At 50.6% G+C, this 57,671-nt stretch carries 43 protein-coding genes and 2 tRNA genes (1 of these 45 running past the window's edge); 21 read left to right on the top strand and 24 right to left on the bottom strand.

The features are described from left to right. The 7 genes from CIL02_RS15040 to CIL02_RS15010 all read right to left on the bottom strand — a co-directional run. Positions 1 to 677, bottom strand: the 5' portion of a protein-coding gene (locus CIL02_RS15040) for a BACON domain-containing protein (RefSeq protein ID WP_094402963.1). It extends 367 nt beyond the left edge of the window; the window shows 677 of its 1,044 coding nt (coding positions 1–677); it begins with the start codon at positions 675 to 677; the stop codon falls past the left edge of the window. Between the two features lie 6 nt (positions 678 to 683). Continuing rightward, on the bottom strand, positions 684 to 2,021 hold the full coding sequence (locus tag CIL02_RS15035; protein WP_094402961.1) for a DUF4302 domain-containing protein: 1,338 nt from the start codon (positions 2,019 to 2,021) through the stop codon (positions 684 to 686). A 25-nt stretch (positions 2,022 to 2,046) separates the two neighbouring features. Further along, positions 2,047 to 2,955 carry a putative zinc-binding metallopeptidase gene (locus CIL02_RS15030; protein WP_094402959.1) on the bottom strand — a complete coding sequence of 303 codons (909 nt, stop codon included), beginning with the start codon at positions 2,953 to 2,955 and terminating at the stop codon, positions 2,047 to 2,049. Between the two features lie 61 nt (positions 2,956 to 3,016). After that, positions 3,017 to 4,612 (bottom strand): RagB/SusD family nutrient uptake outer membrane protein, encoded by a 1,596-nt coding sequence (locus tag CIL02_RS15025; RefSeq protein ID WP_094402957.1) that lies wholly within the window; start codon positions 4,610 to 4,612, stop codon positions 3,017 to 3,019. 23 nt (positions 4,613 to 4,635) lie between these two features. Then, positions 4,636 to 7,959 carry a SusC/RagA family TonB-linked outer membrane protein gene (locus tag CIL02_RS15020; protein ID WP_094402955.1) on the bottom strand — a complete coding sequence of 1,108 codons (3,324 nt, stop codon included), beginning with the start codon at positions 7,957 to 7,959 and terminating at the stop codon, positions 4,636 to 4,638. 208 nt (positions 7,960 to 8,167) lie between these two features. After that, positions 8,168 to 9,067, bottom strand: a complete 900-nt coding sequence (locus tag CIL02_RS15015; protein WP_094402953.1) for a YafY family protein — start codon at positions 9,065 to 9,067, stop codon at positions 8,168 to 8,170. Further along, complete coding sequence (locus CIL02_RS15010) at positions 9,064 to 9,672, bottom strand: ribonuclease HII (protein WP_094402951.1); 609 nt, start codon at positions 9,670 to 9,672, stop codon at positions 9,064 to 9,066. Before CIL02_RS15010 ends, CIL02_RS15015 begins: the two co-directional genes overlap by 4 nt. A 207-nt stretch (positions 9,673 to 9,879) precedes the next feature. On the opposite strand from CIL02_RS15010, the gene CIL02_RS15005 reads away from it, so the two are divergent. Then, positions 9,880 to 10,152, top strand: coding sequence for a hypothetical protein (locus tag CIL02_RS15005; protein WP_094402949.1), 273 nt, complete (start codon positions 9,880 to 9,882; stop codon positions 10,150 to 10,152). 28 nt (positions 10,153 to 10,180) lie between these two features. Here the strand turns inward: CIL02_RS15005 and CIL02_RS15000 are convergent, their stop codons facing one another. The 9 genes from CIL02_RS15000 to CIL02_RS14960 all read right to left on the bottom strand — a co-directional run bounded on the left by CIL02_RS15000 (position 10,181) and on the right by CIL02_RS14960 (position 23,504). Then, a complete protein-coding gene (locus CIL02_RS15000; protein WP_094402947.1) occupies positions 10,181 to 11,395 on the bottom strand; it encodes an aminotransferase class V-fold PLP-dependent enzyme in 1,215 nt (404 codons plus the stop codon). A gap of 24 nt (positions 11,396 to 11,419) precedes the next feature. Then, on the bottom strand, positions 11,420 to 12,763 hold the full coding sequence (gene sufD, locus CIL02_RS14995; RefSeq protein WP_094402946.1) for a Fe-S cluster assembly protein SufD: 1,344 nt from the start codon (positions 12,761 to 12,763) through the stop codon (positions 11,420 to 11,422). Then, on the bottom strand, positions 12,756 to 13,508 hold the full coding sequence (sufC, locus tag CIL02_RS14990; protein ID WP_094402944.1) for a Fe-S cluster assembly ATPase SufC: 753 nt from the start codon (positions 13,506 to 13,508) through the stop codon (positions 12,756 to 12,758). Before sufC ends, sufD begins: the two co-directional genes overlap by 8 nt. A gap of 54 nt (positions 13,509 to 13,562) precedes the next feature. Beyond that, positions 13,563 to 15,008, bottom strand: a complete 1,446-nt coding sequence (sufB, locus tag CIL02_RS14985) for a Fe-S cluster assembly protein SufB (RefSeq protein ID WP_094402942.1) — start codon at positions 15,006 to 15,008, stop codon at positions 13,563 to 13,565. 137 nt (positions 15,009 to 15,145) lie between these two features. After that, positions 15,146 to 18,007 (bottom strand): translation initiation factor IF-2, encoded by a 2,862-nt coding sequence (gene infB, locus CIL02_RS14980; protein WP_094402940.1) that lies wholly within the window; start codon positions 18,005 to 18,007, stop codon positions 15,146 to 15,148. 68 nt (positions 18,008 to 18,075) lie between these two features. Next, positions 18,076 to 19,341: a transcription termination factor NusA gene (nusA, locus tag CIL02_RS14975; RefSeq protein ID WP_094402938.1), complete on the bottom strand. Its 1,266-nt coding sequence runs from the start codon at positions 19,339 to 19,341 to the stop codon at positions 18,076 to 18,078. A gap of 3 nt (positions 19,342 to 19,344) precedes the next feature. Continuing rightward, positions 19,345 to 19,812, bottom strand: coding sequence for a ribosome assembly cofactor RimP (rimP, locus tag CIL02_RS14970; protein WP_094402936.1), 468 nt, complete (start codon positions 19,810 to 19,812; stop codon positions 19,345 to 19,347). A 764-nt stretch (positions 19,813 to 20,576) separates the two neighbouring features. Continuing rightward, on the bottom strand, positions 20,577 to 21,704 hold the full coding sequence (locus CIL02_RS14965) for an AraC family transcriptional regulator (RefSeq protein WP_094402934.1): 1,128 nt from the start codon (positions 21,702 to 21,704) through the stop codon (positions 20,577 to 20,579). A 126-nt stretch (positions 21,705 to 21,830) separates the two neighbouring features. Then, positions 21,831 to 23,504, bottom strand: a complete 1,674-nt coding sequence (locus CIL02_RS14960; protein WP_094403023.1) for a S41 family peptidase — start codon at positions 23,502 to 23,504, stop codon at positions 21,831 to 21,833. Positions 23,505 to 23,741: 237 nt separating this feature from the next. On the opposite strand from CIL02_RS14960, the gene CIL02_RS14955 reads away from it, so the two are divergent. The 5 genes from CIL02_RS14955 (at position 23,742) to CIL02_RS14935 (ending at position 28,488) form a co-directional block, all read left to right on the top strand. Beyond that, positions 23,742 to 23,815: transfer RNA gene (locus tag CIL02_RS14955), tRNA-Asn, on the top strand. Positions 23,816 to 23,892: 77 nt separating this feature from the next. Continuing rightward, on the top strand, positions 23,893 to 25,461 hold the full coding sequence (rmuC, locus tag CIL02_RS14950) for a DNA recombination protein RmuC (RefSeq protein ID WP_240513742.1): 1,569 nt from the start codon (positions 23,893 to 23,895) through the stop codon (positions 25,459 to 25,461). 161 nt (positions 25,462 to 25,622) lie between these two features. Continuing rightward, the gene (gene gpmI / locus CIL02_RS14945; RefSeq protein ID WP_094402932.1) at positions 25,623 to 27,140 is read left to right on the top strand and encodes a 2,3-bisphosphoglycerate-independent phosphoglycerate mutase; all 1,518 of its coding nucleotides are present in this window, start codon (positions 25,623 to 25,625) and stop codon (positions 27,138 to 27,140) included. A 75-nt stretch (positions 27,141 to 27,215) separates the two neighbouring features. Next, a complete protein-coding gene (gene ung, locus CIL02_RS14940; RefSeq protein WP_094402930.1) occupies positions 27,216 to 27,878 on the top strand; it encodes a uracil-DNA glycosylase in 663 nt (220 codons plus the stop codon). A gap of 10 nt (positions 27,879 to 27,888) precedes the next feature. Further along, positions 27,889 to 28,488, top strand: coding sequence for a DUF3109 family protein (locus CIL02_RS14935; protein WP_094402928.1), 600 nt, complete (start codon positions 27,889 to 27,891; stop codon positions 28,486 to 28,488). Between the two features lie 20 nt (positions 28,489 to 28,508). Here CIL02_RS14935 and CIL02_RS14930 read toward each other — a convergent pair whose 3' ends face one another. From CIL02_RS14930 to CIL02_RS14920, 3 genes are read right to left on the bottom strand one after another with little or no spacing between them, the layout of a single operon-like run. After that, on the bottom strand, positions 28,509 to 28,988 hold the full coding sequence (locus CIL02_RS14930) for a threonine/serine exporter family protein (RefSeq protein WP_094402927.1): 480 nt from the start codon (positions 28,986 to 28,988) through the stop codon (positions 28,509 to 28,511). Continuing rightward, positions 28,979 to 29,779: a threonine/serine exporter ThrE family protein gene (locus CIL02_RS14925; protein WP_094402925.1), complete on the bottom strand. Its 801-nt coding sequence runs from the start codon at positions 29,777 to 29,779 to the stop codon at positions 28,979 to 28,981. The genes CIL02_RS14930 and CIL02_RS14925 overlap by 10 nt, the downstream gene beginning before the upstream one ends. Next, positions 29,757 to 29,948: a hypothetical protein gene (locus tag CIL02_RS14920; protein ID WP_094402924.1), complete on the bottom strand. Its 192-nt coding sequence runs from the start codon at positions 29,946 to 29,948 to the stop codon at positions 29,757 to 29,759. Before CIL02_RS14920 ends, CIL02_RS14925 begins: the two co-directional genes overlap by 23 nt. 213 nt (positions 29,949 to 30,161) lie before the next feature. On the opposite strand from CIL02_RS14920, the gene CIL02_RS14915 reads away from it, so the two are divergent. The 8 genes from CIL02_RS14915 to CIL02_RS14880 all read left to right on the top strand — a co-directional run bounded on the left by CIL02_RS14915 (position 30,162) and on the right by CIL02_RS14880 (position 44,237). Beyond that, complete coding sequence (locus tag CIL02_RS14915) at positions 30,162 to 31,067, top strand: LysR family transcriptional regulator (RefSeq protein ID WP_094402922.1); 906 nt, start codon at positions 30,162 to 30,164, stop codon at positions 31,065 to 31,067. A 219-nt stretch (positions 31,068 to 31,286) separates the two neighbouring features. Further along, complete coding sequence (locus tag CIL02_RS14910; RefSeq protein ID WP_094402921.1) at positions 31,287 to 34,901, top strand: LamG domain-containing protein; 3,615 nt, start codon at positions 31,287 to 31,289, stop codon at positions 34,899 to 34,901. Positions 34,902 to 35,401: 500 nt separating this feature from the next. Next, entirely contained in the window at positions 35,402 to 35,773 is a 372-nt protein-coding gene (locus tag CIL02_RS14905) for a hypothetical protein (protein WP_141210268.1), read from the top strand. Between the two features lie 44 nt (positions 35,774 to 35,817). Then, positions 35,818 to 36,114 carry a hypothetical protein gene (locus tag CIL02_RS14900; RefSeq protein ID WP_094402918.1) on the top strand — a complete coding sequence of 99 codons (297 nt, stop codon included), beginning with the start codon at positions 35,818 to 35,820 and terminating at the stop codon, positions 36,112 to 36,114. Continuing rightward, complete coding sequence (locus tag CIL02_RS14895) at positions 36,101 to 38,749, top strand: FIVAR domain-containing protein (RefSeq protein ID WP_141210267.1); 2,649 nt, start codon at positions 36,101 to 36,103, stop codon at positions 38,747 to 38,749. Before CIL02_RS14900 ends, CIL02_RS14895 begins: the two co-directional genes overlap by 14 nt. 88 nt (positions 38,750 to 38,837) lie before the next feature. Continuing rightward, complete coding sequence (locus tag CIL02_RS14890) at positions 38,838 to 41,813, top strand: FIVAR domain-containing protein (RefSeq protein WP_170935123.1); 2,976 nt, start codon at positions 38,838 to 38,840, stop codon at positions 41,811 to 41,813. 59 nt (positions 41,814 to 41,872) lie between these two features. Continuing rightward, positions 41,873 to 43,285, top strand: coding sequence for an endo-polygalacturonase (locus CIL02_RS14885; RefSeq protein WP_094402913.1), 1,413 nt, complete (start codon positions 41,873 to 41,875; stop codon positions 43,283 to 43,285). A gap of 70 nt (positions 43,286 to 43,355) precedes the next feature. After that, complete coding sequence (locus CIL02_RS14880; protein ID WP_371589558.1) at positions 43,356 to 44,237, top strand: helix-turn-helix domain-containing protein; 882 nt, start codon at positions 43,356 to 43,358, stop codon at positions 44,235 to 44,237. Here CIL02_RS14880 and CIL02_RS14875 read toward each other — a convergent pair. Together CIL02_RS14875 and CIL02_RS14870 are read right to left on the bottom strand one after the other, a co-directional pair. Next, entirely contained in the window at positions 44,234 to 44,746 is a 513-nt protein-coding gene (locus CIL02_RS14875) for an RNA polymerase sigma factor (protein ID WP_094402912.1), read from the bottom strand. The genes CIL02_RS14880 and CIL02_RS14875 overlap by 4 nt on opposite strands. Positions 44,747 to 44,976: 230 nt before the next feature. Continuing rightward, positions 44,977 to 47,790, bottom strand: a complete 2,814-nt coding sequence (locus CIL02_RS14870; RefSeq protein WP_170935122.1) for a helix-turn-helix domain-containing protein — start codon at positions 47,788 to 47,790, stop codon at positions 44,977 to 44,979. Positions 47,791 to 48,290: 500 nt separating this feature from the next. Between CIL02_RS14870 and topA the strand changes: the two genes are divergently transcribed. From topA to CIL02_RS14840, 6 genes are all read left to right on the top strand, one after another. Beyond that, positions 48,291 to 50,612, top strand: a complete 2,322-nt coding sequence (topA, locus tag CIL02_RS14865; protein ID WP_094403018.1) for a type I DNA topoisomerase — start codon at positions 48,291 to 48,293, stop codon at positions 50,610 to 50,612. 13 nt (positions 50,613 to 50,625) lie between these two features. Beyond that, positions 50,626 to 51,153 (top strand): shikimate kinase, encoded by a 528-nt coding sequence (locus CIL02_RS14860; RefSeq protein WP_094402908.1) that lies wholly within the window; start codon positions 50,626 to 50,628, stop codon positions 51,151 to 51,153. Positions 51,154 to 51,237: 84 nt separating this feature from the next. After that, on the top strand, positions 51,238 to 53,130 hold the full coding sequence (gene speA, locus CIL02_RS14855; RefSeq protein ID WP_094402907.1) for a biosynthetic arginine decarboxylase: 1,893 nt from the start codon (positions 51,238 to 51,240) through the stop codon (positions 53,128 to 53,130). Positions 53,131 to 53,155: 25 nt separating this feature from the next. Further along, on the top strand, positions 53,156 to 53,929 hold the full coding sequence (argB, locus tag CIL02_RS14850) for an acetylglutamate kinase (protein WP_094402905.1): 774 nt from the start codon (positions 53,156 to 53,158) through the stop codon (positions 53,927 to 53,929). A gap of 111 nt (positions 53,930 to 54,040) precedes the next feature. Next, positions 54,041 to 54,553 (top strand): RNA polymerase sigma factor, encoded by a 513-nt coding sequence (locus CIL02_RS14845; RefSeq protein ID WP_094402904.1) that lies wholly within the window; start codon positions 54,041 to 54,043, stop codon positions 54,551 to 54,553. After that, positions 54,543 to 55,028 (top strand): pyruvate ferredoxin oxidoreductase, encoded by a 486-nt coding sequence (locus tag CIL02_RS14840; protein WP_094402902.1) that lies wholly within the window; start codon positions 54,543 to 54,545, stop codon positions 55,026 to 55,028. The genes CIL02_RS14845 and CIL02_RS14840 overlap by 11 nt, the downstream gene beginning before the upstream one ends. Positions 55,029 to 55,308: 280 nt before the next feature. Here CIL02_RS14840 and CIL02_RS14835 read toward each other — a convergent pair whose 3' ends face one another. Then, positions 55,309 to 56,118 carry a CPBP family intramembrane glutamic endopeptidase gene (locus CIL02_RS14835; RefSeq protein ID WP_240513741.1) on the bottom strand — a complete coding sequence of 270 codons (810 nt, stop codon included), beginning with the start codon at positions 56,116 to 56,118 and terminating at the stop codon, positions 55,309 to 55,311. Next, positions 56,078 to 57,046, bottom strand: a complete 969-nt coding sequence (gene ribF, locus CIL02_RS14830; RefSeq protein ID WP_094402900.1) for a riboflavin biosynthesis protein RibF — start codon at positions 57,044 to 57,046, stop codon at positions 56,078 to 56,080. Before ribF ends, CIL02_RS14835 begins: the two co-directional genes overlap by 41 nt. Positions 57,047 to 57,214: 168 nt before the next feature. Here ribF and CIL02_RS14825 point away from each other — a divergent pair. Further along, positions 57,215 to 57,288, top strand: a tRNA-Ile gene (locus CIL02_RS14825). Positions 57,289 to 57,432: 144 nt separating this feature from the next. Here the strand turns inward: CIL02_RS14825 and CIL02_RS14820 are convergent. Continuing rightward, on the bottom strand, positions 57,433 to 57,671 hold a 239-nt coding region (locus CIL02_RS14820; protein ID WP_094398443.1), incomplete at its 5' end, for a transposase.

The following is a 57,671-nucleotide window of genomic DNA, read 5'->3' as shown; positions in this document are numbered from 1 at the left end:
TCTTTTACCGTAGCATTGAGCGTACGTGTTGTGGTATGCTCGGCATCACGATAGTATGTCAGCTTGTATGTACCCTTGACATCCGTCTCGAAGTCATACTGTCCCACCATTATGGAGTCGGTGAAGTTCTCAGAGCGCAACTTTACCATGCCCGTACGGAAAGAGCCTGAATTATTGGCATCGAAGTTCACCTTCAGCTCGCCGTCAGCAAAGGAAATAGTCACCCAGTCGGGCTTTGACGCCACCTCAAGAGCAACATTCGACTCTACTGTACACGATGCCGTGGTAGCCTCGTTGGTAGACACTACTACCTTCTCTGTAGATACTCGGAATGTGATACCCTTCTGTACGACAGACACTGTGGCAGAGTCACCATTGCAATGCAAAGTAACGACAGCGGCACGAGAATAGCGTGTGTCGTTCTGGTCTACACTTACGTTTATAGTCTTGCCATTAAGCTGTGTCTTGCACCAGTCAGCAGATGAGGTGACAGAGACATCTCCATTGGCGTCATATTCGATTACACCTCCGTCAGAGGCAACAGCCTCGAAGAACACTTCAGACTTGGTGACCTTCACCGAAGAGGTGTGTGCGTATGGGTTGTCGTTATCGTCACTACATGATGCCACGAACGCCACAGCCACACAGCAGAGCAATATATTGAATATCTTCTTCATGATACATTATTTATTTACGTCGGGGAAAGGTGTTTTCTTTGTAATATTCTGCAGGAAGAGCATGAGCGGGTAGCCCGCATAGGTATACTCACTTTCGCGGTACTGTCCGAGGCTTGAGCCTTCGGTATCGGTCATCCATAAGCAGAAGGAGTCGGTAGGCATATCCTCAAAGCCATTGGTAACCCATGTCAGCACAGGATTGTCAAGGTCCTCATTCCATTTGGTAATCATACCGCATACAGAAATGCCAGGATAGAGGCTTCCGCCACCACCGAAGTCGGCAGCATTCATCCAGAGGTATCCGCCGGATATTTCGGCTATTATCTGTGTGTTGAGCGAGAGTACGCCCTTTGACTTATCGTAGCCGAGCTTGATGTCGAAGCCCTGTCCGAGTCCTTTCATTATAAAGCCTGTTCCCTCAGCGTCTGGCTCGATTGTAACATCTACCGGCACATTGCGATAACCTCCCTTACCATCCGATACCTGGAAGGTGAAGACATAGTCGCCAGGTACCTGCTCGTAGTAAACATAATCCTTTGGCAGACGTCCCTGCAACTCAATACCAGGGTTCTGCTTGTCGAGACTTGTGAACTTCTTGGTCTCTGCATCGTATGAGAAGTCGAACAGTGTCTTGCCGAAAGCCTCCACTGCACTATACAGGCGTATGCCCTCGTCGGTGAACGTAAAGGCGCAGTCGTGGACAAGGGTAGAGTCGGTAGTGCTGTAGAATGACACCTGACGTCCGTCAAGGTCTATGTCGGCGGTAACGTTGTTGCCACCAAGGTCGGCATCCATAGAAGCCACAAGCATACCCTCCTGCATCTGGGCAACCTTCTGGAGGTAGTCTGTGGGCGTGGTCTTCAGAGGACGCATCTGCATTACGCTGCCCGTACGTCTGCCCCTAAGCAACACGAGCTCGGGTGTAGCCGACACAACCTGGAACTCATAGTCGGCATGGGAACCCTCGTAGTTTCCCGCACTTGGAGTAGCAAGCTCATGCAGCACGGTGTTGTAGGTATCGAAAGTCAATACCGGACCATTGTCAGTAGTCAGCTTATAGAAAGAGGTCTCAGCCTGAGGAGTAAGCTCCGAGCAGGCTGTACATGTCAGCGAGTCGAACTTCACGATGAAGGTGTAGCCGCCATATACCTGGTCGGTACCGACATAGTAGTCCATGACCCATCCATTCTCGGCGCCACGCAATATGGTACGTGTTTCAGCCAAAGCAGCCTGCAGGCGCTCAGATGCCGACTCATCGAATACCTCGTCATTGTCTTTCAGACAGGAGGTAAGCAGGAGCGGCAGAGCAAATAGCAGCAGTGAAAAATTCTTTATCTTATTCATAGTGGTATTTCTCTATTGTTATGTATCATTTAACGGTAAGATCTGTAAGGTTTACCTTGCCATTGGCAACATCAGCCTCGCGCTGCAGGATTGTGGCACGCAGTTTATCTATGTCAATGCCCCACTGGTCGCTCATGTATGCACGCATGATGTTGAGCTTCTGCTCTATGAGGTCACGGCCTGGCTTCGGGTCCTTAGCTGTTCCGGCAGCCTCGGCAAGCAGTGCCTCCCACTCTTCTGCAGACTTGGTAACATAGATAGAAACCATTTCGGCGAAGTCCTCATGGTAGTTGCTCTGGGCATAGTCAGAGATGAAGCCGCGGACAAGATAGTCCTTGAACTCCGGATTGCTCCATTTGTCTGTCTTATAGTCAGGAGTAATCAGCTGGTATGCAGCAGAGAACTCCACAGTCTGGTGCAGGATATGGGTAAACTCGTGGTGGATAGTCTTCATGTAATAGTAGTTGAGAGTCTCCACATCAGAGTAATAGCCACTCAGATAGTTCAGTCCCATAAGGAATATCTTACGTCCTCCCTCGGCAGTACCAAGCTCGAAGGTACCGTTGTTGCGGTAGTGCCACTCGCCCTCAAGATAGAAGAGCTTGGGGAAGTAACGGCGTGTGAAATCCAGTCCTGCCACGTCGACATAGGCGTCTACGCAGCAATACTTCAGAATGTGAGCCATGAGCACGGCATCGTCATAGCGTGCTGGCACGGTATAGTATGAGTTGTTTGTCTCATTGTACTCATAGCGGTACTTCACAGCTATGTTGAACGGCTCCACGAAGTTGGCATCGAGCCAGTAGTCGAGAGGAGTCTTCTCTACCTTGTCGGCAGTGATGATACTCTCCGACGACAAGTCGTCCTCTGAGCAAGAAACGAATGTGAGCCCGCATGCTGCCAACATCAAGGTGAATATAATATTCTTTTTCATCTTTGTTTCTGTTTATACATTATTATATATAGGAGGTATTACCTTATTATATATATGGGTATTACCTTGGATTTCGCTCAAGTCCTGCAGCGATGATATCGAAAGGCAGCTGTATGGCACGACGCAGGTCATTTGTGCCGAGCGAGTCGGTGACATGGTCGCATTCGCTGTCCTGATTCATCACACGGCGGGTGATATTGATGCCGTAACGCTTCACGTCAAACCAGCGCATACCCTCGTGTATGGTCTCGATACGCTTGAAGTTGAGCACACACTGCAACATACATTCCTGAACACTGCCCTCTTCGTCGATCTCGAACGACGGGTTGAGATGCTTCTTTGGTGTAGGAGCGGTGGAGGTGTAGTAGCCAAAGCTGTTGTAGAACTTCTGAATGGTGTCCGGGTCAAGAGTCAAGGTAGACTTTGTCCAGTTCTGCATCCATGTGGTAAGGTCCTTGGCTGCCTCAGTATACTTTTTCTGCATGATGTAAGCCTCAGCACGCTCGAGCAAGAGAATGTCGGAGCGGAAAGGAACTACTACAGAGTGATAGTAACCTGTCTGCGAAACAGGGTCGGTCTCCTCAAACAGTCTTGGCAACTTGGCGACAAGCGCACGGTCCATGGTACCACCCTTGAAGACAAGTGTCGGGCAACGCATGGTTGAGGAGTTGCTTTCACCCCATATGTTTGTAGCCTGCAAAGTCTCGTTGGTAGAGATATAGCTGTCGTGCGAGTACTTGGTTATATATCCATAGTTGCTGAAGATGAAACCTACCATAGATATGGTAGTCTGCAACAGGAAGTTGCACTTGTTGCTTGCCTTGATATAGAGGTTGCAGCGTGGGTCCATGTCGTTGGTGATACCATAAGACTGCATCTCGTCCCAGTCACGAAGCAGCGACACAGGGTTTGTGCCGAGACAGTCGGTGGCATACTTCGATGCGAGGTCCCACTTCTGATAGTTCAGGAAGAAGCGTGCGGCAAATGCCAGTGCTGCCTGCTTGTTGAAGTGGTACTTGGGCTGCGAGTAGTGGGTGTCGCCCAGCAGAGGTATGGCAGCAAGGATATCCTTCTCTATGTTCTCGTAAACCTCTGCCACGGTACCGCGGCTGTGCTGGGGATTAAGCTGGGTTTCGGGCTCAGTGATATAAGGAATACCAAGGTCCTTGGAGCTTGTAGCCGGATTATATGCCAGACAGAACTCGTTGACAAGCACGAAGTGATAGTACGCACGGCAGATAAGAGCCTCGCCCAAGCACTCCTTAAGCTTGGTAGTGTTAGGTCCGCCAAGCTCCTCTATGGCCACAATGGCATGGTTGGCAGAAGAGATGGCACTGTATGCCCCCCGCCAGATGTTCAGCACACCGTCATTATCGCTCTCGGTGATATCCTGCCAATGGTATGCCTGACTGATGAAGCGGTCATCGTACTGTACGTAGCGGGGACCCATATCATCGGTATTGTCGGACATCATCTCATTGATTACCGTATAACCGGAAGAGGAATAGGCCGAGGTAAGAAGTGCAACCACCTTGTCTTCTGTATCAATGGTTGCGCGGTTGTCCGGGTCTTCGTCCAGAAAGCTGTCGCACGACGTGAAGGTGAAACACGCTGACAGAGCCAAAACCGCAGTTGATAATATCTTATATGATTTCATTTTCTTTTTATCCTTTCCTTCTGTTAGATTCCAAGTTTCAATGTAAGTGTGAACTGCTTTGGCATTGGGTTGGCAACACCACCAGCGTTAAAGAACTCCGGATCCTGTCCGTTGAGTTTCTTGTCGGCATAGATAAGGAAGAGGTTTGTTGCCATGAGCTTCAGCGAAAGGTTCGACAGACGAAGCGGCTGGGTGATAGACTTCGGGAACTCGTAGGCCAGAGAAATCTCCTTCATGCGTATGAAGTCGCCCTTTGCCACACGCTCAGTGCTGTAGTTGTATGCCTGATAAGCTCTTGACAGAAATGCGATGTTGTTGAGCTGCTGCTTGCTGGCAATGACAGGAACATTTGTGAAATTCTCGTCACCCGGCTTCACCCAACGGTCCTTGAACTCCTTAGGAGTAGCAGTAAGGTCGCTGTATGAGCTTGAGAACACAGGGTCAAGGCGTACCACATTACCGAAAGAATAGGTGATGAAGAGGTTCAGCGTTACGCCCTTGTAACGGAACACATTGCCGAGCGAGCCGACATCTGTCGGGTCTACAGGGCCCTCATACTTCAGGAACTTCAGCCTTTCGGGATCGTACTCCTGCATATTGATACCAGTTACGCTGACGTTGCCGTCCTGGTCGAGGAATGTAGGCAGACCCTCGTTGTTGAGTCCCATAAAAGGAATAGAGAACAGGCTTCGCTGCGGATAGCCCGGCATGGTGAAACCAGAACCGGAAATATAGTCATACATTCTGTTGAGGGTGTTCAGCTCAGTCACCTCATTGTGCATGTGGCTGTATATAAGGTCGGTGGTCCATGTGAAGTCCTTGGTCTTGATGTTTACGGTATTCAATGCAATCTCGACACCGTTCGACTTCATCTTTGCGACGTTACCAAACTTTCTTGGCTCACCACCGGTACCCAGAGTATTGATTACACCGATAAGGTCGTAGTTGCGGCGGCTGTAGATATCGAATGTAAAGTTGATGCGGTTATTGAGGAAGCCTGCGTCGATACCGAAGTTCAGCTCGTGCTTCTTCTCGTATGTCAGCTCGTTATTGGCAAGCTGTGCTATATAGAGACTCGACTCATTGTCGCCGGCAGAGGGACGCCAAGGGTTCTCGGCCATGATTACCACACGTGAGTTCGTAACCGAACTTGGTCCACGGTCGGCAGTCAGCGAGTAGCTCAACTTGAACGTAAGGTTTGACAAGGCAGGCTGAAGCTTGTTGAACCAGCTCTCCTCGTGTACGTTCCATGCACCAGACACGTTCCATGTAGGCATCCAGCGTGCGCTGCGGCTCTTACCCATACGGTTGGTACCCTCATAACGGTATGTACCAGTGATGGAATAGCGGCGCTTCCAAGAGTAAGTTCCCACACCTACGAAGGCAGCGCTACGCTCGTGGGTATTGGCGAGACTATAGTAGTCGGCGCCCTGTTCCTGACTCTTCTTGAACACGGCATAAGCCCATGACGGTGTCTCACCCATAGAATACTGCATACCCCATCCACGGAACCATGTGCTGTGACGCTCCACAGAGTTGATTTCCATAGCACCATAGAGATTTACGATATGGTCCTCGTTGAAGACATCATTGTAGGCTGCCGATGCACGGAAGTCATAGCCGAACATGCGGTTGTCTGTTCTGTCGAGAATACCTCCATTGGGAAGGATGGTAACAGGCAGGGCATAGATATCGTCGGGGTCTGTATACAGATAGTTGTTGTTTTTGCGGATAGTAGAGTTGCCCATGGCACGGTAAGCCTGTGCCTGGTTGGAGTTGTCCTTTATGTTATGCTCGCTTGTTGTAGCGGCATACTTCACGGCACCGAGGGCAGTAAGCTCAACCTTTGTAATAGGCTTGTACGACAGCGATGCCTGCATACGGAAGTCAACTACGTTGAGGTCGATATAGTTGTTCTCCAGCTCATGGAAGATATTGAACGGAGAATAGTTACGGGTGTAAAAAGTATTTGGGTCGAGAGCACGCGAAGAGTTCAACGAATACGAATAAGGGTTGATATCGAACGCGCGGCTCACCTCACCGGTTACAGGGTTTGTGGTGGCACTGATAGTACCCGGTGCCTCCTGCTTACGATAAGAGGCGTTACCAATGATGCCGGCATTGAGCTTCTTGGAAAGCTTGTAGTTGGCATTGAAATTGGCGGTATATCGCTCTACGGCACTCTTGTTGTACCATCCCGGGTCGTACATGGCACTTACTGAGGCATAGTACTGTGCCTTTTCCGTACCGGCAGTGATACTAACGGAGTGGTTGTGCTGAATGGAGTTGGAGAACAGCTCACCAAACCAGTTTGTGTTGCGGTACTCAGCATCACGCAGGTATGCGGCACGGGCCTCATCGGTATTTGCAAGCCCGAACTGGCCTGTTGCGGGGTCGTAAGTGTTGAGAAGCTCATACATCTTGCCGTATACACCGCTGTTGGCAGCATTTGAAATCTCGGCAAAGTTGAGGAAGCCCTTCTGCTGCAACTCCTGATAGACACCCATCTGGTCCTGGGAGTTCATAATATTAAAGGTAGAATAGCTTGGTTTCAAACGCATGGTATACTCACCGGTATAGCTGATGCGTGCCTGTCCTGCCTTACCCTTCTTGGTGGTAACAACAATCACACCTGCCATGGCACGGGCACCATATACAGAAGTAGCGGAACCGTCCTTGAGGATTTCAAAACTCTCGATGTCATCGGAGTTAAGACCTGCAATGGCCGAGCTGATAAGGGTGTTGGCATCACCCGATGACAGCTGGTCGGCACTTACCTCAACAACGTCCTCCATGATGACTCCGTCGACTACCCATAGCGGCTTTGAGCTACCATAGATTGACGTGGCACCACGCACACGTATCTTCGGGGCCGTACCAAAGGTACCCGATACGTTCTGTACCGACACACCTGCCGCCTTACCCTCAAGCGAACGGCTGATGTCGGCAACACCATCGAGCTTTGCCGATGCAGCATCAATCTTCGACGTAGAGCCGGAGAACAGTCGCTTGTCTACTTTGACCATACCGGTTACCACAACCTCGTCAATGGTCTTTGAATCACTTTGCAACGTTACTACCATGTTGCTGGAACCCTTAACTTTTTGCGACACCATACCTATGTAGCTGATTTCCAACATAGGATTGGCACGATTGGATGAAAGGGTAAATTTACCTTCAACATCAGTAACGGTTCCAACCTTGGTTCCCTGTATCATAACAGACGCACCAATAACAGGCTCGCCGTCTTCAGCAGAGACTACCGTTCCAGAGATTTTGTTTTGGGCAAAGGCCATCCCCACAAAAAGGAACAGACTTGCCAAAATCACGCTTAGTCTTTTATTCATAATTTTATTATGATAGTTATAAAAATGTATAATCTTTTTCCTTGAACGGAGAGAATACAAACTTTAAAGTAATATAAGATGTTAACCTTTTAGGGCACAAAGTTATACTATTTTTATTAAATACACAAAATAAACAAGTTAAAAGTAGGTGTTTTATTACGAAATGCCCAAAAAACGCAACAAACTGCAAGAGTTAGGGCCTCAAAGCTCACAATTTCATTTTTTCCAGCATGTTACGCACATACTTCTTGAAGCCTTCATCACCTATTATCTGAATGTCAGAAAAAAGTCCGAGGACAAACCTTCCTATGCCCAGATAGCTCACCACATCTGTCGAGAACAGCCAATGGTTGTCGTCCTCCTGTGTAAAACACTTCTCCGACTGCGGGTATTCCTCAAGCATAAGGTTGTGGGACAACTGTCCCATACGCAGAGAGATATGATGGCGGGTATCGCCTGAAAAGAGAAATATATCGGTATATACCTGCTTATGGCAGTCGGCAAAAGCCCAGTCGGCATCGGTGATGACAACGCTGCCTATGCGCGAGAGCTTGAATGTCTTGTTGGTATGTGTCGACAGCTCGTAGCATCTGATGTCGGCCTGCTCATTGAGAAAGAGGAAAGGCTCGACGACACGTGTCGACACCGTCTTGCTGTGAGGCGAGGAATAGTCTTTCAGCAATACTATCTTACGCTGGCCGATAGCCTTATTGAGAATTTCAGCATGGGATGTAACACGTCTGCGTGTGGCGTCATCGACAAAACCCGAAAGGCCATAAAACCGCTCAAGCTTCCGCTTGACCGAATGTTGCAAAGGGCTCTTGTCGCCTGTTCCTGCGAGCAGGCTGAAAAGATAGCTCACCTCCTCAGAGGTAAAGTCTACCGAACGGGCGATATTCCTGAAGAATGGGGAATGAGGACCGATATAGTATTTTCCTCCAGGAGTGCGCACAAGCTCAAAACCGTAGTCGCGGAGAAAAGAGAAATAGTAATAAAGATTGCGGCGGGTAGTGCCCAGAACCTGACACAGCTCGTCGGCCGTATGACTGTCACCATCTATGAGCATGGCGAGCAAGTCGAGTTGCTTGGCATATTGCGAATGGCTCATTCCTTGAAATCAAAAAAAAGCTGGCCGTCGCCAAGCAGGTTATACGACTTGCGGTGATAGGGGCTAATGCCATGCTGTCGGATGCCCTCGCGGTGGGCCTTGGTGGGATAGCCCTTGTTGCTCTTCCAGTCGTAAAAGGGATATTCCTCTGCCAAGGCGTCCATATAGTCGTCACGATAGGTCTTGGCCAGAATACTTGCAGCTGCTATTGCCTGATATTTGCCGTCACCCTTGACAATGGTTGCATAGGGAAGGTTCTGATATGGCACGAAACGGTTGCCGTCGACGATGACAGCCTGCGGACGTACAGCCAGCTGGTCGAGAGCACGGTGCATGGCAAGGAAACTTGCACGGAGGATGTTGATACTGTCTATCTCCTCCGGTGTGACGATGCCAACAGCCCACGCCAGAGCATCACGCTCTATCTGCCTGCGCAACGCATTGCGGCGTGCCGCGGTGAGTTTCTTGGAATCGTTAAGGTCGGGATTGTCATAGCCTGGCGGCAATATCACTGCTGCCGCATATACGCTGCCAGCCAGACATCCACGGCCAGCCTCATCGCACCCAGCCTCTACAAGTCCGTCAAAATAATGTCCCTCAAGCATAATAACAGTTTTTTTAGGTTTTATATTTATCTGTCTATTCCACCTTATTAATATATAAAAGGCCGCTTATTGGCAGGTTTCTAAAGAGGAGGCTGATAGTTATAAGAGTTTTTAACATAATCAAGGATTGAGTGAAATGACGTTTCACCACAAGTCACTAACTTTGCACCCAGAACAAGAACAATAACACATAAAGTCAATACAATTATGGAAAAGAACATCCCTCTTTCAGCCAATGCCAACCTTGCAGCTACTGTCCTGAGCGTTATCAACATCTTGAAGGCTCCATTCTTCATGCTTCGTGACTACTATTCTGGAATAATAGGCAAAAAGCTCAGCAACGGTCAGACCTGGCAGCTAATAGAAGTTCAAGTGGCCTTCTTCCTTACGGTTTTTCCCGCAGAATGCAACTTGCTGGTACGTGTACTGCTCATGGTATGGTTCATAAACAGCATACTCCGACTGCGCAACAGCCTTTAGGCGGAATCATCAACGGCTGAGTTCTGGTTCAGAACATTCTACTCACTCTCCTCACTCCAGCAACAAGGCTGTCCACTTCCTCTACAGTGTTGTAGAGTGCGAAACTGGCCCTGACGGTGCCTGCGATTCCCAGCCTTGTCATAAGCGGTTCGGCACAGTGGTGCCCTGTGCGTACAGCTATTCCAAGCCTGTCGAGCAGCGTTCCCATGTCTAGATGGTGGATATCACCGACGAGGAAACTCACGACTGCATCCTTATGGCTTGAAGTCCCGAAGATACGCATACCTGGAATGGTCTGCAGCTGTTCCATGGCATAACGGGTAAGGTATTGCTCATGTGCGGCTATGTTGTCAAGTCCCAAGGCGGAGACATAGTCCAGTGCCTTGGCCAGCCCATGGGTAGCAACATAGTCTGGGGTGCCGGCTTCGAACTTGAAAGGCAGTTTCTCGAAAACAGTCTTCTCGAAGCTGACACTCTCTATCATTTCTCCTCCACCCTGATAAGGCGGCATCATGTCGAGCCACTTCTCCTTACCATACAGTACGCCCACGCCAGTAGGGCCGTACACCTTATGTCCACTGAAGGCAAAGAAGTCGCAGTCGAGTTCCTGAACATCAACCTTCATGTGCGGAGTGCTCTGCGCTCCGTCAACCATCACAGGCACGTTGTGCTCGTGTGCTATTCTGATAATCTCCTTTACGGGATTGACTGTACCGAGCACATTGCTGACCTGCGTAACGCTGACGATACGGGTTCTGTCATTAATAAGCTTCTCGAACTCATCAACAATAAGGTCTCCCTCGTCGGTCATTGGTATCACTCTGAGCGCAATGCCCTTCTTGGCGGCCTGCAATTGCCAAGGTACTATATTGGAATGATGCTCCATGACTGATACAATGACCTCGTCTCCCTCTTTCATGAACCTGTCACAGAAAGAGCTTGCCACAAGGTTAAGGCTTTCCGTTGTTCCACGGGTAAAGATTATCTCCTCTACCTTCGGGGCATTGATAAACTTCCTCACCGTCTCCCTCGAAGCCTCATGCAGGTCTGTGGCCTGCTGCGAGAGATAGTGTACGCCACGGTGTACATTGGCGTTGACATTGAGATACTCGTCACGCATGGCATCGAGCACGCAAAGGGGCTTCTGGGTAGTGGCACCGTTGTCGAGATATACCAGCGGCTTGCCATATACCTCCCTTGTCAATATCGGGAAGTCCTTTCTTACATTATCTATATCATACATAAAAACATCCTCCACCTTAAATCCTTACTTGCACAGCTTGCATCCCTCGCACTTGTTCAGCTCCCCACGGAAACGTTTCTCCACAAGGTAGTGCAGTCGCTCGCGCAACGGCTCAAGCTTCATCTGGTCGATAACCTCGTTGACGAAGGCAAACTCCAGCAGCAGCTTCGCCTCCTTCTCGCTGATACCCCTCTGCCGCATGTAGAACATGGCAGCGTCATTGAGCTGTCCCACTGTAGAGCCATGCGAGCACTTCACGTCATCGGCATATATCTCCAGCATAGGCTGGGTGAACATCCTTGCCTGGCGTGTGGTGCAGAGGTTCTGGTTGATCTCGTTCGACGTAGTCTTCTGTGCTCCATGACGTACGAGTATCTTTCCTGCGAAAGCACCAACGGCACTGTCGCCAAGCACATATTTATATAATTGGTGTGAGCAGCAATGTCCGGCCTGATGGTCTATAAGGGTATTGTTGTCAACATGCTGGCTCTTGTCAGCTATGACGCATCCATTGGCATAGCACTCTGCTCCCTCACCCTTGAATACCAGGTCAAGCCTGTTGCGGGTGACACCGTTGTGCAGTGTGATGACATTATGGTTGACGCGGCTGTTGGCCTGCTGCTCGATATATACATTGCTCACCCTGACACTCTTGTAGTGGGTTTCCTCAAGACAGTAGAGGTCGAGCGACGCATTCTCGCCCACATATGCCTCAATGACCTGTGTTGACAGAAAATTACGGTCGTCGGCAGCATGGTCACAGAACAGGAACTTTGCCTCAGCACCTTTCTCAAGAACTATGAGCACCCTGCGATTTACCATAAGGTCGACATCAGAGCGAAGGATATTTATGACCTGAATGGCCCTGTCGACAACAACATTTGCCGGAACATATACGAACAGGCCATCCTGTGCGAGCATGGTGTTAAGCGCCGTCACGCCGTCGTCACCGGTCTTTGCTATGCGGGAATAGTATTTTGCCACCAGCTCGGGACAGTCAGCAGCAACCTTTGCCAAAGAGCCAACGATAACCCCCTCGGGCAAGTGTCCCTTTGGCTCGGCCTTAGTGTAGAAGCTGTCGTTGACAACGAAGTATAGCGAAGTGCTCAGATTGGGCACGTCGCATCGGAACACATCGTATGGGTTTACAGGAATATCAAGCCTCTTCAAGTTCAATCCATAGTCAGGCTCGAACAGCTTCTGCATATCGGTATACTTGTAACGCTCGACCTTCTTGTCGGGCAGCCCCATAGCCACGAAGTCCTCATAAGCCTTGTCGCGCACGTCGTTCATGACTTGCGCCGAGTGAGCCTTGATGACGTCCTTGCACTGGCAGTATAGGTCTATGTATTGTCTCTCGCTATTCATCGACCTCAGCTTTAATCCAATCGTACCCCCTTGTCTCTATTTCCTTTGCAAGCTCCGGTCCTGCCGTCTTGACGATGCGTCCCTTGTAGAGCACATGCACAACGTCGGGCTTTATCATTTCGAGCAGTCGCTCGTAGTGAGTGATGACTATGGTCGATGTCTTGTCGGTATGCATGCGGTTGACACCGTCTGCGACAATGCGCATGGCATCAACGTCGAGGCCCGAGTCGGTCTCGTCGAGGATAGAGAGCTTTGGCTCAAGCATTGCCATCTGGAATATCTCGTTGCGTTTCTTCTCTCCTCCGCTAAAGCCCTCGTTGACAGACCTCCGGGCAAGCTTGCTGTCGAGTCCCACCAGCTCCCTCTTCTCGCGCATGAGCTTTATGAAGTCAGCAGCGTTGAGTGGCTCAAGCCCCTGATACTTCCGCTTCTCGTTGATGGCGGCTTTCATGAAGTTGGTCATCGACACACCCGGTATCTCCACAGGATACTGGAACGACAGGAACAGTCCCTCGTGAGCCCTGTCCTCCGGCTTCATCTGAAGCAAGTCCTTGCCATTGAAGATGGCCTCTCCTCCGGTGACGGTGTAGAGAGGATTACCTGTAAGTACGGCTGACAATGTGGACTTTCCAGATCCGTTTGGTCCCATAATGGCATGCACCTCGCCATCCCTGATGGTAAGGTTTATGCCCCTCAATATCTCTTTGTCTGCGATAGTCGCATGTAAGTTCTTTACCTCTAACATTGTGTGAACATATATTTGCGGCGTGTCATTTACGCCCAGATTATTACGTATTTGTCATCCCACAGTACCCTCAAGGCTGACGTTGAGCAGTTTCTGCGCCTCTACGGCAAACTCCATAGGCAGCTTGTTGAGCACATCCTTGGCATATCCGTTGACAATAAGTCCTACTGCCTGCTCGGTGGGTATGCCACGCTGGTTGCAGTAGAAGAGCTGGTCCTCGCTAATCTTGGATGTCGTTGCCTCATGCTCGAACACTGCCGTTTCATTGTGGGCGTCCATGTATGGGAAGGTGTGGGCACCACAGTCGCTGCCCAGCAGCAGCGAGTCGCAGGAGCTGTAGTTGCGTGCGTTGTCGGCATTGGCGGTAGCCCTGACAAGTCCACGATAAGAATTCTGGCTGTGTCCCGCCGAGATACCTTTCGATATGATAGTGCTGCGGGTGTTCTTGCCGATATGTATCATCTTTGTGCCCGTATCAGCCTGCTGCCAATGATTGGTGACTGCTACGGAATAGAACTCAGCCACGGAGTTGTCTCCACGCAGCACGCATGACGGATATTTCCATGTTATGGCCGACCCTGTCTCTACCTGCGTCCAAGACAGCTTGGAGTTTACTCCCCTGAGCTCGCCTCGCTTGGTGACGAGATTGAAAACACCTCCCTTTCCGTTCTCATCACCGGGATACCAGTTCTGCACGGTAGAGTACTTCACCTCGGCATTATCGTTGACTATAATCTCCACAATGGCGGCATGCAGCTGGTTCTCGTCACGCATCGGAGCCGTGCACCCCTCAAGATAGCTCACATAAGAGCTGTCATCGGCAATGATGAGGGTGCGCTCGAACTGTCCTGTGTTGCGCGCGTTTATTCGGAAGTAGCTGCTTAGCTCCATGGGGCATCTCACTCCCTTTGGAATATATACAAAGGAGCCGTCGCTGAACACGGCAGAGTTTAGTGCGGCATAGAAATTATCACGGTATGGCACCACCGTGCCAAGATACTTCCTAACTAATTCGGGATGTTCCTTTACTGCCTCACCGATACTGCAGAATATAACTCCCTTCTCCCGCAACTGCTCCTTAAACGTGGTCTTCACCGACACCGAGTCCATTATAGCATCGACGGCGGTGCCACTCAATGCGAGCCTTTCCTCGAGTGGTATGCCGAGCTTGTCGAAAGTTTTCTCCAATTCGGGGTCAATCTCCTTGTTTTTTGGTTTTTTAGCAAGAGGGTCGGCATAATATGAAATGGCCTGATAGTCAATGTCGGGCATCGTCAGATGTCCCCACGTAGGCTGCCTCAGGGTTTTCCAGTAATTGAAAGCCTTGAGCCGGAACTCGAGCATCCATTCGGGTTCTCCCTTCTTCTGTGAGATAAGCCTTACGACATCCTCATTGAGTCCCTTTTCTATAATATCTGTGTGGACGTTAGTGGTGAAGCCAAACTCATATTTCTGCTCGGCCACCTGTCTCACAAACTCGTTGTTTCCTGTTTCTGCCATAAACGTTTTATGATAAAGCATCCTCCGCCTCTCCTTGCCTCTGCGTCATGCTGATGTATGGCGCAGGTCTGCGACAAGGATGGGCAGAGGGCATAAAGTTGTGGTGCAGCGCAGCCTGACAGCTGCTACAGAGCCATTTACAGCTTCTGCTCCACCTCTATTTCCGTGAAGGTCTCGATGATGTCGCCTTCCTGAATGTCATTATAGTTGACGAGGCTCAAGCCACATTCCATACCCATGGCCACCTCCTTGACATCGTCCTTATATCTCTTCAGCGCACTGATGTCAGCTGTATGCACGACAATACCGTCGCGTACTACTCGTGCCCTGTCCTTGTTGTGTACCTTGCCCTCCATGACGAGACATCCGGCAACGGTACCAACCTTCGATATCTTGAACACCTGCCTTACCTCCACCTGTCCGGTGGTAATTTCCTTCTTCACCTTGTCGAGCATTCCTACCATTGCCGACTTTATGTCGTCGATGGCATCGTAGATGATAGAGTAGGTGTTGATTTCAACGCCCTCACGGTCGGCAAGTTTTCTGGCATCCGAAGACGGGCGTACCTGGAAGCCTACGATAATGGCATCCGATGCGCTGGCCAGCATGACATCGTTCTCTGAAATCTGGCCAACAGCCTTGCTGATGACGTTGACCTGTACCTTCTCTGTTGAGAGCTTGATGAACGAGTCGGACAAAGCCTCAATCGAACCGTCGGTATCACCCTTGACGATGATGTTGAGTTCCTTGAACGAGCCGAGCGCAATGCGGTGTGAGATATCGTCAAGAGACAGTCGCTTCTGTGTGCGCAGTCCCTGCTCACGCTGCAGCTGCTCGCGCTTGCCTGCAATCTCTCGTGCCTCCTGCTCAGTCTCCATAACGTGGAACGAGTCACCGGCCGTAGGAGCGCCGTTGAGTCCGAGAATGATACAAGGCTCAGCAGGTCCTGCCTGCTGTATGCGCTGGTTACGCTCGTTGAACATCGCCTTGATACGTCCCCAACTGGTACCGGCGATAACTATGTCACCCTGACGCAGGGTACCATTCGACACGAGCACCGTCGACACATAGCCTCGGCCCTTGTCGAGCGAGGACTCAATGATGGAGCCTGTTGCCTTGCGGTTAGGGTTAGCCTTCAGGTCGAGCATGTCTGCCTCAAGAAGCACCTTCTCAAGTAGGTCCTCGACACCGATACCCTTCTTAGCGCTTATCTCCTGACACTGGTACTTACCGCCCCACTCCTCTACAAGGAGGTTCATGTTGGCAAGGTCCTCACGTATCTTGTCGGGATTGGCTCCCGGCTTGTCTATCTTGTTGATGGCGAACACCATGGGCACGCCAGCAGCCTGGGCATGCGATATGGCCTCCTTGGTGGTAGGCATCACGGAGTCGTCGGCAGAGATGATGATGATGGCGATATCGGTAACCTGCGTACCGCGGGCACGCATGGCCGTGAACGCCTCATGTCCCGGAGTGTCGAGGAATGTAATCCTTCTTCCGTTCTCAAGTTTGACGTTGTATGCGCCGATATGCTGTGTGATGCCTCCGGCCTCTCCGGCGATGACGTTGGTGTTGCGTATGTGGTCGAGCAGCGAGGTCTTACCATGGTCGACGTGTCCCATGACAGTGACTATCGGCGCGCGTGGAACGAGATCTGACTCGTCATCCTCCTCCTCGCTTACTGCCTCCTGTACTTCCGCACTAACATACTCTGTCTTGAAACCAAACTCGTCAGCAACAAGGTTGATAGTCTCGGCATCGAGACGCTGGTTGATGGACACCATAATGCCTACCCCCATGAGTGTGCCGATTACCTGATTGACGCCTACATCCATCATTGACGCCAGCTCGCTAACGGTAACGAACTCGGTAAGCTTCAGCGTCTTGCTGTCCTTGCGCTCTGCCTTTGCCTCGGCATTGAGCTTCTCCTGCACGGCCTCGCGCTTCTCCTTGCGATACTTGGCTCCCTTCTTGTTCTGTGTCTGCTTCGAGGTGAGGCGTGCCAAGGTTTCCTTTACCTGCCTTGCTACATCCTCCTCATTAACCTCCAGCGGCTTCTGGTTGCGGTTGCGGTTTTTCTTCTTCTTTCCCTGTCCCTTCGCTGGGTTGGCTGCTGCGGAGCCAGGCTGTGCGGCTGCGGCAATATCCACGCGCTCCTTAATTCTGGCGCGCTTCTTTCTCTCACCGTTCTGCTGTGCTTTCTCCTCACGCTCCCTGCGCTTCTCCTCCTTCGATTTCTTCTTTGGGCGAGTGCTCTGGTTAAGGGCATCTAGGTCTATCTTTCCCAGGACGTTCACCTTCGGGGCATTGAGCATCTTCTTCTCGCTCTTGAGCTGGAACACCTTTGGTTGAGCCTGCTGTCCATTGTCCGTGGTAGCAGGTTTAGCCTGAGGTGCCGGATTGCTGTCGGCCTTAGCCTGCGGCGCCTCCTCCTTCTTTGGCTTGGCTTCCGCAACGGGCTTAGGCTTTGGTGCAGATACTTGCGCGGCAGGCTCAGCAGGCTTGCTGGCTTTCGCCTCCACGGGTTTCTCCACTGGTGCCTGTGCCGGCTTCTCCGGCTCAGCTACTGGAGCAGGCTTCGGAGCGGGCTCTTCCTTGGCCTGGCTGACGGCAGCAGCCTTTGGCTTCGGTTCTTCCTTAACTTCTGAAGCACCAGACGACTTTGCCACAGGCTTGCCAATGCTGTCGAGGTCAATCTTTCCCAATGGCTTGTACTGCTGCTGCGAGGACGACTCGAGCAGGCTCTCTGCCCGGTTGTCCTTAGCTTCCGGAGCACGTTTCTTGTCCTTAGTCTTTTTCTGGAGCAGTCTCTCCGCCTCGTTTCTCACGGCGGCATCCTGCTTGAACGCCTCAACGAGCGCAGAATACTGCGCATCGCTGATCTTCGATGTCAGTTCAAGCTTCTCCTCTCCAATATCGCTTCTTTTCTCAAGGAATTCAACTGCCGTTTGAAATCCTATGTTCAACTCACGTAATGCTTTATTCAATCTGATGCTCATCAATAATATTCCTTAATGTCCTTTTTCCTATTGTTATTTCCTTATCAATTAGTGTCACCAGGCATCTGCTATTGCTCAAACTCCTTACGGAGCACGTCCAGAACCTGGTCAACAGTCTCCTCCTCCAGGTCGGCCTTCTCAACAAGCATTTCGCGTGGGGCGTTGAGCACAGCCTTTGCTGTATCGAGTCCGAGAGCCTTGATGGCATCGATAACCCACTGGTCAATCTCGTCTGAGAACTCATCGAGATAGATGTCCTCGTCAGCCTCACCCTCGGCAACCTCGCGGAACACGTCGATGGTGTATTCCGTAAGCATACTTGCAAGCTTGATGTTCAGACCGCCACGGCCAATGGCAAGGCTCACCTCCTCGGGCTTGAGGAACACCTCAGCCTTGTGGTTCTCCTCGTCGATGACGATATTGCTCACCTGTGCCGGACTGAGGGCACGCTGTATAAAGAGCTTGGTGTTGGCAGTATACGAGATGACATCAATGTTCTCGTTGCAGAGTTCACGGACGATACCATGAACACGGCTACCCCTCACTCCCACACAGGCTCCAACGGGGTCTATGCGGTCGTCGAAGCTCTCTACGGCCACTTTGGCACGCTCACCGGGCATACGGGCAATCTTACGGATGGCTATCAGACCATCGGAAATCTCCGGAACCTCAGCCTCAAGGAGTCTCTGCAGGAACATCGGGCTTGTACGCGAGAGTATAATCTTCGGATTATTGTTCTCATTGTCCACACGGGCAATGACGGCACGTATGGTCTCGCCCTTGCGGTACTGGTCGCCGTTTATCTGTTCCGACTTGGGAAGTATCAGCTCGTTGTTCTCGTCGTCGACGATGAGAACCTCGCGCTTCCATATCTGATATACCTCGCCCGAAATCACCTGACCCACACGGTCCTTGTACTTGTTGTACAGCGAGTCGTGCTCCAGCTCAAGAATTTTCGATGCAAGAGTCTGACGGAGCGTCAGGATAGCCCTACGGCCAAACTTGGCAAAGTCTACCCTCTCGCTGACATCCTCGTCAACCTCATAGTCCTCAGCTATCTTACGTGCCTCAGTAAGGCTTATCTGCTTGTTCTCGTCAGCCACTTCGCCATCGGCCACAACAACACGGTTGCGGTAGATCTCGAAGTCGCCCTTATCAGGGTTAACAATGACGTCAAAGTTCTCGTCACTACCGAAAATCTTGGCCAGCACGTTGCGGAAACTCTCCTCAAGCACACTCACGAGCGTGGTGCGGTCGATGTTCTTGGTCTCCTTAAATTCCCGGAACGTGTCGATCATGCTCACTGTTAATTCATCTGTCTTTTTTGCTGCCATAGCTTATTTGAAACTTATTAAGTATTTGGTATATTTCACTTTATCCATCTGATAAGTATGGTCCACATCTGTCAAGACGGGACGTTTCTTACCCTCCTGTTTTACTTTCTCGGCCACGGTGACCGTGAAATCGTTTCCATCGACGCTCTTCAGCACTCCCTTAACCTTCTTGCCGTCGCCATCGAGCACCTCTACATTCTTGCCGATGAAATTCACATACTGCTGCGGAACCTTAAAGGGCTGTCCGAGTCCTGCCGATCCTACCTCAAGCTCATAATCCTCCTCGTCACGGTCAAGACGGTCCTCAATATATCGGCTAAGCTCTACGCAGTCCTCTATCCACACGCCGTCGGCATGGTCAATCTCTACAACAATTCTGTCATCAGGGCTGATTTCTACATCTACAAGGAAATACTCCTTGTCCTGCAGCCACTCCTCAACTAAATTTCTTACGACGTTTTTGTCAATCATAAATATTTCATTTCGTATTAACAGGCCATCCATCGACCTATATTAAAATAAAATGAGAGACTCTTTCAGAGCCCCTCATTCCACTGAACGGTGCAAAGTTACGATATTTTTTTCATGCCACCAAGGAATTAGGTGAAAAAGTGACGATTTTCCATTGTGTCCCGCAAACGGCACGACCGACGAGAAAAGAATATGTGTTTACGCTTAAATTTGCCCGTTTAGCCCATCTCACGCAACGCATTGCAATAGCCCACGAAATGCATTGCATTTGTAACAATTGTGGTTCATCTACGCTTTTGCGCTTACAGCGCGCAAGGACAATGCCCAATTACACCCAGGGTGCCGCTTCGCTCTACCCTGGGCTATGCGCTTTTGCGCTTACAGCGCGACAATTACCGACATGAACTTCAGAATTAGGATATCCAATTTTTGCACATCAAACTGAACACACTAATTATTAAATGAAGTGGGTGAAACGGTTTGCCATAGGATATGAATACGTTTGCATCCCTGATAAGGTTAATAACCTTACGGCTGAAAGGTTAATAACCTTACGGCCTTAAGGTTATTAACCTTATCGGCAATGATATATATATGCATAGACCACGCAACAATATATTGTCACTCGAGATATAGCATGAACCGCAAATATGAATACGCCACAGACAAGATTTGCAACCTTATCGGTAATGAAGGTAACAAATACAGAGCACACTGCTATAGAAAGCGCAAAAAAGTTGATATTACAAATTGGTGCAAGTATTCTATATTGAATCCCTACGCCATTTTGAAGGCTGGCAACCAGTCTTCTTTGTGAATACCTTTGTGAAATTGCTAAGTGACAGAAATCCCGCAGCCTCGGATATGGCTGCCACCGTAAGCTCCGGGTGGTTAGCCAACAGCTGCTTGGCATAGGAGACGCGCATGTCGGAAATCCATTCGCGGAACGACACGTTATAAACCGTTTTGATGTAAGTCGAGAGATAAGTGCGGTTGGTGGACAGGGAGGCAGCCAAATTCTCTATGGTAAGTCCCGGCTGTGTGTAGCCGGCGGTAATCATCCATCTGTCCAAACGCTCCTTGATGTCAGCATGATAAGTGGGACAACATTCATCCAGCGCCTCAATGTCGTCTGGACTGCTGTCCGTCTCCGCAATCATCTCCGATTCCAAGATATGCTGTACCTGCTCATAAAAAAGCAGATAGTTAAGGTAGGAGCAAAAGATATGGATGTAGAACGGGATACTCGCCAAAATCCAAAGGAATACGTATCTGTCGGGAAGGAAGGTGAGCAAGCTGCATCCTACACCGAATATCAGTGCCCACCAGGTGAGGAGCGACATCCAGCGGACGTATGCTGCAATATCGTCGGAATGAGTTTCGTCAAACAGTCTTACCATTCGGTGATAGGTCTGTATAATCCTGTACGACAGAAATACGCCATAGGAAATAAGCCAAAGGGTCATAATAACCATTGCCACATGCAGTAGTCCTTCATTATTGTGCAGGCATAGCAGAGCAACGGCAGACAGGAGGATATATACCAGCCAGCCACCGATATTTCTGACAATACGTTTGACCGTGAAATAATTAGGATTGAGAAGAGTCAGGAAGGCGCAACTGAAAAACAGGTAGGTAATGTAATAGGTGGAGAGATTCATCACGACAGCCGCCTCTTGCCACAACAACCGAGGGGTAACCAACAAATGCGCCGCATAATTGGCCGACAGTGTCAACAGGGCACCTGCCATGAGCCGGCGCGACCTTAGATAGTTTCTGAAGATATGCTTGTCGGGAGTCTTTGCAAACAGGAAGTAGAAAGCAAAGAACAACATCAGCACCAAGGTTATGCCAAGGGAATTGTCGTATAATATTTTGTCCGAACAAGTCATAATGCTGTGTATGGTTTTACGTAGACGATTAATAGGTCCATGATTGCTGGGGTAAACCGCGTCGGCTGCAACAACCCATATTGCCAGTACAAGCCACCTCAATGATGCCTCTTCCGCTAAGGCCCGTCATTCCCCCTTTCCCGACAGCAATGTCCTGTATTCCTCTGGATTGGCGAGCAGGCGGCATGCCTCCTTGAAGAACTTGTCATGGCGCAGGGCATTGCGCACTCGCCCGGACTGATAATAGTAGACCGTGACAATCTCGCCGGCAAGCAGTTCCTTCACGACATCCTTCACCTTGTCCAAATCCTTGCCTACATCATGACGCAACTTAGTTTTCAACGCCTCGAACTCAGCCTTCGCATCGTCATAATAGCCTTCGTATTTCGACATTTTGACAAGTTCGTCATACACGGCATTGCTCAGAGGATCATACTTGAAGCCACTTTCCACAACCATCTTGCGGAAGTCCTCATAGTCGGCATCCGTAAGCTCGAAATCGGCAGCCGGCGCGATGGTTGGATGACGGTCTATATAGTCAAGGATATAACTGTGCATCACCTCCGAGGAGTCGCGCATGTAGGCAAGATAATATACTATGTTGGGCAGCGAATCGGCAGCCACCTCCACATCAGGCTGTATGCCTCCCGCATCCTTCACCTTGCGTCCATTGGCCGTCAGAAACACCTTTGCCAAGGAGTCGGCAACCAGTTCCTCGCTGGCACTGTCCGTCTTTCGGAAGTTCCTTGCCTGTATGCACCTTCCGCTGGGGATATAGTACTTGTTGGTAGTGAGCTTCATCTGCGCATTGTACGGCAATTCGAGCATGGTCTGCACGATGCCCTTTCCGTATGTGCGTGTGCCAAGTATCACCGCACGGTCCATATCCTGCAGGGCACCACTTACAATCTCACTGGCACTTGCCGTTGTACCATTGACAAGTACAACGAGTGGGAGCAGCGTGTCAACGGGCTCCACCTGTGTGGAGAAATTGCGGCTCACATTGTCGGCCTTTCCACGGTTGGCGACAACGAAGCGGCCCTTAGGGACAAAGACGTTGACAACATTCACAGCCTCTACCTCCGAGCCTCCACCATTACTGCGCAGGTCGAGAACAAGCGACTGCATGCCCTGCCGCTTCAGGTCGATGACGGCATTACGCACCAGCTGTCCGCAGTTCTCAGAGAAGGTAGTGAGGCTAACATAGCCCACCCCGTCTGCTATCATGCCGTAATAAGGCACGGCTGGAGTCTGTATGAGCCTGCGCGTTATCTTGAAGATCATATCCTTGTCCGTAGACGGTCTGTGAATTTTTAGCACGAACGACGTGCCGGCATCTCCACGCAGACGTTCCGAGACATACGATACCTCCTTGCCCTTCATGAGACTGTCATCGATTGAGACTATGATGTCGCCCTTCCTCAACCCGGCCTCCTGCGCAGGCATACCAAGATAAGGCTCGTCTATGCAGGCGCAGCCTTCCTTGTAGTTATACTTTATCGTAGAGCCTATGCCGGCATATTTGCCCGTAAGTTTGAACTTAAGGTCGTTGGAGTCCTCGGGGCGATAGTATTCCGTATACCTGTCGAGCGATGCCAACATGGCATCGATGCCCTCACCTATCACCTTGTCGGCATCCAGCGAGTCTACATACAGCATGTCCAGATTCTTGTATATTGCCGTAAACAGGTCTATGTTCTTGGCCACTTTGAAGTTGTGGTCGTTATTCTGTGCCACGATGCCTGCAACGGCACATGACATAAGGGCCAAGGCAAGAAAACGTTTTCTGATTCTCATCATATAATCCAAGTATGTTCTATATATATAATAATGTATATGGCCGGCATGGTATTCCTGCCTCCTGGGGTGGTTTTGCCTTTCGGCATTTCTCTGGTGCAAAATTACGGAAAATATCCGAGACTACACCACCTTTCAATGACCGAAATATTTTTTTTGCTTTCAAAACAAAAAAAATTCGCAAAAACATTTGGAGGTTTCATGGAAAGTATGTACCTTTGCACTCGCAATCAAGCAAATGCTTCAATAGCTCAGTTGGTTAGAGCACCTGACTGTTAATCAGGGGGTCGTTGGTTCAAGCCCATCTTGAAGCGCATAAAAGAGGAGTTACACAGGTAACCCCTCTTTTTTTGCATACGCACACTACTAAGTCAATCAAGCGAAATACAGTATGGAAACAATCATTACCGTTTTAGGCATCACAGTCATGTCACTGGCAGCCTTCATCTTGGGAAAGAAACTCGAAGCACGGAAAAATGAGAACGAGACCAACCTGCTCAGCGAGAAGCTGAAAAACCTGACGGAACAGAACAACGAGCAGGACAGCATCATAAGGCAACAGACCGAGGACATAAAAAACCTGACGGCACAAAGGGACGTGCAGAAAGCCAATGTGGAGAACGCCAACAAGCTCATGGAACTGCAGCAGAAGCAGCACGAGGACACCATTGCGAAAATGATGGAAGAAAGCCAAAAGCAGAAGGACAGCCAGGAAAAGCAAACAGCTGAAATGAAGGAAACCTTTCTGCAGCAGATGGCAGACCTTAAAACCGCATACGACAAGCAGCTGGAACAGGCTATTGCCAATGCCAAACAGCAGCTCGACACCCTGAAGGAAATGAACCGTAAGCAGGTGGAAGACCAGATGGTACTCATAAGGGAACAGATGAGAACAACGTCGGAGACCGTACTAAAGGCAAGGCAGGACGAACTGGGAGAGCGCAACCGCGAGCAGGTATCGAAAATCATCGACCCTCTGCAGAAGAGTCTGCAAGACATGCAGGCGGCACTCAACATGACCAAAGAGCAGCAGAAGGAAGCCCTGACAAGGCTCGACGAGACCATCAAACAGAACATGAAACAGAGCGAGTCGCTGGGACAGACCGCAGACAGGCTTACCAGGGCTCTGACCGGAGAGGTGAAGGTGCAGGGAAATTTCGGTGAGCTGAAGCTAAGACAGCTGCTTGAGGACCTTGAGCTGAAAGAGGGAGAACAGTTCGACACCCAAGCCACTCTCAGAGACCATGCCGGACGCTCAGCCAAGGGAGATGACGGCAAGGGCCTCATCCCCGACTTCATACTCCACTTCCCCAACAACAGGCATGTAGTGGTAGACTCTAAAATGTCGCTCACCGACTATGAGCGATACATGAATGCCGAAGACGGCACCCCGGAAAAGTCGACATTCCTGAAAGCGCACATAGACAGCGTGAGGGCACAGGTGAAGAGACTGGCAAGGAAGGAATACACCCGATACCTGCCCGAGGGATGCAACCGTCTGAACTTCGCAATAATGTACGTGCCCATCGAGGGTGCCCTGAACCTCGCCCTGCTCAACGACCCCACGCTGTGGCGCGAGGCTTACGACCAAGGTGTGATGATACTCGGCCCGCAGACAATGTACATGAACCTCAGGGTGCTTGAGATGATGTGGACGCAGGTCAGGCAGCTCACCAACCAGCAAGCCATGATGGATGCGGCAAACACCATAGTGGAAAGGGTACAGGACTTCGGCATGAGGTTCATTGACGTGGAGCAGAGCATGAACGACACCATAAAGAAAATGGGCAAGCTGAAAATAACAACTGCCGAAAGCGGACCAAGCATCATCACTGCGGCGAGAAACCTCATCAAGGCTGGCGCAAAGGAGAACAAGAAGAAGAAATCGCTCTCGCAGATGGACGACTCGCTGTTTATCGAGGACAAATCCACGGACGAAGGAGACAGAAACGAGGATTAACGGCTATCCGGGCATAACCCGCAGGTCCACCTTCTTACTTTCTTGTCAGCAAGTCAATCATTTTTTCTCCTGATTTTATTTTTTAATTTGGCTGATTTATCGTAATTTTGCATCCATAACATCAAAGGTATAACAAGAACCATTTTAAATATACTCACACTATGGCAAAAAAAGCTTTATTGATGATTCTCGACGGATGGGGAATCGGTCAGCACGGTAAGGGTGACGTCATCTACAACACCCCAACACCATTTCTTGATTATCTGAACGCAGTCTCGGCTCACTCCTCTCTCCAGACCTCTGGCGAGGACGTTGGTCTTCCTGACGGTCAGATGGGCAACTCCGAGGTTGGACACCTCAACATCGGTGCCGGACGCATTGTCTATCAGGACCTCGTAAAGATCAACAAGGCCTGCAAGAGCGGCGACATCCTCAAGAACCCGGAGATTGTGAAGGCTTACAGCTATGCCCGTGACAACGGCAAGAAGCTCCACCTCATGGGCCTGACCTCTACAGGTGGCGTACACTCATCACTCGACCACCTCTTCAAGCTCATCGAGATAGGCAAGGAATATGGTCTTGACAAGGTGTTCGTACACTGCTTCATGGACGGACGCGACACCGACCCGAAGAGCGGCAAGGGATTTATCGAGGATGTACAGAAATGCTGCGATGAGAACGGAGCACATATAGCAAGCATCATCGGACGCTTCTATGCCATGGACCGCGACAAGCGCTGGAACCGAGTAAAGGAAGCCTACGACCTGCTCGTAAAGGGTGAGGGAAAGAAGTCGGCCGACATGGTACAGGCCATGCAGGAAAGCTACGACGAGGGCGTTACCGACGAGTTCATAAAGGCTATCAGCAACTCTACCGTCGACGGCACTATCGGCGAGGGCGACGTGGTAATATTCATCAACTACCGCAACGACCGCGCAAAGGAGCTCACACAGGTGCTCACACAGCAGGACATGCCCGAGGAGGGAATGGCTACAATACCCGGCCTGCAGTATTACTGCATGACTCCATATGATGCCAACTTCACAGGCGTAAACATACTCTTCCCCAAGGAGAATGTCACCAATACCCTTGGCGAGTATCTCTCCGCCCAAGGCAAGAAGCAGCTGCACACTGCCGAGACAGAGAAGTACGCTCACGTAACATTCTTCTTCAATGGTGGCCGCGAGGCTCCCTACGAGGGCGAGGACCGCATTCTCGTTCCGTCACCTAAGGTTGCCACATACGACCTGAAGCCGGAGATGTCCGCTTACGAGGTGAAGGACAAGCTCGTTGGAGCCATCAACACCCAGGAGTACGACTTCATCGTCGTGAACTTCGCAAATGGCGACATGGTGGGCCACACCGGTGTCTACAACGCCATTGCAAAAGCAGTACATGCTGTTGACAACTGCGTGCGCGAGGTCATCGAGGCCGCAAAGGCAAACGACTACGAGGCCATCATCATCGCCGACCACGGCAATGCAGACAACGCTATCAACGAGGACGGCACTCCAAACACCGCTCACTCGCTCAACCCCGTACCGTTCATATATGTAACCGACAACAACTCAGCTACCGTCAAGGACGGACGTCTGGCCGACGTGGCTCCATCCATCCTACATATCATGGGACTGGAGCAGCCTGCCGACATGACTGGCGAGAACCTGATTGTTGATTGATAAATACTAAAAAGGAAGCCTCACCCCCTGCCCTACTCCAAAAGAGAAGGAAAGGGAGTGAGGCTATTATTATAAATGATAAAAATAGAAGACAGCTGGCTTCACCATCTGGCACCAGAGTTTGAGAAACCCTATTTCGGGAGCCTCACCGAGAAGGTAAGGGAGGAATACCGCAACTACCAGTGCTACCCGCCTGGCAGCAAGATATTCAATGCCTTCAACCTCTGCCCCTTCGACAAGGTGAAAGCGGTAATCATCGGGCAAGACCCATACCACGAGCCAGGGCAAGCCATGGGACTGAGCTTCTCCGTGCCAGAGGGCATTGCCCCACCTCCCTCGCTGATAAACATCTTCAGGGAGATAGAGTCAGACCTCGGCAAGCCTGCCGCCAGAACAGGCGACCTTACCCGGTGGGCCATGCAGGGAGTGCTGCTCCTGAACGCCACCCTTACGGTAAGGGCACACGTGGCAAACAGCCACCAGCGCTTGGGATGGACCACCTTCACCGACGCGGCCATAAAGTCGCTTAGCGACAACCGTGAGCATATAGTATTCATGCTATGGGGAGGATTTGCGCGCAGCAAGGCATACCTCATAGACAAGACCCGACACCTCGTGCTGGAATGCGCGCATCCGTCACCACTCTCCGCCAACCGTGGAGGATGGTTCGGCAACCGGCATTTCTCACGCTGCAACGCCTATCTGGCACAATACGGAATAGCACCAATAGAGTGGTAACAACATAATAATGAGCACCAACAAACTACACATCATCCAGGTGGGTGACGTTCTCATCTCGCCCGACATCATAACCGAACATTTCTGCTGTGACCTCGACCATTGCAAGGGACAATGCTGCGTAGAGGGTGATGCCGGCGCACCGGTAACACTCGACGAGATAGCAGCCATAGAGGACACCCTCGACACCGTATGGAACGACATGAGCGCAACAGCGCAGGCCGTGGTCGACAAGCAGGGCGTGGCATATACCGACCGCGACGGCGAGCTTGTCACCAGCATCGTCAACGGCAAGGACTGCGTGTTTACATGCTACGATGGCAACGGCTGCTGCCTATGCTCGCTCGAACGTGCCCACCGCAACGGCAAGTCGTCATTTATGAAGCCCATATCCTGCGCCCTATACCCCATCAGGGAGAAGCAATTCCCCGGCGGGCTGACAGGACTCAACTACGACCGCTGGAGCGTCTGCAAGCCTGCCGTGGAGAAGGGACGCCAGCTCGGCCTTCCCGTCTACCGCTTTCTTCAAGGCCCTCTGACAAGGCGTTTCGGAGAAGAGTGGTACAGGGAATTGTGCGAGGTGGCACAAGCCATCATTGAGAACAGCTGACCAAGTGGAATACAGTAATCTCAACTGAAGGTCCTGAATATACGTGACGCAAATATCCCAACCAGCACCCCTACTACCATAAAGAGTATGATAAGCAGCGTCATGATGGCATTATAGGCAAGAATATTTAGATAGTGCTCAGACGGCGTACCGGCGGCATTGAACTGCAAGTAGCAGATGAGAGCCTGGATAGTGCCGTATGCATACATACCCGGTATCATCGGCAATAGGGCAGGAAATGCCAACACCTCGTATGGACAGCGGTAATGGCGTGAGGCAAACGACGATATGATGCCTATGCAGATACTTCCGGCAAAGCCGGCAAGGATGATGTTGAGATGAAAAGAAGAGTGCATCAGGGCAAAACGGGTCGCATGGCCGAGGGCCGCGATTAGTCCGCACCAGGGAAGCAAGCCGCGCGGGGTATTGTTGATGCTTCCAAAACCTATTGCAGCCATACAGGCAAAGAGCCCGTCGGTGAGCAGTGTATTCATTTCCATTGTATATCTAATGTGAGTAATGCCAGACAAAGGCCTAAGGAAAGGCAGATGGTGGTAATGACCGCATCTGTCATCCTGCTTTGTGACACGACATAGTGGCCGTTAGTCATGTCGCATATAGCATTGATGAATCTTATTCCAGGTACGAGCCACAACACAGAGGCTCCCAAGGCTGTCTGTGGAGTGCCTCCAAAGCCAAAGATGAAACACGACGAACCGACAATGGCTGATATATATGCTGCCACAATGGTTGTGAATCTTATGTCACAATGCTTTTCAATCATAAAGTTCTTATATACATTGCCGATGATTGTGGCGGCAAACACCACACCCATAGCATACCAGTCGCCATCAAACAGACGACAGAAAGAGAGATTGGCCAAAGCCGTAAGCAGAATTACTATCCATTTGTTCATGCGGGGTGTCGCAATGATGGCTTTCATCTGCCCGCACGCTGTCTCAAGGGGTATATCCAGAAATGACAAGCGGCTCAACGATGTGACCGTCTGTAGGTTTATGCCGTTTTTATGGGTGTGTCCCACCAGACTGTAATTGTGCGTGTGATTTTTATCCCATACCGTCAGTAATATGCGCGAGGGGAGTAGCGACAGGTCGGAGATTATGCCATATCGTTTGGATATGCGCTCCACGCAATGCTCTATACGCGAGGTGGTGGCGCCGGCAGACAGCATTGCCGTGGCATACTCCTCTATGAACTGGCACACATTCTTTATTCTTGCATGTCCGTCAGCAGGTATGCCGTACTGCTCATCCGTCATATTCGTCATCATAATAATATATTTTATTGTCACCGAACGAGATGATGTGCAACCGCTTGTTGATTCTCCAAGTCTTTAGCAAGAGTTTGATTGCTGGCTTCAGAAGTACGGCTCCCAAGATAAGTGCCCATACGAGCCATGCGTATTGGCTTGCCGAAGTTTCGTTGATAATGTATTCCATAATTTCTATATTTAAATGATTTTTATCGGGTGCAAAATTACAGCTCATATTGTTTAGCGGGAAGATTTGTCTATTGATTGTTTCGATAACGGCCATCTATAGATGTTAATAATCATAATCGATAGTATTATCGATATTAATAATAGCAAACTGTTGTGCGCACGTTTAAATTATTGTACTTTTGCAGCAGTTTTCACAAATTATACTGTTAGAATGGAATTAAGGCAACTGAGATACTTTGTAAGCGTGGCAGAGACGAACAGTTTCAGTGAGGCGTCAAGATTGCTTAACATCACGCAAAGCACACTGTCGCAGCAGGTGAAGCAGTTGGAGAATGAGTTGGGTGTAATACTCTTTGAGCGTTCTTCCCATCGCGTGTGTCTTACAGATGTTGGCGAGGCATTTCTTCCTGAGGCCAGACGCACTCTGCATGCCGCGGATGTGTGTATAGACAGGATGAATGACATAAGAGGCTTGAAGGCTGGCTGTCTTAACATCGGCTCCACCTTTTCGTTCATCCCGCTGCTCAAGGATACTGTGTTGCTATTCATGAAAGAATATCCCGACATCAAGCTCAACATTCATTGTCATGATATGGAGACTTTGATGCGCATGGTGAAAGAGCGCGAACTTGACGTGGCATTGAGTTACAAGCCTACAAGCATAAGCCCGGAGATAGAGTCGCACATATTGTTTGACAACAAGTTGGCTGTAGTTGTTTCCGAGCAACATCCTCTCGCTGATGCGGAAAAGGTAAGGTGTTCCGACCTCAGATGCTTTCCCTTTGTAATGCCAGCCAAAGGACTTCAGGCACGCAATGCGTTCGACCTTCTGACAAGAGGCTCAGAGAGTCAGTTTAATGTAAGGTTGGAAATCAATGAGGTGAATGTCATCATCGACCTTGTAAGGTCGTCCAAGTTTCTTGTCACTGTTATCAGCCAGGCTGCGGTAAGTCATATTCCGGGCATCAAGGTCATCACGCTTGACCATCCAAACACGCAGATGGAAGGTTCGTTCCATATACTCAAGGACAGCTATACCAAGCGTAGTACTAAGGAATTTCTTAAGATGCTCTGTGAAAACAAATCCTATAATATAGCATTGCTTGACATGCTATAAATGTAGAGGCTGTTTTTTTTGTTTTTCGATTCCCTGTTATAGCTGCCTCCCACACCTACGGCATGGAAAGTGTTGGGAATACCTGTAACTATACAGCTAACGCCTTAGCTGTCGTTAAACATGGTTAATTTATGTATTATCTCCTACCCTTTTTGTGCGTCGTGTCTTTATAATGCGTATTTAAAGTAGGATGACCAAATAAAAACCTAACATTACAACATGAGGAAATTATTTATTACAATGGTGTTGGCGCTGCTGACAATCAGCGCATCATTAAAGGCGCAGGACGAGAGTCTTGTGCTCCACTACGACTTCAGGTCGGTGGATGGCACAACGGTGCACTCCGCATCAGGAGGAGGTCCGGATGCCACATTGAAGAACAATGCCAGGGTGGAGACCATGGGAGAATACAATGTACTCAGCCTGGGTACAGCCAACGGCTACCTCGACATGACACCGGCGGCCGGTGACCTGCTGAAAGCATCTGACAACTACACCATCTCCGCCTACTACTGCGTAGACGACAATGCGAGCCTTGACGGCAACGGGTATTTCCTGTGGGCATTCTCCACGGCCTCAGCCTGCACACAGACAGAAGGCAAATATTCCGCTTACAGGCTCAACGCACAGCGGATTGCCACATCCACGGGCGGCTACGGCTCTGAGACAGGCTTCTCAGTTGGCAACGCCTCAGCTAAAGGCAGGTGGATACACGTGGCATATACTGAGAATGCCACGACAGGCCGCCTCTACATAGACGGCGAACTGAAGGCCACCATAAGCGCAATGCCGCGCAACTCGACAAACTATGGCAATGCCACCATACAATATTGCTGGCTTGGCAGGGCTCCGTTCAGCGGCGACAGCTATCTGAAGAGCACCCTCGTAGCCGACTTCCGCCTCTACAACAGGACGCTGGAAGCAACAGAGGTGAGCAAGCTGGCTGGTGAGACCAGAGGCCTAGAATACGCCTACGAGCATTCACCAGAGGGAGACAACAGCAAGCTGCTTGCAGCCATTGCCGAGGCAGAGGCTCTCGTGAACTGCAGCGATGCGGGAATGTATATGCCCGGAGCTCTTGCCGATCTGCAAGACGCACTACTGATGGCAGGAAACATAGCAGCTGGGGGATACAGCCAGACGTTGATAGACAGGCATGTAGCCATGCTTACAGACGCCATGAGCGTCGTAAGGGCTACAACGGGCATGACATTCGACATGGGCAGCCTGGAGGGAGCATACGATACCAACAGGGGCTTCATACACCCCGGAGGACTGCACACACAGGCCGATTTCGACAGGATAAAGGCTCAGATTGCCGCTGGCAATGAGAAGGTGGTGAGCGCATACAATATTCTGAAAAATGCGGAATACGCACAGCCTACCATACAGACATACCCTGTGGAGACCATCATACGCGGAGGAACGACAGGACAGAACTACATAAATGCCGCACGTGGCGCCACCATGGCATACCAGAACGCACTAAGATGGAAAATAGAGGGCAACACAAGTTGCGCGGCAGCAGGCGTAAGAATACTCAAGGCATGGGCAAACACATGCAAGCTCGTCAGCGGTGACAGCAACTGGGCACTGGCAGCGGGACTCTACGGCTACGAGTTCGCACAGGCGGCAGAGCTGCTCAGAGACTACGACGGCTGGGGTAACAACGGTTTTGAGAACTTCAAGAAATGGATGCTCACCGTATGGTACCCAGGATGCATACACTTCCTAAGAGGAAGGAACGGCACGTGGGAGAACATTGGCAACCAGGGTGGCATACGCCCCGGACACTACTGGAGCAACTGGCCGCTGTGCAACGCATTGGCAGTAATAAGCATCGGCATACTTTGCGACGACGTGTTCATATACAATCAGGGCATGAGCTTCCTGAAGTACGACCAGGTGGGCACCTTCCGTGACCCACGCACTGACGACCTCATACTCAACGACGGATGCACGGAGTTCTGGGGCAACCTGATAGTCACCACGTCAGAGTCGGAACTGGAGACTGGCGCCTATGGCAAGCTCGGACAGATGCAGGAGAGCGGACGCGACGGCGGACACGCTGCCATGGCACTGGGACTGGCCGTTGACATAGCGCACGTGGCATGGAACCAGGGCGATGACCTCTTCTCGTACATGGACAACAGGCTCGCAGCAGGCATAGAGTTCACGGCGGCATGCACGCAGAACGAAACGGGACTGCCTTGGACAAACTACAAATATGTGGACTGCCGCACGGCATGGCACAACGGATGGCTGATGACGGCACCCGCCGAGCCCGCAGAAGTAAGAAACTACTGGGGTACGGTAATAGGCCACTACGAGGGCGTCAAGGGTGTGAAGATGCCTTATGCGGAGAAAGCATACCAGCAAATGGGCATCGATGCGGGCGGCATGGGCGGCACAAGCGGCGGCTACGACCATCTGGGCTACTCAGTGCTGATGAACACCTACGACGGCATCGCACCTGCCGACAAGGTACCGACACTGCTCACACCACGCATGGAATACGACGGGCAGACCATAGACCACAACGAACTGGGAGGACTGAAGAACAACTATGCCGTGGATACCAACAAGGCTCTGCCACGAGGCAAGACTGTCAGACTCATGCCACAGTTGCCGGAAGACGAGGAGGACACAGGCAACTGGAAATGGAACACAGGCGAGACAACGAAGGACATAACCATAACTACCGACCGCAGCTACGCCTACCGCGCCACATACACCAACAAGAACGGCATAGAGAGCCAGCAGGTGTTTACCATAGCTGTTGACGGTGACTGCGTGCCATCACAGTCCGCAACACCTTATATAATATATAACGGCGAGACCATCAGCACTGACACCCTGACCGTATTCTATGGCGAGACCGTGACGCTTGGCATCTGGGGTACGGGAGGCTACGAGAGCTACCAGTGGGACAACGGCAGCAATGGTACGACACTTGTGACGAGACCGCTGGTCCGCGCACGCGACTTCGCCGGTGCCTACATCAACCAGGGTGGCGCACGCTCAGTATGCAAATTCCATATCGACATCCAGAACATGCGCATACAGACCATTGTCAACGGCCACGTAATGGTTGACACCGTTGACGTAACGGTGAACAAAGGCGACCAGGTGGTATTTGGCCCCTACGTCCCCGACGCCCTGCCAGGCTGCTCATACAAGTGGAGCTCTGGACAGACCACACGCACGGTGTTGATAGACAGTGCGGCCGTTAGCGGCACATACACTCTCGACTATACCGTCAACGGCGAGAAAGGACAGATAGTCTACACTCTGCTCGTAAACGATGACAAGGACTGCGCAATAGCAAATGGGGAATACATGATCTACGACAGGTACAACGACACCTACCTCACAGCAAACGGCAACAACCTGTCATGCATCATGAGCCAGAAGGCGAGCGGCGAGGACATCAGCACACAGGTGTGGTATCTTGAGAACGATGGCAGCAACTACTACAACATCGTCAACTCCGACACTCTCTTCCTGACATTGGCCGCCAAGACCTCTACCACCACAGGGCGCTACCCCTTCGCCTTCAGGCAGGCCTTAGGCACAGACTACTACGAGCTTCACAACAAGTACCCATACTACTGGCTCTTCGGCAGCGACGGCAAAATTTCGGTAAGCAAGTCGAAGCAACCCACGACGTATCCGCTGATGCTCATACCATACAATGCCAACGCCATCAGCAACCCGACCATTCAGGACGGTGGAGCCACGGCCATATACAACATTATGGGACAGAAGCTCAGCCAGCCAGTGAAAGGACTTAACATCATCAACGGCAAGAAGGTGATGGTAAGGGCACGATAGCACGGCACAGAACACTTCGGGAACCATAACAATAACAAATAAGTCTATACTTCTGTTTTATGAAACCAATTCTCACCCTTCTGCTTTGTCTTGTCTGCGCATCAGCGCAGGCAGACAAGCTCGTCACAGGAAACCGTGTAGACCGTGTTCGTGTAAATAATTTAGTTTCGCTTGTGCTCAACTTTAGGAGTTAAAAGGAGTTATAGGAAGTTATCGCTCCCTTTGGTCGCATAGGAAGTTATAAGGAGCCAAATGTTTCACCCCTGAAAGGGTATTTGATTACTGATTGTTGATTGCTGATTATTGATTATTGACGGGTATTGGCTTATCATAACTTCCCATCATAACTTCCCATCATAACTCCCCATCATAACTTCTTTCTTGCCTTCCTTTACTTGAGAAAGTTGAGTAAGTTTTTTTTTGTGTTTTCTGCATTGTCGTTTTGCTGTGCGTATAATATTAAAAGACCTAAGTATATTTATTACAATACAGACAGCAAAATGAGAAAGATTAATTTGTTTCTGATGGCGGTGCTGGTAGCATTCGTCTCTTTTGTAAAGGTCAGCGCAAAGACTGCTATAGAAGGTTCACCCGCTGATATTGATTTCTCCAAGAAGGGAAACTATGTGCTCTTTTATTCCGCTGACGAGACTCTTAGGAATGTTGACATGACGAGCAACGAAGACAAGCCGTTCGGATACTATGCCCACAGGATAAGTAACGGTACATATCAGAAATTCCCCAATCATTATGCAACTATATATATCACCATTAACAGTCATATTCCATGCTTCGGCACAGACAATATTGGCTGGGTCAATAAAGGACAACGGTACAAAGATAGTCATTACAGATACTCCGGGCAGCGGTGATGCAGGAGAAGCGGTAGCGAAACGTTCCTACTCGGTGTGGGAAGATGATGACGACAACCTGGAAATTTGGTGACAGGCAACCGGAACAAGTAAACGATGAAAACATATCGCCGGAAGGCATGCTCCGAAAAAAGAGCATGCCCAAGGCGGAAAAAGATGCAAGAAAGGTTGAAAACATCGGAAAAATCATCAAAAAATGCTGTTTGGGACGATTACAGCATATACTTTGGGACGATTTAGCACCATACCTTTCAATTTTCATCGTTAACTTTGCAGCAGAGATTTTATACAAACAACCTATAATAATAACTAAAAAAAATCATGTCTATGAAAAGATTTAACTTCTTGATGGTTTTGGCAATGACTTCCTCAATTGCATTTGCCCAGACCTACAGACTAACGGAAATGACTAAGGAGACCTTCGCTGCCGGTGGTGACGAGCAGTGGAGCTTCCAGAAGTATGAGTATGGTACGGGTAAATATACTTCGTTCAGCACCTATGGCGACGAGAGTACATGTAACTTCCTCGACCAATTCATACCCGAGCGTGTAATGGGCGAACGTATTACGGAAATTGATGGATATACCCAAGACACAGAAGGCAACTACTGGGCTGGCAACAAGCGTTTTGCATGGTACGACCGTAAGTACGAGGCACCAAAAACCGATTCCAACGACAAGTTCATCTATATGACGGAGAACTTCGAGACCTACGCCAATCCTAAGTATGCAGGAGTAGTGTCATTCACAGCTCCTGCCGACGGCTACTATGCCGTAAGCGGCACCATCGTTCGTCAGGACTGTTTCAAGCTCAACCCTCTCCATCTCGTGCCTCGTTTCAGAAAACAGGGTATAGAGACTGTCGATTCTGCTGTAACCATGGGCTTTGCCTTTGCTTACGGTGACAAGTGCGGCGAGCTTGAAAACTTCTCCAACACCGGTCTGCTCGAAGGCGGACAGCCACGCTTCAAGGCTCAGGAACCTGTTGACTATTCGTTCGCCTTCTATGCAAAGAAGGGCGATGTCGTTTCTTTCGAGACAAGTGCGGCAAAACATTACCTTTATACCACATGGGTACGCGACATCTACGGACGTTCGTTCTTTAAGAAACTCGACATCGAGACCATAGACAAGGCTACAGCCGAGGCTATGGAAAACTATGTCGACCCATACAACATGGATGGTGTACAGGAATTCATCGACAAGATGGGCAAATATGAAACCGAGGTGGGAATGATAGAAGGCAACGATGAACTGGTGGGTGTCGGCTATGGCAAGTATTCTCAGGAAGCAATCAACAAATTCTATGAGGAAGTGGCTGAGTTGTACGAGGCATATCTGAATGGTGCCATCAACGGTATGAATGTAGCCATCTACGACAAGAAGCTCGAGGAGATATGGAACACATTCCAGAACTCAAAGGCAAACTTCGACTATACGGTTGAGGGCAACTATGTACTCTTTACCGACGACGAAAACATCAAATATGTTCAGATGCCTATAACTGCCGACACCAACAACGACCAGCCTTTCGGTTACTATTATTATGATGTAAATAAAGGTCAGTATGGCAAGTTCAGCACATTCGCCAATACAAAGGCCGGCAAGGAAGGATGGTGCCGGAACACTGGTGAATGGATGTATATCAGCTATGATGGAGACTGCCATCCTCTCAACAACATGGCACCGACAATAATGTTCACGGCTCCTGCCGATGGCTACTATAAGGTTGGTATCACGGTATATCGTCCAAATCCTAATATGAAAGTAATCAATCCGCTTTACATCCGTGCACGTATGGTTACGGAAGTTGAGTCGGTACTTTCTTGTCCTAAAGATGAAGAGATGTTTTCCAAGGAGTACGGACATGTTGAAAACGATGGCATGCAGGGCAAGGCTCCTGTTGACCTCGACTTCTATGTTCACCTGAAGGAAGGTGACAGGATAGCAGCCGATATAGACGCATATACTTCTAACCGTAACTCAAGTGCTGGCACGAAGTTCACACGCTTCGTTGTGGCAAGAATGCTGTCGGAAGGCAATCCTATCACTAAGGAATTTGTCGACAATGCCGACTTCCCGTGCTACGACCCATATAGACTTGCCGATATGTCTGCACTCGAGGCTCTGCTCGTAGAAGCACGTGCCGTGGACGAAAAGACAAAGACCAACACAGGCGAGGGAGAAGGACAGTATGCCGAAGAAGCCTACACCGCTTTTGCACAGCTCCTGGCACAGGCAGAGGCTTATGTTGCCAATCCCGGCGATGCTACACAGCGTGAGATAGAGAACTTCACCAACAGTTTCAACAAGGCTATCGCTGCCCTGCTCGCTTCACGCAAGCCGTTCAATGTAGCCGTAGAGGGCAAGACAGCCATCAGAGTGGCAGGTACCGAGAAGGTGCTTATACAGAAAGACCCGGCTCCTGGAGCATACTACTATGGCGCTATCATGACGCTCGACGAGATGATAGCCGATGCAGAAAAGAACAACCGCAACGTCGAGGACTATCGCTGGTCGTTCACCGTAAATCCACACGCTGACGGCGGATATTACCTGACAACCTCTGACGGCGTACTCACCAGCGACGGATATGTATCGGCACTTCCTCCAAACCCGACAGATGTTTTGGCAGACTCGCGCATAGCTTTCTATAAGCAGGAAAAGACAGACTCGACGGTAGCGATATGCCGTATGAAGGATAACATGTACTGGGATACCAACATGCAGTGGAAGAGCCCGTACAACAAGCTTGCACTGAGCGGGTCTCCTCTCTACAAGTGGGTTCTTTGCGAAGGTCCTGTATACATACCTAACGCCATAGAACTGACCGACAATGTATCGAGGAGCGAGGTGAAAGTGGAATACTTCACTCTCGACGGTCGCAGGCTGGCTGCTCCTGTCAAGGGTATTGTCGTGAAGCGTACGGTATTCGGAAACGGGACTGTAGCAACAAAGAAGATTGTGGTTAAGTGACAAGAATACGACTGACGGTCTCATGTCCGTTGCCCTTCCCTCTGCATGGGAAGGGTACGGAATGAGACTTTTAATGTTTTTTTATAATATGAAATGTAACCGACTGATTATTGCAACAGCGGCATGCTCGCTCTTTATGGCTATGGCTGCTGACATGTATGCGGCAAAGGCTACAGAAGCAGTCTCGCACCGTCAAAAGGTACATAACACTACCAATGCATATACTACAGGTCTCGAGACATCCATCGCCGAGGCTGAGAGTCTCATCGCAAATGCCACCGACTATCTGCCGGGACTCATCGCTGACCTTGAAGATGCCGTAATAGATGCACGCAATATCCTTAACGGCAACAGTTCGCAGAATGCCATCAACCAGGCCAACTCCACCCTGAAGGCAAATATAAACAGGGTGAAGGCTTCGTATGGAAAGACGTTTGATGCCACACCGCATGCCGAGGAATATGTCACCGACCGTGGGTTTGTGCATCCTGGCGGATTGCATACACAGGAAGACTTCGACCGCGTAAAGAGACTCCTGAAACAAGGAAACCCTTTGGTGAAGCAGGCAATGAGCCAATTGCGCAACGACCCTCTGTCGCAGGCGACAGCCAAGACAACCCCGACTAAATACATAAAGCGTGGCGGTGGAGAAGGAGAAAACTACATGAACGCTGCCAAAGGGGCTGCCGTAGCATACCTGAACGCACTCAGGTGGAAGATAGACGGTACGAAGGATAATGGCGACAATGCCGTGAAGGTGCTCATGGATTGGGCGAATTATACTGAGGGCGTAACGGGCGACACAAACCTTAATCTCGCCCTCGGTCTGTACGGATATGCCTTTGCGCAGGCTGCCGAACTCATGCGCGACTACGAAGGATGGAGCCGTGACGACTTTGAGACTTTCAGACAATGGATGCTTAAGATATGGTATCCTGGCATCATTCAGTTTCTCAGGTCACGATGCGGATCATGGGAGAATGCGGGTAAATGGTGGCAGGCTCCGGGACACTATTGGAGCAACTGGGGATTGTGCAACGACCTCGCACTGCTTACCATAGGTGTGCTATGCGATGATGTCTTCATATACAATCAGGCTCTTTCGTTCTTGAAATACGATCAGGTGGGAACATTTACTGACCCACGTACCACCGACCCGATACTTTGCGACGGACTGACCGACTTCTGGGGAAACCTGATAGTAACTACTGTCGAGTCTGACCTCGAGACAGGTGCATACGGTAAACTCGGACAGATGAACGAAAGCGGACGAGACATAGGACATGCAACAATGGCTTGCGGACTTGCCGTAGACCTGGCACACATGGCATGGAACCAGGGCGACGACCTCTTCTCGTATATGGACAACCGCCTGGCTGCCGGTGTGGAATATATCGCGGCACAGATACAAAGCGTGGAGAACCTGCCTTGGACAAACTATCATTACTGCACCGGTGGGTTCCACTATTCCGACTCGCGCTCGTGGCTTATGACAGAACCGGCACTCGGTGAGCAGATACGTCCTTATTGGGGTACTGTTATAGGACATTACGAGAGCGTTAAGGGCGTGAAGATGCCATTCTCTGAAAAGGTATACGAGAAGATGGGGGTTGACCGCGGAGGACAGGGTAACACAAGCGGCGGATATGACCACCTCGGATATTCTGTTCTTATGAATACGCGCGACTTCCAGCTTGCGCCTGCCGACAGTATTCCGGCACTCATTACGCCTATGATGGAATACGACGGCGAGATTATCGGACACAACGAGCTCGGAGGCCTGAAAAACACATACGTTACCGACAAGAACAAATGTCTGCCACGTGGAAAGACCGTGAAACTTATGCCACAGCTTGCTGAGGGAGAAGAGGATACCGGCAACTGGATATGGAACACTGGCGAGACGACTAAGGATATTACCGTATCTACAGACAAGAGCTACGCTTACCGTGTGACGTATACAAACAAGAATAACGTGAAGAGCCATCAGGTCTTTACTATTGCCGTAGATGCCGACTGCAATCCTTCACCCAGGACGACAGGAATGATAACATATAAGGGTGTGAGCGAAGAGACCGATACTGTAACGGTATACTATGGAGAAACGGTAACTCTAACCATTAACGGTATCGGTGCATACGAGAGCTACGAATGGGACAATGGTTCTCACATGGCTTCTGTAACAACCAATCCTCTTGTCCGTCCGCGCGACTTCACCGGTGTATATATCAACCAGGGTGGTGTGCGCTCGCCACATAAGTTCCATGTCAACGTGAAGTACATGGATATTCAGGCTAAGGTGAACGGTGTCGTGATAAACGATACTCTCGACTTCGCGGTGAATGCGGGCGACAATGTGGAGATAGGTCCATACGTGCCTTCTGCTCTTGCTGGCTGCACATACAAATGGAATACCGGTGAAACGACACGTACCATCAACATAGATGGCATCGAGACAAGCGGGAAATATGTGCTCGACTATGTCGTAAACGGTGAGAAGGGACAGCTTGTGTATAATGTCTTTGTAAATGCTGCCGAAGACTGCAACATTGCCGAAGGCGACTACTTCGTATGTGACCGCTTACACAATACCGTGCTTACCAACAACGGAGTCAATCAGAAATGTACCATGCAACAGCGTATGGCAGGAGACGACGCTATGGCACAGGTATGGCATATCACCAACAACGGACAGGGATACCATAACCTAAAGTCGCTGAAAGACGGGTTGTACCTGCAGGTCTCAACAAGAGCCACTGCCACTGAAACTCATGGTGTGATAGGCTTTCGTAAAGCAGTGGGTGCCGACTATTATGAACTCCACAACAAACTGTCGTACTATTGGCAGTTTGATGACAATGGAACCATCGTGTCGAATGTATTGAAGGCTCCTTGCAACTACCCATTGGTATTCCAGCTGTTTGATGTAAACGCCATATCACTTCCCGACGTTACCGAGGACATGTCATGCACCATATACAACATTATGGGACAGAAGCTCAGCCAGCCAGTAAAAGGACTGAACATCATCAACGGCAAGAAGGTGATGGTAAGGGCACGATAGCACGGCACAGAACACTTCGGGAACCATAACAATAACAAATAAGTCTAAACTTCTGTTTTATGAAACAAATACTCACCCTTCTGCTTTGTCTTGTCTGCGCGTCAGCGCAGGCAGACAAGCTCGTCACCTATCCCGCCCCACAGGGAGCGGAGCTAAACAACGACTTCGACATCAGTGTAAGAACGCCCGGAGGCCAATGGCAGCACGTAGATGCCTATGCATGGAGAGTGGACAAGGTTGTCAACTGCAGGCATACAGCCATGAAAAGCTCCGTTGCCTACTTCGACTTCGAGGGCACCGTGGAGGTAGAGGTGAAGAGCCTGCGCCAGCCAGTAATCGACTCATGCCGCGTGCGTCCGCTCTCCTACAACATCCCCGTAAGCACGGAGGGCAACACCATCCGCTTCACGCTTGACCGCCCGCGCGACTTGTCGATAGAGGTGAACGGTGAGATATTCCACAACCTGCAGCTCTTTGCCAACGGCATGGAGCCAAAGGTCAAGAAGGGCAAGGACGTCATCTACTTCGGCCCTGGCTACTACGACCTTAAAGACGACTCCATACTCGTCACGTCAGGCAAGACCCTGTACGTGGCAGGAGGCGCATACATAAAAGGCTTCGCAAGCGTATGGAAAGCCAAAAACGTCAAGGTTGTCGGCCACGGCATCATAAATCCCGAACGGCAATGTGCCGGACTTAGGGTGAGATACTCAAGCAATGTTGCCGTCGACGGCATCATAACGACACAGATACCCGTGGGCGGCTCCGACTCCGTGAGCGTGGCCAACTCCAAGGTCATCAGCTGGTACGGATGGGGCGACGGCATGAATGTCTTCGCGTCAAACAATGTCAGCTACAACCACGTGTTCTGCCGCACCAGCGACGACTGCTCAACCATCTACTGCACACGTCTGGGCTACAAGGGCGGATGCAGCAACATACGCATCAAGGACGCCGTATACTGGGCCGACGTCGCACACCCCATCATGATAGGATTGCATGGTGACATCGGCCGCAACGAGATTATCGAGGACGTGGTATACGAGGACGTGGACATACTCGACCATGCCGAGAAGCAGATAGACTATCAGGGATGCATTGCCATAAACAACGGTGACAACATCCTTGTCCGCGACATAACCTTCCGAAATTTCCGTATAGAGAACTTCCGACAGGGCATGCTCTTCAACTTCCGTGTGTGCTACAACAAGAAATACTGCCAAGCTCCCGGCCGCGGCATCAGGGACATCAGGCTTGAAAATATCACCTACAATGGCGCACACTCAGAGCTGTCGCTCCTTACGGGCTACTCTCCCAACCGTACCATCGAGAACATCAGCTTCCGCAACCTCGTCATCAACGGCACTCTCATCACCGACACCATGCCCGGCAAGCCTGCATGGTACAAGACGGCCGACATGGCACGCATATTCGTGGGCGAGCACGTGAGCGGAATAACGTTCAGCAAGTAACGGGCGATTTTTAGGCGCACAGGCATCCATTCTCGTATTTTTTTGCTATTTTTGCACCAAATTAGCGAGAATGATGACCGACAATATTTTTTCGCCCATATCCATAGAATCCATATCGGACGCATGCCAATGCACGCACCTTGATGACGTGCTTGCGCTGTTCACAGACGTCACCAAGGTGCCGTTCCCCGTCGTCTCCCGACGCATGAACTGCATCTTGGTGGGTTTGTGCATGCAGGGCACTGCGCACTACAAGGTGGACACCGTCCCCTACGACGTGGAGGCTGGCGATGTAATCATCATTGGAGCAAACCAGGTTGTAGACAGCTGCCGGCTGTCTGCCGACTGCCGCGGCATGGCAATTGCCATGTCCGACAACTTCTTCCGGGAGATTGTTGCCAATGTCCACGAGATTTCCTCCCTATTCCTCTTCTCACGCAAGCATCCTGTATGCCATCTCACAAATGACGAGGCGCAGCTGATGCGCTACTATATCCGCGCGCTCGAATATAAGGTAAACGACACAGCCCACCGCTTCCGACGCGAAACGGTAAGGTCGCTGATGACAACGATGGTCTACGACCTGAGCAACGGCATATACAGAATAATGCACGACGAGGGAAACAGCAGGGCAAGGGCGGAGAAACTGTTCACGGACTTCATAAAACTTGTCGAGGCAAACTTCCGCACCCAACGGCGCGTGGGATGGTATGCACTGAACCTTGGCATAACACCAAAATACCTCTCTGAGGTGATACGCACGGCAAGCAGACGGACACCCAACGAGTGGATTGACGACTATGTTACTCACGAAATAAGGGTGATGCTCAAGAACACCACATTAAGCATCAAAGACATAGCGCAACAGCTCAACTTCCCCAACCAGAGCTTCCTTGGCAAATACTTCAAGGAACACGTGGGAGTAAGCCCGTCGCAATACCGCAAGGACTAAATAACCAGGGCTATCTTTTCACGCACAATCTTACGAGCGTAATACAGACGATACTCTACGGCCCGGACATCAAGTCCCAGTCGGAGGGCTATGTCCTTGGCCGGAAGGCCTTCACGGCGGCTCAGGGAATATATGCTGGCATTGATGCTGTTGAGACGTTTGCTGACAACATACTGCTCCACAGCCTCTATGTCCTTTGCCATCACCTCGTGCTCGCACGAGTGCTGTATAGTATCCGGTGTGTCCATAGCTGCCAGCGACTTGCGGCGGAAAGCCTGCCTGCGGCAATAGTCCTTGCGCAGGTTCAGGGCAGTCACCATGACAAGAGCCTTGAGGCTCTCCTCATGAACAATGTCTACTCCGAGGAGCTTCAGGAAAACACTCTGCGTCAGGTCCTCGGCATCCTCCATGGATATACCATATTGCAGGAACACTGACAGTACCTCGTTGCGATAGCTGGCAAATGCCTTGCCCACCAACTGCCCAACTTTATTGCTACTGATGTTCATAAGACTAACTTGATTTAGGTTTTCTGCTGCAAAGTTAGCCTTTTATGAAATACGAAACCTGTTTTTAACGCCTGTAGAGTTACGACCTGCGGAATAGCGGAAAAGTACAGAGGTAAAAGACTGTATTCCAGATATTTGAGCAATAGTAAGTACAGTGCGTTTTAAGCGAGACGTACTGTACGGCTCTCCGATTTCGTCTGCAAGCAGTGCGATATTCGCACATTTGGATGCTATCTGTCTTTATCCTTTCTCTCCAAATATTCCTTGGGTGTACATCCCATAATCTTCTTGAAAACACCAAAGAAGGAGGTACGCGAGCGGAAGCCGCACTTCTCGGCGATGGCCATGATGGTATATTTGTGATTGTCATCGGCAGCGGCCATGCGCTTGAACTCCCTTATTCGGTATTCTGCGATGAAATCGTAATAATTTCGACGTATGTGCTGTGTGAATATCTGTGAGAGAGTATGGTTGGAGACACCGATGGCAATGGCAAGGTCTGTCATCATCAGGTCTGGATTAAGGTATGGCTTGGAGTCTTCCATATAGGCTGTCAGCCGTCGGGCTATAGCCTCAGCCTCTTTCTGGCTTAGCCTGCTGCCCTGGTATTTCACGACCTCGCGTTTTGGAAGCAACCTTATCCAGAGGTATTCACGCTTATAATACCTGCACCACACCACATGGAGTATTACTGCAATGCCAAACACGAGCGCGGCAATAAGCGCCATCGTCGAATATGCCATTGGAACGACAATAGTATAGGTGGCGGCAATACTGTCGTTGCCTTTCACCCTGACCCTAAGCTTGTAGGTGCCGAATGGGAGAGACGGGTAGAATGCCGTCTGGTTTGCGCCAACCATATTCCATTGCTTGTCATATCCCTCAAGCATGTAGTCGTACCTTAGCCTGGTGGTCTTGCCAAATGTCATGGCAGAAAAACGGAGCGACATTCCATCTGCCGACCTGCTCAGCGTAATCGTACGTGAGGCTATGGCGGCGGTTACTTCGGCATCGTTGAACCAATGGTCTGTCTGTATCTGCGATATCAATACCGGTAAGGCATTGATGGTGTTGGCAGCATTGAGGTCGCTGACTCTTGTCCAAAGGAGTCCCCTGTTTGTAGACACTAGGCACCTGCCATCGGATGCAATCTGGAAATTTCTCTGGAACTCCATCGATGTCAGTCCGTCAAGGTAACCGTAGCAACGCAAGGAGTCATTGCGGAAGGTATAGAAACCATTATCTGTGCAGAAGTAACATATTCCGTTGTGTTTTCTGAAAAACGAAATGTTGGGTGCGTCCTCGCCAACATCGAAACTTAGCCTCGTGAAGTTCAGCACGCTGGCGTCTGCCGTCACGGGGAAACCTCTTTGCGGGAGGAACAGCATCTGCCCGTCCTCCATCCTCTGAATATCGCGCAGCTGTCCCAGGGCGACAAACTTGTTGGGGAGGTTCTTGGTGGATATGGTCTCAGAGGTTGGGTCGTAGATGCAGTTGCCGTTGCGCGTAGATATCCATCCGCGTCCCCCAAGGTCGAAGTCTATGCAGAACACCTCCTTGTCGGGCAGCTGTGAATTGGCATTGTCAAACAGCCTGAGCAGACGCCGGTAAGGGTTGTATCTCACAAGCCCCTGATTAGTACATAGCCATAAATTGCCCATTCCATCGTCCCTGCACTGGTACACGAGCGACTTACAGAGCCGGCGTGGCATATCTATATTCATCACTCTCAGCGTGGCGGCGTCAATCTCTGTAAATCCAGCCGTCTGAGTTCCTACAATATATCTGTCTCCAGCCTTCGTGAGTGTCGACACATAGCGGGAGCCAAGCTGGTCCTCACCAAAATATTCCACCGTCTGGTGTTCATCGTCTACGATGTAGAGTCCGTTCCGCGTGCCAACGAGTGTTCTATTGCCATCTGCGAGCGAGCAGATGACATGCTGTTTTGAGCTGTCGTGCAAGCCCGGTATTTGATACACCTTGAAAATACCGCTGTTATAGTATGTATGGTCGAGGCCGTAGAACTTGTAGCCTATCCAGTCAATGCCGGCAGCGTCACGGTAGAACACCTGCGGATTGCTGAACCTTGCCTGCGAGCTGTTTGGCCCTCCCTTATCATCGTATGCCAAAAGGCTTTTGCCCGTAAGCGGACTCAGCTCCACGGCTCCATACAAGTCGGAGGCCACAAGCAGATTGCCATTGGCAGACACGCTGAGCATATTGACGCAGCTGCCAGGCAAAGCAAAAAAGTGGTAACTTCCGTCACGGGAACTGAACTTCCACAATCCATGCTCCTGTGTTCCTATGAAAATGTCGCCTCCCGGTGTTATGGCAATTCTGCTGGGGCGGATCCTGACTGTCTGGTTGTCAGCTCCGGTAGCATACACATCATCAGACCCTCCTGACAGCACAGGAGCCGGATACAGATGGCCACCCGCATTGCCGGCAAGGTCAATGCCCACGACGCCACTCACCGTTACCGCCCAGACAGCACCTTCACGACCCAAGGACGAGGGGTTCCCCTTACCCACAACAGCTATATCGCACACATTGGTATCGGTAAGGCGTGACGAGCTGTAAATCCTCATCCTCGACAGTCTACCGTCAGAGCCTATACGGAACAGTCCTCCTACCGTGGCGACAAGCATTTCTCCGCGGGGAGTCTTCCTTATGGCACGGACCTCACAGTCGATATCCTCTGCATAAACCCTCTTTGTCTCAAGCGTTGTTGGGTCGAAGAGCCACAGTCCCTCCTGATTGCCGACATAGTAATGGGTAGGGTCTGCCTCGAAGAGTGCATAGACTATATTGTATTTTCTGTCACTACGTCCGGTTATGGGAATATTCACCACGTTGACACCATCGTAGCGGGTGATGCCAGTGAAAGTGCCGAGATACACAAACCCGTCGGAACCACGCATGATGGATATGACCGAGCCGTTCTGCATGCCATCGTCTATTGTCAGGCTATGCATGTTTTCTGTCTGCCCCTTCAAGGATAGCGGCAACAACAGCAGTATCAGTATCAATATAATGGTATTCATTGTTTGTGGCTTGCAGTATTGGTGCAAATATAACACAAAAAACTCAATAACACGATAAAATCGGCAAAAAAATCGTTCCATACATGGGCAACTTCAGGCAAATAAGACATTTCGAGTGAATACCGCTTATTGCTGCGTGGTCTGTGTATGTTGACTTCACTGCCATTAAGGTTAATAACCTTAAGGCCGTAAGGTTATTAACCTTATCAGCGGTGTAGTCATATTCACAGACCATGACAGTTATATCCGACTCACTTCAAAGATATTATTCTTTTAATCATCACTCCATATTTCAGCCGAACCTAATTATCTCATTACACATCATGTATTACGGTTTATGCAAGCGGACGTTTTTTTGTGCAACAGGAATATGAATTGTAATCAATGCGCCTACAACGCAATGGGGCAATATCTTAAAAAAAATAAAATTATGCATATATAATAAGGTATAAGCAAAAGTTTTAGTTACTTTTGTGCCCCATAAATATCAAATGGCAACTATGCAAGACAATTTAGTTATCGTAGAGAGCCCCGCAAAGGCTAAGACTATTGAGAAGTTCCTGGGCAACGACTTCAAGGTGATGTCGAGCTACGGTCATATCAGAGACCTTAAGAAGAAAGAGCTGAGCATCGACGAGCAGTCGATGGAACCGCACTACGAGATACCCGAGGAGAAGAGAAAGCTCGTCTCCGAGCTGAAGAGCAGCGCCAAGAAGGCTAAGCAGGTATGGCTCGCATCCGATGAGGACCGTGAGGGAGAGGCCATCTCATGGCATCTGTGCGAGGTGCTCGGCCTTGACGAGGAAAAGACCAAGCGTATCGTCTTCCACGAAATAACCAAGCCGGCCATACTCAAGGCCATTGAGACACCACGCCATCTGGACATGAACCTGGTGAATGCGCAGCAGGCGCGCAGGGTTCTCGACAGGCTGGTGGGCTTCAAGCTCTCGCCGGTACTGTGGCGCAAGGTGAAGCCCTCGCTCTCGGCAGGACGCGTGCAGAGCGTGGCCGTGAGACTGATTGTCGAGCGGGAGCGGGAGATACAGGCTTTCACGAGCGAGCCCTACTACAGGATAAACGCCCTGTTCGGAGTGACAAACGCCGACGGCAGCATGAGCGAGCTGAAAGCAGAGCTGGACATCAGGTTCAAGACCCACGCTGAGGCACTGGCATTCCTGGAGGAGTGCAAAGACTGCAACTTCCATGTGGGTGGGGTACAGAAGAAGCCCCTCAAGCGCATGCCTGCTCCTCCGTTCACCACGTCGACACTACAGCAGGAGGCAGCCAGAAAACTGGGCTTCACGGTTAGCCAGACGATGATGGTGGCCCAGCACTTGTATGAGAACGGTCAGATAACATACATGCGTACCGACAGCGTAAATCTCTCGGCACTGGCACTGAACTCAAGCGAGGAGACCATCACAAGGCTCTTCGGAGAGAAATACTCCAAGAAACGCAACTACCATACTCACTCCAAGGGCGCACAGGAGGCTCACGAGGCCATCAGGCCTACGGCCATGGAGATGCAGAGCATAGAGGGCACTGTGCAGGAGCGCCGTCTCTACGACCTGATATGGAAGAGAACCATAGCCTCCCAGATGGCCGACGCACAGATAGAGAAAACTACAGTCACCATCGATGCCGACGGCAACAGCCACAAGTTTGTGGCCAACGGAGAGGTGGTGACCTTCGACGGCTTCCTGAAGGTGTACACGGAGTCTGCAGACGATGACGGCCGCAACGCCGAAGACTTGTCGCTGCTGCCAGTACTCCACGAGGGCGACCCACTGGAGCGCAGAGAGATAACATCCACCGAAAGGTTCAGTCAGGGACCGGCACGATATACTGAGGCAAGCCTGGTACACAAGCTGGAGGAGCTGGGCATCGGCCGTCCGTCAACGTACGCTCCGACCATTTCCACCATACAGCAGAGGGAATACGTGCAGAAAGGCGACAAGAGCGGAGTAGAGAGGCAGTATGCCATAGACACTCTGAAGGGCTCGATGGTGACGTCGAGGACGAAGGTGGAAATGGCGGGCTCAGACAAGGGCAAGCTGCTGCCGACAGACATTGGCATGGTGGTGAACGACTTCCTGATGAGGAACTTCCCCGAGATTATGGACTACAATTTCACAGCACGCGTAGAGGAACAGTTCGACCTCATTGCCGAAGGCAAGGCTGAGTGGCTGAAGATGATGAGAGGTTTTGACAAGGACTTCGAACCTGTCGTGGACAAGGTGATGAACGAACGCTCTGAGCACAAGGCGGGAGAGAGGCTCTTGGGCAACGATCCGAAGACGGGTAGGCCGGTGTATGTGAAGATATGCCGTTTCGGTCCTGCTGTACAGATAGGGTCTGCCGATGACGAGAACAAGCCTCAGTTCGCACAGATGCCCGCCGACAAGAGCATTGAGAGCATAACGCTTGAGGAGGCACTGGAGCTGTTCAAGCTGCCACGCACAGTGGGCACATTCGAGGGTACGCCAGTGGTGATTGGCGCAGGCAAGTTCGGACCATACGTGCTTCACCAGAAGAAGTATGCCTCGCTGCCTAAGGACGAGGACCCCATGACGGTGACCATCGAAAAGGCTATAGAGATTATCGTGCGCAAGCGCAAGCAGGAGGAGCAACGCCATATAAAGACCTTCGAGGAGGATGCGGGTATGGAGGTGCTGAACGGACGGTATGGCCCATACCTGGCATACGACGGAAAGAACTACAGGTTGCCCAAGGCACTGCACGACAAGGCTGCTGAGCTGACCTACAGCCAGTGTATGGAGATTGTCAACAAAGCTCCGGAACCTAAGACCAAGAGGAAATAGCCATACACGCTTTATGAAGAGGATTATTCTGATTGGCTACATGGGCTCGGGCAAAACCACTATAGGCAAGGCCCTGAGCAAGGAAACCGGCTTGCCGTTCTACGACCTTGACTGGTACATAGAGAGCAGGATGAGGAAAACGGTGAAGCAGATTTTCGACTCGGCAGGTGAGGAGGGGTTCAGGAAGATTGAGCGCAACATGCTGCACGAGGTGGCGGAGTTCGAGAACGTCATCATAAGCTGCGGAGGCGGAACGCCTTGCTTCTACGACAACATGGAATATATCAACAACCAAGGCGACACGGTATACCTTAAGGCAACGCCGGAGGTGCTCTACGGACACCTGAAGATGGGTAAGTCCGTACGGCCGCTACTGCTCAACAAGACTCCCGAGGAAGTGCAGATATTCATAAGAGAACAGCTTAAATACCGGAGGCACTTCTACGAGAGGGCCAAGCACACGCTGGACGTAAGCCTGATGGACAACTACGAAAAAATAAAGTTCTCTGTAGAGAACATACGCGGCATACTGGGCATCTGACTACATCGGTCCACCCGCACAACACTATTAAAACAGTAACAAACTTCGCCCACAGCTGCGGGGCAACCATACCACAACTGCAACATGAAGAAATGGACCATTGAAGACTCGAAGGAACTCTACAACATCAACGGATGGGGAGTGTCCTATTTCGGTATCAACAACAAGGGTGACGTCTACGTATCACCATGCAAGAACAACGCCCAGATAGACCTCAGAGAGGTCATGGACGAGCTGGCATTGCGCGATGTCACTCCTCCTGTGCTGCTGCGGTTCCCAGACATTCTCGACAACCGCATCGAGAAAACGGCAAGCTGCTTCCAACAGGCGAAGGAGGAATACGACTACAAGGGTGAGAACTTCATCATCTACCCCATAAAGGTTAACCAGATACAGCCAGTAGTGGAGGAGATTATCTCGCACGGACGAAAGTTCAACCTCGGACTGGAGGCTGGCTCCAAACCAGAGCTGCACGCTGTCATCGCTGTACAATGCCAAAGCGACTCGCTCATAATCTGCAACGGCTACAAAGACCAGGCATACATCGAGCTGGCTCTGCTGGCACAGAAGATGGGCAAGAGAATATTCATCGTCGTGGAGAAACTCAACGAGCTGGAAACCATTGCCAAGGTGGCCAAGAAACTCAACGTCAAGCCCAACCTCGGCATCAGGATAAAACTCGCATCGAGCGGCTCTGGAAAATGGGAGGAAAGCGGAGGAGACGCCTCGAAGTTCGGACTGACCTCTGCTGAGCTGCTGCAGGCTCTTGACATACTTAAGCAGAAGGGAATGCAGGAATGCCTCAGGCTCATACACTTCCACATAGGCTCGCAGATAACCAAAATCAGAAGAATACAGACTGCCCTAAGGGAGGCCGCACAGTTCTACATCAACCTCCACAAGATGGGCTACGACGTGGAATTCGTAGACTGCGGTGGAGGATTGGGCGTTGACTACGACGGCACACGCTCTTCGAACAGCGAAAGCTCAGTGAACTACAGCATCCAGGAGTATGTCAACGACTGTATATACACCTTCGTTGACGCTGCCGACAAGAACGGCATACGCCACCCCAACATCATTACCGAGAGCGGACGCTCACTGACCGCCCACCACTCGGTGCTGGTCATTGACGTGCTCGAAACGGCAAGTCTGCCGGAAATGCCAGAGGAGTTTGAGGCCAAGGCCAATGACCACCAGCTGGTAAAGGACCTGTACGAGATTTGGGACAACCTGAACCCAAGGACCATGCTTGAGGACTGGCACGATGCCGAGCAAATTAGGGACGAGGCGCTCGAATTGTTCAGCCACGGCATCGTTGACCTGAAGACAAGGGCTGAGATAGAGAGGATGTACTGGAGCGTAGCACACGAGATTAACGCACTGGCCAAGAGCATGAAGCACGTGCCAGAGGAACTGAAGAACCTCGACAAGCTGCTTGCCGACAAGTATTTCTGCAACTTCTCGCTGTTCCAAAGCCTGCCCGACTCATGGGCCATCGACCAGCTGTTCCCCATTATGCCCATACAGCGGCTCAACGAAAGACCGACAAGGCACGCCACCCTGCAGGACATCACATGCGACTCGGACGGAAAGATATCAAACTTCGTAGCCGACGGACATATCAAGCACGTGCTACCTATACACGCACTGAGAAAAAACGAAAACTACCATCTTGGCGTATTCCTCATCGGAGCATATCAGGAAATTCTCGGCGATATGCATAACCTGTTCGGAGATACCAACGCCGTACATATCTCTGTTAAGGATGGCAAATACCACATCGACCAGATTATTGATGGCGAGACTGTTGAGGAGGTACTCGACTACGTGCAGTATAATCCAAAAAAGCTCGTAAGGCAACTGGAGACATGGGTGACAAAGAGTGTGAAGGAGGGGAAAATTAGCCTAGAAGAGGGAAAAGAGTTCCTCGGCACCTACCGCTCAGGACTGTACGGATATACCTATCTGGAATAAAGAAATCACGATGAAACCGATATAAATGGACAATATCACTGTAATTAAAGTCGGCGGGGCCGTCGTCGAGGACGAGGCTCAGCTGAAACAGTTGCTCAAGGACTTTGCTGCCATACCCGGCCGCAAGGTCCTTGTGCATGGAGGAGGAAGAAGAGCCACAAGCGTTGCCGCACAGCTGGGCATAGAGAGCAAGATGGTGAACGGAAGGAGAATTACCGACAGCGCCATGCTTGATGTGGTGACGATGGTCTACGGAGGACTGGTCAACAAAAACCTTGTTGCCAGACTGCAGGCAGCTGGCGTCAACGCACTCGGGCTGACGGGTGCCGACATCAATGTCATACGCTCGCACAAAAGGCCTATAAAGGACGGCATAGACTTCGGCTTCGTGGGAGATGTCGACAAGGCCGACGGACAGATGCTGCACACACTCGTAGAGGCTGGCATCACACCCGTCATGGCACCACTTACGCACGACGGCATGGGCAACATACTCAACACCAACGCCGACACCATAGCGTCAGTAACGGCCATGTCACTTACACCATATTATAATGTTACCCTCATCTTCTGCTTCGAGAAAAAAGGCGTACTGGCAAATCCCGATGATGACGACAGCGTGATAGGCAGCATCAGCGCCGGGGAATTCAAGACGCTGGTCGAAAACGGAACGGTAGCAGGAGGAATGATACCCAAGCTCGAGAACTCGTTCAACGCCATACGCAACGGTGTAGAAAAGGTCGTCATCACCAAGGCTAATGCAATTGACGGCCAACATGGCACAGTACTGAGGAAATAAACTCCCACAAGCCACCATGACAATAGCAGCCTCGCAAAGTTAACAAAGGTTAAAACATAAGGCTGCACGTAACATTATCCACCACCAATCGTCAACCATTAAGAGAACAAGATGAAAAAGGTCAGCTTCCGAAACGACATCCTGCCCCTGAAGAATATTCTCTACAGGCTTGCCCTGCGCATCACGTGCAACAATGCAGAGGCAGAGGACATCGTACAGGACACGCTGATGAAAGTCTGGAACCGAAGGGAACGCTGGGACGAGATAGACTCCATTGAAGCTTTCTGCATGACAATCTGCAGAAACCTTGCCCTCGACAGAATGAGGAAAATGGACAACCATAACAGCTCACTCGAAGACAACCTGCACGAGACACCGTCGGCAACAAGAAACCCCTACGAGGAAATGAACCAGAAAGACCGAATACAGCTGGTCAGAAAACTCGTTGACTCTCTGCCCGAGAAACAGCGCACATGCATGCAGCTGCGCGACTTCGAGGGAAAATCCTACAAGGAGGTGGCCGAGATACTACAGATATCTGAAGACCAGGTAAAGGTCAATATCTTTAGGGCAAGGCAAACCATTAAGCAACGATTTAAGGAACTCGACGATTATGGACTATAAATATATCAACCAACTGCTCGAACGCTACTGGCGATGCGAGACATCACTGGAGGAGGAGGACATTCTGAGGTCGTTCTTCAGCCAGAAGGATGTACCCGTGGAGCTGCTGAGATTCAAGGACCTGTTCACATACGAGCAGGCCGAGAAGAAAAGCGACACACTTGGAGACGACTTCGACAGAAGGTTGCTTGCCATGACGGAGGACGCCGCACCGGTAAAGGCCAGGACCATCTCTATGGCACAAAGGCTAAGGCCCATCTTCAAGGCTGCCGCCATGGTGGCCATCATCCTCACATTGGGCAATGCGCTCCAGGTACCGTTCGCCGGCAAGGACGCTGACCCCATAAGCCAATACGATGGCTATGACAACATAAGGAAGGGCACGTCAATAGCCATGACGGACAGCGCAGTGGTAGACTCCATGAAAAGGAGCATAGCCGAACCACAGGCACAGAGGCCCGACATGCTGAAATAAGACTATATTTCTATGCTTTCTCTATATAATCATGTTTAGTAAAACAACCTGAAGCTGTGAAGCTTCTAATCTCTCAAATTTTTCATATCATACTAAAACTACGAGACCGCAACTCAATCGTGAGCTTGCGGTCTCTTCCTTTTATGGACAATTGCCAGACATTGCTGATAATTGCCGTTCCCCGTCCGATTACGGACAATTTCACGGAAACTCACGGTCATTCGCGGAAATTCGCGTTCAAAAAAAACCATTCACCAAAACCAATTCCCGTTCCAGATTCTCACGACTCCCCCTCTATCCTGCGTAGCCTCTGCGAAAGCTGGAAGAGGCTTGGCAGAAAGATGCACAACGAGAACAGCAGCAACATCATTACCGTAGTCTGATTGCCTCCGAAAAGGTCGGAGATGGTGCCGTTGCTGCTCTGCGGCAACAGGTTGTAGGCGACAAAGGCCACCGAATTGTTCACCCAATGGAACACGACACCGGGAACTATGCTGTCGGTACGGTAATACATCCATCCAAGAAGCAGGCCAACAAGGGTGGCATGGACAAACTGCGGGTCATTACCGTGACATCCGCCAAAAACCAATGCCGAGATGACTATTGCCACCCAATGCCTTTTTTTACCGGTAACGGCAAGAAGCCTGCGCAATACGGCCCCACGGAACACCATCTCCTCGGCAACAGGGGTGAGAACTCCAACGGCCATATATCCCCAGGGTGTAGCCATAACCTGCTCCAGCAGGCGGAGTGTGTCGGCGGGCATATCCAGCTCCAGCTGCTCAAGCATCCACTCCGACGGCGCTATGCTGCCGAACGCAAGAAGAACCACCCACAGCAGCACAGCCCATGGACGGCCCGCCAGATACCTACGGGAATAGGGTGACCACCTGCGATAGGCAAACAGCCATATCGTGGCAACAGCACTCAAGGCGGAGCTGGCGGCCATGGACACTCCTGGCCCCATCTCGACAAACTTCCCTACCAACATAGCGGCGGAACTGAACAAAATCTGTAGAAGCAAAAACAATATCAGATAGAGCATCACGTCAACGCCTGCCCTCACAAAGGTGTTTCTTATTGTCATCATTATCAAACATTTTGGTTATTGTCATTCTGTCCTCATGCAACTGGGCTACCAGCTGCCCTATGTCGGTAAACTTCCTCTCGTCCCTCACCCTATGGCAGAACTCCACAGTAAGGGTCTTTCCATAAAGGTCGCCGTCAAAGTCAAGGATATTCACCTCAAAGGTAGTATGATGCCCGTTGAAGGTAGGCCGCCTGCCGATATTCATCATTCCCCGGTAGCGGTTCCCTATCCCGTCCACGCCCACCATCACTCCATAGACACCATTGGCAGGGTGCAGCAGGGAAGTCTCCGCAGGGACGATGTTCGCCGTAGGGAATCCTATCTTCCTGCCCTCCTGATATCCTCCAACCACCTTGCCCGTGATGGCATACGGACGGCCAAGGCATTTTCTGGCAAGCTCCATGTCGCCAGCTGCAACAAGCCTTCGCACAACCGACGAGCTTACCCTAAGGCCGTCAATATCGTAAGGCAGGCCGCGGCTCACGTCTATTCCCAGTTCCCTGCCCCACTCCACGTAATCTCCGAACCGAGCGTCACGGTCATGGCCAAAGCGGTTGTCGTAACCAAGGACAAGGCCGCAGACATTCAGCCTGCAGCGCAGGATGTCTGCCATGAAAGTACGGGCAGGCATGGCCGCCAGCTCACGAGTGAAACGCAATACCACACAATGCTCAATGCCACTCTGTCCAATGAGCGACAGTTTATCGTCGAGCGTCGTCAGCAGCGCCGGACGGTAATCGCTGTCCAGCACCTCGCGCGGATGCCGGTCGAAGGTAATTGCCATTGGCTGCACCCCCCGCCTTCCAGCCTCTTCTATCACCTGAGCCAGCAGGTAGCGATGGCCAAGGTGAACGCCATCGAAGAACCCTATCGTGGCAACAGCCGGTTGCAAGGCTACAGCCTCATCAGTAAGCGTCGTAATCCTCATATCTTTCTCCTGCTCTATCTGCCTTTGCCTGCAAAGGTACTGAAAAACAGGGTAAGCAACAACTAATACAAGCAGATTTAGTCACTTTTCACAAAAAAAATTTGGATATTCAAGATAAACACCGTATCTTTGCACCCACAAAACTTACCGATACCTTATCGTTAAGCCGGACTTGTAGCTCAGTTGGTTAGAGCAACAGACTCATAATCTGGAGGTCCTAGGTTCAAGCCCTAGCTGGTCCACACTAAAAATCAGCAACTTACACTCTAAAGTAGGTTGCTGATTTTTCTTTTCGGGAAAACAATAGGAAAACAGTGCAATTATGAAAAGTCTATGATATTGCAAAATAATGATTGCAATTAGAGTTCTATGGGCTCAGTAGCTATTTAGTGTGGGTAGGCGTAAAGTTTAGCAATGCGAAAGAGGAAGAACTTCTTATCAACGACGCCTCTCAGATTGGCTCTAAAAAGTTTGATTTTAGCATTGAATGATTCCGCCAATGCGTTTGAAGAACGATTGTTGTAAAAGTTAAGGATCTCATCATAATGTTCGTAGAAGGTAGCGGCAATAACGTTGAACGAGTGCAGTCCCGCCTCCTCAACCTTGTTGTACCATCGAGCCATAG

It is taken from the genome of Prevotella sp. P3-122, assembly GCF_002251365.1.
Classification (GTDB): domain Bacteria; phylum Bacteroidota; class Bacteroidia; order Bacteroidales; family Bacteroidaceae; genus Prevotella.
The sequence above is the reverse complement of the archived record's forward strand: the minus strand, read 5'-3'. Positions and strand labels throughout refer to the sequence as shown.

Bases quoted from the DNA above. Each gene is read 5' to 3' on its own strand.
- CIL02_RS15035 (WP_094402961.1), bottom strand. From the start codon at position 2,021: ATGAATAAGATAAAGAATTTTTCACTGCTGCTATTTGCTCTGCCGCTC.
- CIL02_RS15030 (WP_094402959.1), bottom strand. From the start codon at position 2,955: ATGAAAAAGAATATTATATTCACCTTGATGTTGGCAGCATGCGGGCTC.
- CIL02_RS15025 (WP_094402957.1), bottom strand. From the start codon at position 4,612: ATGAAATCATATAAGATATTATCAACTGCGGTTTTGGCTCTGTCAGCG.
- CIL02_RS15020 (WP_094402955.1), bottom strand. From the start codon at position 7,959: ATGAATAAAAGACTAAGCGTGATTTTGGCAAGTCTGTTCCTTTTTGTG.
- CIL02_RS15015 (WP_094402953.1), bottom strand. From the start codon at position 9,067: ATGAGCCATTCGCAATATGCCAAGCAACTCGACTTGCTCGCCATGCTC.
- CIL02_RS15010 (WP_094402951.1), bottom strand. From the start codon at position 9,672: ATGCTTGAGGGACATTATTTTGACGGACTTGTAGAGGCTGGGTGCGAT.
- CIL02_RS15005 (WP_094402949.1), top strand. From the start codon at position 9,880: ATGGAAAAGAACATCCCTCTTTCAGCCAATGCCAACCTTGCAGCTACT.
- CIL02_RS15000 (WP_094402947.1), bottom strand. From the start codon at position 11,395: ATGTATGATATAGATAATGTAAGAAAGGACTTCCCGATATTGACAAGG.
- sufD (WP_094402946.1), bottom strand. From the start codon at position 12,763: ATGAATAGCGAGAGACAATACATAGACCTATACTGCCAGTGCAAGGAC.
- sufC (WP_094402944.1), bottom strand. From the start codon at position 13,508: ATGTTAGAGGTAAAGAACTTACATGCGACTATCGCAGACAAAGAGATA.
- sufB (WP_094402942.1), bottom strand. From the start codon at position 15,008: ATGGCAGAAACAGGAAACAACGAGTTTGTGAGACAGGTGGCCGAGCAG.
- infB (WP_094402940.1), bottom strand. From the start codon at position 18,007: ATGAGCATCAGATTGAATAAAGCATTACGTGAGTTGAACATAGGATTT.
- nusA (WP_094402938.1), bottom strand. From the start codon at position 19,341: ATGGCAGCAAAAAAGACAGATGAATTAACAGTGAGCATGATCGACACG.
- rimP (WP_094402936.1), bottom strand. From the start codon at position 19,812: ATGATTGACAAAAACGTCGTAAGAAATTTAGTTGAGGAGTGGCTGCAG.
- CIL02_RS14965 (WP_094402934.1), bottom strand. From the start codon at position 21,704: ATGACTTGTTCGGACAAAATATTATACGACAATTCCCTTGGCATAACC.
- CIL02_RS14960 (WP_094403023.1), bottom strand. From the start codon at position 23,504: ATGATGAGAATCAGAAAACGTTTTCTTGCCTTGGCCCTTATGTCATGT.
- rmuC (WP_240513742.1), top strand. From the start codon at position 23,893: ATGGAAACAATCATTACCGTTTTAGGCATCACAGTCATGTCACTGGCA.
- gpmI (WP_094402932.1), top strand. From the start codon at position 25,623: ATGGCAAAAAAAGCTTTATTGATGATTCTCGACGGATGGGGAATCGGT.
- ung (WP_094402930.1), top strand. From the start codon at position 27,216: ATGATAAAAATAGAAGACAGCTGGCTTCACCATCTGGCACCAGAGTTT.
- CIL02_RS14935 (WP_094402928.1), top strand. From the start codon at position 27,889: ATGAGCACCAACAAACTACACATCATCCAGGTGGGTGACGTTCTCATC.
- CIL02_RS14930 (WP_094402927.1), bottom strand. From the start codon at position 28,988: ATGGAAATGAATACACTGCTCACCGACGGGCTCTTTGCCTGTATGGCT.
- CIL02_RS14925 (WP_094402925.1), bottom strand. From the start codon at position 29,779: ATGATGACGAATATGACGGATGAGCAGTACGGCATACCTGCTGACGGA.
- CIL02_RS14920 (WP_094402924.1), bottom strand. From the start codon at position 29,948: ATGGAATACATTATCAACGAAACTTCGGCAAGCCAATACGCATGGCTC.
- CIL02_RS14915 (WP_094402922.1), top strand. From the start codon at position 30,162: ATGGAATTAAGGCAACTGAGATACTTTGTAAGCGTGGCAGAGACGAAC.
- CIL02_RS14910 (WP_094402921.1), top strand. From the start codon at position 31,287: ATGAGGAAATTATTTATTACAATGGTGTTGGCGCTGCTGACAATCAGC.
- CIL02_RS14905 (WP_141210268.1), top strand. From the start codon at position 35,402: ATGAGAAAGATTAATTTGTTTCTGATGGCGGTGCTGGTAGCATTCGTC.
- CIL02_RS14900 (WP_094402918.1), top strand. From the start codon at position 35,818: ATGATGACGACAACCTGGAAATTTGGTGACAGGCAACCGGAACAAGTA.
- CIL02_RS14895 (WP_141210267.1), top strand. From the start codon at position 36,101: ATGAAAAGATTTAACTTCTTGATGGTTTTGGCAATGACTTCCTCAATT.
- CIL02_RS14890 (WP_170935123.1), top strand. From the start codon at position 38,838: ATGAAATGTAACCGACTGATTATTGCAACAGCGGCATGCTCGCTCTTT.
- CIL02_RS14885 (WP_094402913.1), top strand. From the start codon at position 41,873: ATGAAACAAATACTCACCCTTCTGCTTTGTCTTGTCTGCGCGTCAGCG.
- CIL02_RS14880 (WP_371589558.1), top strand. From the start codon at position 43,356: ATGATGACCGACAATATTTTTTCGCCCATATCCATAGAATCCATATCG.
- CIL02_RS14875 (WP_094402912.1), bottom strand. From the start codon at position 44,746: ATGAACATCAGTAGCAATAAAGTTGGGCAGTTGGTGGGCAAGGCATTT.
- CIL02_RS14870 (WP_170935122.1), bottom strand. From the start codon at position 47,790: ATGAATACCATTATATTGATACTGATACTGCTGTTGTTGCCGCTATCC.
- topA (WP_094403018.1), top strand. From the start codon at position 48,291: ATGCAAGACAATTTAGTTATCGTAGAGAGCCCCGCAAAGGCTAAGACT.
- CIL02_RS14860 (WP_094402908.1), top strand. From the start codon at position 50,626: ATGAAGAGGATTATTCTGATTGGCTACATGGGCTCGGGCAAAACCACT.
- speA (WP_094402907.1), top strand. From the start codon at position 51,238: ATGAAGAAATGGACCATTGAAGACTCGAAGGAACTCTACAACATCAAC.
- argB (WP_094402905.1), top strand. From the start codon at position 53,156: ATGGACAATATCACTGTAATTAAAGTCGGCGGGGCCGTCGTCGAGGAC.
- CIL02_RS14845 (WP_094402904.1), top strand. From the start codon at position 54,041: ATGAAAAAGGTCAGCTTCCGAAACGACATCCTGCCCCTGAAGAATATT.
- CIL02_RS14840 (WP_094402902.1), top strand. From the start codon at position 54,543: ATGGACTATAAATATATCAACCAACTGCTCGAACGCTACTGGCGATGC.
- CIL02_RS14835 (WP_240513741.1), bottom strand. From the start codon at position 56,118: ATGATGACAATAAGAAACACCTTTGTGAGGGCAGGCGTTGACGTGATG.
- ribF (WP_094402900.1), bottom strand. From the start codon at position 57,046: ATGAGGATTACGACGCTTACTGATGAGGCTGTAGCCTTGCAACCGGCT.